Source organism: Nostoc sp. DSM 114161 (assembly GCF_052692665.1).
On sequence record NZ_CP195141.1, the window covers coordinates 5,225,515 to 5,283,185 of the forward strand.

Here is a 57,671-nt window from a genome sequence, read left to right on the forward strand (position 1 = left end):
TATTCCTGTAGTACATGTCATTGTGCCGGGTATGCATCTCCCTTCGTCTTTGTAAAATTTAATATGCACTCGAATTCTTTGGAACCTAGTCAAATTCTCGTCTTTCTTGGGCCTACCCTATCCGTTACCCAAGCCAGTGAAATTTTACCAGCTCGTTACCTTGCTCCTGTGCGTTGTGGCGATATTCTTGCCTGTCTGCGGTTACAGCCGCGTGTAATTGCCATTATTGACGGTTTTTTTGACCAAAGCGCTTCAGTTTGGCATAAGGAGATTCTCTGGGCATTAGAAACAGGAGTGCGAGTATTTGGGGCAAGTAGCATGGGCGCACTCCGAGCCGCCGAACTGGAAGCCTTTGGTATGGAGGGATTTGGAGAGATTTTTGCAGCTTACCGAGAGGGACGGTACATTGGGGATGATGAAGTGGCGATTTTACATAGCAAGCCTGAATCCCAGTTCCAACCCTTGACTGATGCCTTAGTAAACATCCGCGCCACAGTTAACCAGGCAGTAGACAAAAACATTATCGATTTGGCGATCGCTAATTTAATTATCAATTGTGCCAAACGCCAGTTCTTCACTCAACGACATTTGAGCCAAGCGGTGGCTGATGCCGAGGCGCGGGGGGGCGATGGCAAGGTTTTAGCCCAATTTTGGGAATTTGTACAAAATGGTGGGTATGTGGATCGAAAACAGCTAGATGCCGTTGGACTGCTGAAACATCTAGCGGCTATGGTTGGAGAAAGCGATCGCCCTGCTGCCAATAACCAAGTAAACTTTCAACTCAACAAGTCCATTTTCATCGAGGAACTTCAGGCGAGAGTTGCTATCCGCCCATTACGGACAGCATATTCCTGGTTACCTCTGGCTGAAAAAGTATCCCAGGAAGCCAGATTTTTAGGTAGGGTTTATATTCAATTGCGTAATCTCGCGGGGCTACTGCGTTGGTGCGATGCTGTAGCCCAACAAAGGAACCTCCAACCCTCAAAAGCTGATTTAGCTGACGTTTCTAATTCTCAATTATTGGGTTTTTCTCTTAATGAACTAGAGTTACCAGCCCTAGCTGAACGTTTGGGTAGGATTCAGGCATTGCTCAAACTTCATAGCGGACGCGATGCCTTTGCCAAACAGGTAGAGCAACTGTATCAATTCATCCTGACGATTGTTGGTAAAGATATTTCTTCAGCGAAGGAAGAGAGTAATAGCGAAGAAATAACAGTTAGTGCATTAGCGAGTTGCGAACGTAGGTTATACCGTCAGGTTGCCATCCTTTGGGCTTTAGCCGAACAGACAAACAGCCAATCTGAAGCGAGTTTGAGAATTAGCATTACTCAAAAAATTACGCAACACTTTTTCCAAGAAAGGGGAATTACCAACGAGGCGGAATTTCCAGCTTGGCTATCAAGCAACTCCTTCACTGAAGCTGAATTTTCTCAGATGATGGAAGCGATCGCGCGGCTAGAAGGATTTGTGAATGTACCCCGATGGTGGGGGCGAGGCATGAGCAACTATTTTTCAGTCGCTGAGTGCTTTCTTCCCGATGCCTTAAGGCTGTCTGGATTTTATCCAATTTTAAGCAAAATAATTCAGTCGGCCGAACAAACACAAACCGATCCTTGGGAAGCTCAACTGAGAAACTGGCTTCAGGCAAATGCCTTTCCACGGGAATGTAACATTACCCAAGTAGCTTTTTGGCTAGATTTTAGCGAACCAGAAGAATTTGTGAAAAAACTGCAAACCCGCTTGTAAATAAAGCTTATGTTTAGCCCTAACTTTGATTTTGAAAAATTAATTCAACCTATCGATACCGTAACCTTCTTTAAAGAATACTGGGAGCGGCAATCTCTTGTTGTTTCCAGAGGAGAAACAGATTACTATTCAGGTCTGTTTTCCATGAAGGATCTTGACCCTTTGATTCGCTTTACTGGCATTCGCTATTCTGACTTTAAAGTATCTAAATGGGCAGAGAATTTGTCGAATCAAGCCGAAAAATCAGGGGGAAAAGGCTCTATCGATCCCAATGCATCTCCTAGTATTTATCAATTTTATGATGCCTATCATCAAGGCAATACCTTGTGTCTTTTTCATCTACAACAGCATTGGGAAGCGATCGCCATACTTTGCAGAAATCTGGAACAATATCTCAATCATCCCGCGAATGTCAATCTTTACCTAACCCCTAAAACTGCTCAGGGATTTCCTCCCCACTTTGATACACACGATGTTTTTGTGCTCCAGCTTTCTGGAACTAAACTCTGGCGCACCTATGATTCCTACTGGGATTTGCCTTTGCCTGAAGATGCTCGGCGACTACCACAAGAAGTACTGCGGGAACAACTGAACGCGCCCACTCATGAAGTTGAACTCAAGCCAGGTGACTTGTTATATATCCCGCGTGGTTTTGTGCATGAAGTTAAGACTTTGGATAGTTCGTCGCTTCATCTCACCGTAGGTATTCCTGTTTATCGCTGGGTCGATCTGATTCAGGAAGCTTTGACATCGATTGTGCAGCAAAATGTCGAATTTCGCAAAGCAGTTCCTGTTAGCTTTTTGCGTGAGGATAATGCCAGGACACAGACCAAAAATAAATTGACAGATTTACTCAAAACCTTTGCTAATAGCGCCGATATTGACGATGCGGTTGAACGGCTGACCATTAAGTTTATTGGCTCGCTATCTCCACTAGCAGATAGCCATTTCAATAAATTAGACGAGTTGCAACAAATTGACTTGGATACCCTCGTTGTTAAACGCCAAGGAATGATTTGTACAACTGTCAGGAAAGGGGACTTGGTGATGATTCAATTTCCTCAAAACAGAGTTGAAGGGCCGGACTATGTAGAGCCAGCTTTCCGCTTCATTGCCGAATCAAAAGCTGCATTTCCCATCAAATCGTTGCCCGACTTTGCCAGCGACAATAGTAAAATCGTGTTGGTACGCCGTTTGCTCAAAGAAGGATTGTTAACGATTGTTTGATTGGTAAGCTAATCGGCGTTTAAATTGCAAATCAGCCACCTATTTAAATAGACTTCTTGCAGAAGTCGGGAAAAGGGCAAAGGGAAAGGGGGAAAGGTTTGGTATTTTCCCTTTTCCCAATAAAGATGAGTCCCTTTCCCCACAAAAGTGCTTTTTGCATTTTTGCAAGAGGCCTAATGTCTAAAACCCTTCTGCAATAGCCTTAACACCAAACGTATTGCCTTTTATCTACCACTACCACGTTCACCACTGTAAATCACTAACATTGTTATCTCAACCAAAAATAAACGAGAGAATTGTTTAACAGCAGATATACGATTGAATGTTGAATATTGACTGTTAATTATTAATAGTCAACAGCCTATAGGCAAAATTTCACTTTCTCATTTATTACTGCTATATCTACTAGCTTTACTGCTAGAAAATCATTTAAAAACCTAATTTTTACGGATTACGATTTAAGCAAATGCAAACTGTTGTTGGGTTAAATTAGAGGTTTGACAGAACTCGAACGGCTTGCTGAAACCGGATTAGTTCTCTACTGTCATTCCGAGAACTAATCTAAATTATCTAGCAGCTAAAGCTAGTACAGAAAAGTTAAACAACAATCAAATTCTGTATAAGTCGTTTAACTTGTTCTGATACCTAGTATTCCCAACTTATGTACATAATCTATACACTAAAAATAAACTAATTTATTTTTTTCAGGCTAATTTTTATAATTTTAGTTATCAATAATTTTTGCTATTTACATCTGTAAATAGTACTAGATAAAAAATAAATAAGTAAAATTTATCGTATTTTTACATAAAATATAGCAGTTTAAGCAGCGTAAAACTTCAAAATCAAGAGACTTTCAAACCTGTTCGCCGCTATAACGTAAAAATACGATAAATTTTAGAATAACTTGCCTAACATGAATACACTTAGGTAGATGCACTAGTTATCTCTAATAAAAGAGGCGATCGCCTTTTTCACCTGCGGCCCGTTTCCATCTCTCGTATAGTAGCTATAACCTTGGTCGATGAAAGCAGATGTCGTATTTATTAATTGTTCGATAATCTCTTTATGGGTGTTATCCATTTCTTCATTAACATTTTCTTGGGTAAACTGATTTTTGCGCTCCTCTCGCTGCAATAAAATCCGGCTATCTTTATAAGTCTCATTTGGCTTAGCTTTAAATCTCTCGTTTAAATCAAATTGAAGGCGTAAGTAACGTTTAGAATCATATCCACCCATAATTTGACGGCAAATTGTACTACCAATTTCCGATGTCGGCTCCATAAAAATATCAGTCAAATGTTGTGCCCAATCTAAGCCTCTCCATGCTTTTACTTGTTCGTATTGATATGGTTCGCCAGTTTGGCCTGTACCAATAGAAAGCATAGAGATATCTTCCAGTTGCAAATTCTCAAGTTTATATTGTTGTTTAATTGTTTGAGAAACTGAATTAGATTGGCTTACTCTTAATACTAAACTCAGTGCTGCTAGAGAGGGGTTATTAGCACCAACTCCTCCATCAATATGCGGGAATACCCAATGGCCAAATTTGTCTTTATTCAAGCATTCTAATTTATACGGCGGAAAAAAAGTAGGAGCAGAGGCAGAAGCGGTGCATATCTCCCATAAATAGCAATCATCATACCATCTGTCTCCTAGATCGGGATGACAATTCGTAAAAAATGTTGTGTTGCGATAAAGTGTATCGTAAGCAAGAATTAAAATAATAGGTTTTTGAATATCTTTGATTCTCTTGTTTCTATATGCATCTTTCAGAACACGAATAATGCCATCATGAGAATATTTAGGTGGTGAAAATACATCTAAAATTGTTTGAATCATAGATGGCAACTTTTTGTAGCGGTCTTTTCTATTCTGCGGAAATATATCTTTTCCTTTCTCTCGATAAAGTTTCATTAGTTCATAACTGTCTTTTCCTACAGCAATTCCAGCTGTTAATATTGAACCCGTAGAAGTGCCTGCAATCATATCAAAGTATTCGTGTAAAAATTCACCTTTACCCTGAATTCTAATTTCTTGCTCTACTTGTTCGAGTATGCGTGCGCTAATTACTCCACGAATACCACCACCGTCTAAACTAAGAATTTTGAACGACATAGATAACAATTCTCCTTGATTTTTTAATTCTGAATTCAGAATTCGTAATTAAACCACTTTTAGAAGCTTGTGATTTTAACCCAGAACTAGCTAAAGTCAAAAGGGTAAAGAGACGGATACTCATCCTTATCCTCGTCCCCGATCGCGATTTTTCGGAACTGCACTTTTCCTGACTTCTATAAAAGCCAAGTTAATTTATCAAGCAAGTTCTAGTACCAAAGACTTTAAGAGACAAACAATTCAAAATTTAAACAGCTTACTTGATAAACTTTTTAAATTTTGAATTTTGCACAGCAGCACTAAACTTGGCTTTGGTAGATCGAAATCTTGCCAATCCAAGTATTGCTTTGATGTATAATTACTTATGTATTGCGTAAGCTTAAATAAATATTTGCTACAAAAAAGTTAAAGCTTGACCCCGCACTTGGGTATTTACCTGTCCTTTTTCATAAACAATCTCGCCACCGACAATGGTGGTTACAGCCCAGCCGGTGAGGTTCCAGCCTTCAAAAGGACTCCAACCGCACTTGGTTAACAATTCCTCGCGCCGGACTGGACGATATGTGTTTAAATCTACAAGCACCAAATCAGCATCATAACCTGGTGCGATCGCTCCTTTATTAGGAATACCATAAGCCACAGCCACAGCTTTGGACATCCAATTCACAACTTGGGGAACAGTACACTTTCCCTCCATCGCCGCAGTTAACATCAAAGCTAGGGAAGTTTCTACCCCAGGCATTCCCGACGGAGTGTTGGGATATTCTTGTGCTTTTTCCTCCAAGGTGTGGGGTGCATGATCTGTGGCAATAAAATCAATGACGCCATCCCGTAAAGCTTGCCAGAGGACTTCATTATCGTGTGGCGATCGCAAAGGTGGATTCATCTGTGCTAAAGTGCCAATCTGTGCATAAGCGTTGGTGTTTAATAACAAATGCTGTGGCGTCACCTCTGCCGTTACCCAACTCGGTTTATCCTCACGCAGCAACTCTGCTTCATCGGCTGTTGACAGATGCAGAATATGTAAACGACGTTGATATTTTTTAGAAAGTTTTAATGCTAGTTGAGTTGCCAACAAAGCTGCTTGATTATCTTGAATTTGGGAATGAACGGCTACATCGTGAATATTGGCAAATTCTTGGCGTCGTTCGTTGATTCTGGCTTGGTCTTCGGCATGAACAGCAATCAAGCGAGATCCTTTAGCAAATATCGCTTCTAGTGCTGTTTCGCCATCAACCAGCAATTGACCATGCATCGACCCCATAAAAATTTTAATGCCTGGTGTTGGCTTAGCTAGAAGTAAATCTGGTAGATTCTCTGCTGTTGCCCCAACAAAAAAGCCATAATTAACCAAGCACTTTTGGGAGGCACGTTCTAGCTTGTCGTCTAAAGCTTGCTGTGTTGTTGTCAGGGGGCGAGTATTGGGCATTTCTAAAAAAGAAGTCACTCCTCCTTTAGCGCAGGCACAACTGGCGGTGAACAAATCTTCTTTGTGTTCTAATCCTGGTTCGCGGAAATGTACCTGCGGATCGATGACTCCTGGCAACAAAGTTAACCCTTGTGCGTCAATTTCTGTGGCTAGTCCTGTTTGGGAGATTTCTGGTGCCACCTCGACTATTTGGCGATCGCGTGTCAACACGTCCCCAATCATTACTTCACTATTGGGTAGGATAATACGAGCGTGGCGAATCAGTAAACTTTTTGGAGATAACATGGGGGTTAGCAATTCCAATTTAAAATTCAAAATCAGGAAATCTAATCTTGGCAGGTATTCAGGCTACTTCTGGAACAACTTCGTCACCAAGAGCAGCTTACGTTTTACAGATAACTATCCTTTTAGGTTAAACTTAGTCGCGCTCTGAGTAACGAATTTTTGCGGAGCGTTAAAAAAAAGTTTATTTTTAATTTATGAAGAACCTCGTGAAAATCCAAATTTAACTGGGAAATTAAAATTTTTCCGTTAACATTAACAGATAAAATCGCTTTAGTCTAGTTGAGTACCTACCTCCTCCCTCTTAGTTAAGTAATTTCATGCAAAATAAAGTGTCTGATAACAATTCTAGTCAACAACCCGATAATTCCTGGATCGCAGAGCTAGGTAGAACAATTGTTTTGAGCATTGTTCTAGCTCTGGGAATTCGTACCTTTGTTGCTGAAGCACGCTGGATTCCTTCTGGATCGATGGAACCAACTCTGCATGGTACACCAAACCAGTGGGAGGCAGACAAAATCATTGTCGATAAGCTGAAGTATAAATTTGCTAACCCCCAGCGCGGAGATATTATCGTATTTTCACCTACAGAAGAACTCCAAAAAGAACAATACCAGGATGCTTTCATTAAACGTGTAATTGGCTTACCTGGAGAAAAAGTACAACTTAGAGATGGCAAAGTCTATATCAATAACAAACCCTTGCCAGAACAAAATTATCTGAGTTCAGGGCAGACTACAGTTATTGATGTTTGTAAAGACGCTCCCCAACCGCGATTTTTGGCAAAACCCCAAACAATACCAGCAGACTCATATTTAGTACTAGGTGACAATCGCAACAGTAGCTACGATAGCCGCTGTTGGGGCGTTGTCCCTCGCCAAAATATTATTGGTCGCGCTGTATTTCGCTTCTGGCCTCTCAATCACATTGGCGGAATTGATAAAACACCACTTTATCCACAAACAACTCCATAAATACGTCATTGGTCATTGGTCATTGGTCATTAGTCATTAGTCATTAGTCATTAGTCATTAATCTAAATAAATGACAAAAGACAACTGACAAAGGACAACTGACAAAGGACAACTGACAAATGACAACTGACAACTGACAACTGACAACTGACAAAAGACAAACAAAAAGAAAACTTGGTATGCCCAGTATCAACCGTAAGATGATTGTAGAAGGTAGTGTAATACTAGTCTTCTGGATTATTGCTGTGTATATCCTGATTTTTACTGAAAGACGCTGGATTCCTTCTGGTGCTATGGAACCGACTCTGCATGGTACACCAAACCAGTGGGAAGCAGATAAAATCGTTGTTGATAAGTTGAAGTATAAATTTTCTAAACCACAACGGGGAGATATTGTGGTTTTTTCGCCTACTGAAGAGTTAAAAAAAGAACAATACCAGGATGCTTTTATCAAACGCGTAATCGGTTTACCTGGAGAAAAAGTACAGCTTCAGAATGGCAAAGTTTATATCAACAATCAACCTCTCCCAGAAGACAATTACGTTAGTTCGGGTCAGAATACATCAATTGATGTTTGTTTATCAGGGGCGCAACCACCCTTCTTGGCGAAACCTCAGACAATAGCAGCAGACTCATATTTAGTACTAGGTGACAATCGTAACAGTAGCTACGATAGCCGCTGTTGGGGTGTTGTCCCCCGCGAGAATATTATTGGTCGTGCTGTGTTTCGCTTCTGGCCTCTCAACCATATTGGGGGAATCGATAAATCACCACTTTATCCATAATTGAAGAAGAATTCAGCAATGTTTTCGTCCAAAATCCAAAATTGCTATGATGCCTTACCTAGCTAAAATTTTACTGTATCCAGTTAAGTCGCTGGATGGTGTTGAAGTTGAGAGTGCTAGAGTTCTTGACAGTGGGGCCCTAGAACATGACCGGGAATTTGCCATTTTTGACGAACAGGGTAGATTTGTTAATGGCAAGCGTCATGCAAAAATTCACTTACTGCGGGCGTTTTACACAAGCCTTGTTGTAACCTCGCAATCCACACTTTTAAATAAAACTATATCCCTAGAAATTCCTGGTAATAACTCACAAAAAGTTTTTCATTTGCATGAAGAACAGCAAGCATTAGAAGCAACTTTGAGTGATTTTTTTGGGTTTGGTGTGACACTCAAACAAAATTCTCTCATGGGCTTTCCTGACGATACCGACTCACCCGGCCCAACGGTAATTAGTACAGCAACGTTAGCACAAGTCGCTTCTTGGTTTCCGGGTTTAAGTGTAGATGAAATGCGACGCAGAATCCGCGCCAACATCGAAATCGATGGTGTACCAGCATTTTGGGAAGATCGTTTATTTCGCGAACAAGGTGATTTAGTTTCCTTTCGAGTCGGAGATGTGGATTTTCTTGGAGTTAAACCTTGTCAGCGTTGTATAGTCCCAACGCGGGATTCTTATTTAGGCGAAGCTTATCCGAACTTTCAAAAAACCTTTACGAACCATCGTCAAGCAACCTTACCAGAATGGGTTACTTCATCGCGTTTCAATCACTTCTACAGATTGAGCATCAATACAGAATTACCTGCATCGTCAGCCGGAAAAATTTTACAAATCGGAACAAAAGTTGAAATACTCGCATAAGAAAATTAACATTTTGTAAAAATCAAAAATATATAGTAAATTTTTTTTGATTTTTTTTATTTTTAGTGTGTATTTACATGAGAATTTAAAAACTTTTGTAGTTAAAATCTAGATTTTTGTACAAATCTAAAGGTTTTAATCTTGAAAAACTAAGACATCAGCAATTCAAAATTCAATTTAGGGCTCGGTGCTAATGGCAACCTGAATTTTAGAATGGCATACTGTAGCTGTTCGGTTCAATTTCTGTTCTCGAAAAACTGTTGATAGATTGCTAGATGAAATTGAGTAAATTAAGGTCTAATCATCAAGTCTGAAAATTTACAGGTTGGAGGAACTTAGTTAGTTAAACAAGTATATCAAATAAAATTTAGTGTTTTTTTATACTTTCAAACAGAAATATGTCATAAGCTGAAACTATGGCACACCGTAGTTATCTTGTTATTTGGTGTAGCTTATATGGCAAAAATGCCCCTAGTAACCCCTGGGGAAGAATTAAAAAACAATGTTATCTAAACTTCAGCCCGTTAAATCTGTCAATTGCTTAGTTGGCAAAGTCTATGCCAAGATGCCCCTGAGGTATATTTTGATTGTCCCCTTTATAGTGCAAATTTGCGGGGCAGTAGGACTAGTGGGTTATCTTTCCTATGAAAACGGACAAAAAGCGGTAAAAGAACTTGCTGCTCAATTGGAAAACGAAATTTGCGATCGCATTGAACAGCATCTCGATAGGTATTTAACAACTCCAAAACAAATTAATCAAATTAACTTAGATGCAATTAACCTAAACTTGCTCAATCTTTCCGACTTTGAAACCACCGGACATTACTTTTGGAAACAAATGCAGGTTTTCAATATTGGCTACAACAACTTTGCCAATTCCAAAGGTGAATTTATTGGTATCGAACGTTTAGATAATGGCAAGCTATTAATTAATGAAGTTACCCAAAAACAAGGTATAGGTAAACTTTATGTTTACACTACAGATAACCAAGGAAATCGCCAGGATTTGCAGGAAGTAAAAAATTACGATCCTCGCCAAGAAGCGTGGTATGCAGATGCAGTCAAGTCCCGCAAACCAGTTTGGAGTCAAATTTATCAATGGGAAGATAAGCCAGAAATTTTATCCATATCTTCTAGCTATCCTATTTATAATCAAGATCGCCAGCTTATAGGGGTGATTGGTGTTGATTTGATATTGTCACAAATTGGCACTTTTTTATCACAATTAAAGACCAGAGAATCGGCTAGAACATTTATATTAGAGCGTTCGGGATTAATAGTGGCTTCTTCTAATGAGTCACCATATACTGCGATCGATGGTCAACCAAAGCGAGTTTCGGGATTAGATAGCCAAGATTCTGTAATTCGAGCCACAACACAATATTTAATCAAAAAATTTGGTAGTCTTCAGTTTGTTGCGGGTAAAAAACAGCTAAACTTTACTATCGATGGAACAGATTATTTTGTCCAAGTAAAAAATTGGCAAGACGATTTGGGTTTAGATTGGCTAATTGTAGCAGTAATTCCCGAAAAGGAATTTATGGAGCAAATTAATGCCAATACCCGTACTACATTCGTGCTGTGCATAATTGCTTTTTTAGTAGCTACAGAAATTGGAATTTTTACTGCTCGCTGGATAATTAAGCCGATTCTGGAATTAAACACATCAGCTAAAAAAATTGCAGAAGGTGAATGGGAGCCAACACCAAAAATTAACCGCTCTGATGAATTAGGAGAACTAGCCAAATCATTTGAAACTATGGCCAAGCAACTCGAAGCGTCATTTAATGTTTTGGAAACCAAGAATGGCGAGATGCAAGTTTTAAATGAAGCGCTGTCTGAAAGTCAAAGTCGGCTGACTCAATTTTTAGAAGCGATGCCAGTAGGTGTCTTTATTGTAGATGGTCAAGGTAACCCTTATTACACAAATGAAATCGGTAAAGAAATTCTTGGTCAAGGGACAGTAGCAGAAGTTCCCCCGGAACAATTGTCAGGGGTATATCAAGCTTATCTTGCCGATACAAATCAACTTTATCCTAGCGATCGCTTGCCGATTGTCAGAGCATTGCAAGGCGAAAGCACCAGGATTGATGATATGGAAATTCGCCGTCATGGCAAGATTATTCCCATTGAAGTTTTGGGCAAACCAATTTATGATGAATCGGGAAATTTGGCTTTTGCGATCGCTACATTTTTTGAGATCGGTCAACGCAAACAAGCAGAAAAATTACTAGCAGAATACAATCTCATCTTAGAAGCTCAAGTCAAAAAACGTACTGATGAATTTCAGCAAGTTATTGAGCAATTACAAATCACCCAAGAAGAACTGATTGAATCACAAAAAATCGCTGCACAGGAAAAACAAGCAGCCGTTCGCGAAGCCGCACGCAGCGCCGCCGCCAACCTCGCCAAAAGCGAATTCCTTGCTAACATGAGCCACGAACTACGTACCCCTCTCAACGCTATTCTTGGTTTTACCCAAGTCATGAGCCAAGATTATTCATTATCTAACGAACATCAGCAAAATTTAGCAATTATAAATCGTGCCGGCGAACATCTATTGAATTTGATTAACGATATTCTAGAAATGTCCAAAATTGAAGCTGGTAGAATCAGATTAAATTTGAACAGCTTTGATTTAATTCATCTGCTAAAGAACTTAGAAGAAATGTTGCACTTACGTGCCGCATCAAAAAACTTAGAACTAGTATTTGAATACGCACCAGGCCTGCCTCAATACGTAGAAACAGACGAAAATAAACTATATCAGATATTACTGAATCTCTTGGGTAACGCCATCAAATTTACTGATACTGGTAGGGTAACGTTAAAGGTGAAACTGGGAACTGGAGCATGGGGAGATGAGGGAGATGGGAAAATGGGGAGATGGGGAGATGGGGAGATGAGGGAAACTACGCCCACCAACCCATCTCCCCACCACCCCACCACCCCACCACCCCATCCTCTTCCCAATGCCCTATGCCCTATGTCCAATTGCCAATCCCTAATCTTCGAGGTAAAAGACACTGGTTGCGGTATTGCACCAGAAGAGATTGATTTATTGTTTGAGGCTTTTGAGCAAACCGAAATCGGTAGAAAATCTCAACAAGGTACGGGATTAGGCTTGGCAATTAGCCGTAAATACGTAGAATTGATGGGTGGGGATATTACTGTCAGCAGTACTCCAGGTATTGGTAGTATATTTACTTTTGACGTTCAGATTGCTCTGGCTTGTCCCAGAGAAATGCCGACAAATCAAAACAGATACCCAGTTCTCGGTTTAGCTGCTGCTCAAGAAGGATACCGGATTTTAGTGGTTGACGACTCCAAAGAAAGCCGTCTGTTGCTAGTTAAAATTCTCACATCTATGGGCTTTGAAGTCAGGGAAGCTACAAATGGTAAGGAAGCAGTTGTCAGTTGGGAATCTTGGCAACCGCACTTGATTTTCATGGATATGCGAATGCCTGTCATGGACGGTTATGAAGCCACAAGAATCATTAAATCTCAAGAATTGAGGCATAGGGAATGGGGCATACGGCATAGGGAAGAAGATGTGGCTAGTGACGCGAACTACCACATTCCAAGGCTAGTTGCTAGTCAGTTGAATGGGAGTCAGTTTTATGCAGCTGGAAATTCCTTGGCTACCGGCTGCGACTTCCCGGAAACACCCCAAGGCTGTTCCCCTAAACGCACCGTTATTATCGCCTTGACTGCTAGTGCTTTTGAAGAAGAACGCCAGAAAACTTTATCCATTGGGTGTGATGATTTTATTCGCAAGCCATTCATCCAGGAAGTATTATTAGAAAAACTGAGCGAACATTTGGGCGTAAAATATACCAGCCAAATAGCAATAACAAATACATCGGTTACCGAGCAACCCACACAAATGTTTACTAGTGTTGCTGAACTCCTGAGCCATTTGTCACAAATGCCCCCTGAGTGGCTCCAACAGATACACTATGCCGCAGCTAGCTGTAGCGATGACCTGATTTTACAGTTACTCAAGGAAATTCCATCTGATAAGAGTCAAGTTTTCCAAGTTTTCAGGGATTTAGCAAATAACTATCAGTTTGAGAAAATCATGGAATTGGCTAGAACAAACCCAGAATGAATTACGAGCATTTAGACCCTTACAAAAAAGACATTTTGATCGTTGACGATATGCCAGATAACCTGCGGGTTTTATCTTCAATATTGACAAGGGAAGGGTATAACGTTCGTAAAGCCTTGAACTGGCAAATGGCACTCACAGCAACTCAAACAGTATTACCCGATCTAATTCTGCTTGATATTATGATGCCAGAGGTAGATGGCTATGAAATTTGTCAAACCTTTAAAGCTTGGGAGCTAACAGCCGATATTCCGGTAATTTTTATTAGTGCTTTGGATGATGTTTTTGACAAAGTGAAAGCCTTTCGCGTAGGTGGCGTAGACTACATCACCAAACCTTTTGAGTTTCAAGAAGTTTTAGTGCGGGTACAAAATCAACTGGCTTTAAGAGCAGCGCGATTAGAAATATTGAAACTAAATATTGAACTCGAACATCGAGTAAAACAGCGTACTTGGGAGTTAGAAAATGCTCTGCAAAAACTCCACGAAGAAATTATTTCGCGCCAGAAATTACAAAGTCAAATTTTAGATATAGCGCTGCATGATTCTCTGACTGGATTACCAAACCGAGTTTTGTTTATCAGACAACTCAAAAATGCTCTCAATCGTGCTAAGCAAGAACCTAATTTTAAGTTTGCAGTACTTTTTTTAGACTGCGATCGCTTCAAAGTAATTAATGACTCTCTCGGACATTTAGTAGGAGATGAATTGCTCATAGCCATCGGCCGCCGTTTGCAAACATGCTTGCTACCTATTGATACCCTAGCAAGATTAGGCGGTGACGAATTTGGCATTTTGCTGGAAAATATTGCAGATATCAATATCGCAATCCAAGTTGCCGAGCGCATTCTCCAACAGCTATCACTGGCTTTTAAACTGTCGAGATATGAAGTGTTTATGAATGCCAGCATTGGTATTAGTTGGGGCAATAAAGATTACGATCGCCCAGAATATTTACTGCGAGATGCTGATACAGCAATGTATCGTGCCAAGGCTCAGGGAAGGGCAAAATATCACGTTTTTGACCCAGCAATGCATCAAGAAGCCATTCAGCTTTTAGAATTGGAAAACGACTTGCGGAGGGCTGTTGAAAGGCAAGAATTCCTGGTTTATTATCAACCAATTGTTTCCCTAACTACAGGCAGAATTTCTGGATTTGAAGCCTTAGTACGCTGGCAACATCCAACTCGCGGTTTGGTTTCTCCCATAGAATTTATTCCTGTAGCCGAAGAAACAGGTTTGATTAGTGCCATCAATACTTGGGTATTACAATCAGCTTGCCATCAACTAAGTATCTGGCAACATCATCCAATAACACCAGAACCTTTAAGTATTAGTGTAAATTTGAGCGCTAGATTATTTTCACAGCCTAATTTGCTAGATCAAATCGATCGAATAATTCATGAAAATAAAATAAATCCAGAACACTTACAATTAGAAATTACAGAAAGTGTAATTATGGAAAATACTAATGCAATTAAAATAATTCTCGAACAATTAAGGCAACGTCAAATTAAATTAGTTATGGATGATTTTGGTACGGGATATTCCTCTTTAAGTTATCTGCATAGCTTTCCTTTAAATGCACTGAAAATTGATAAATCTTTTGTCAAAAGGATGCAGGAAAATGAAGAAAATATGGGGTTAGTACCAGCAATGATTGGTATCGCTAACTCAATGGGAATGAGCGCGATCGCTGAAGGCGTTGAAACGCAAGAACAGTTAGCCCAACTGAGAAATTTAAACTGTGATTTTGCTCAAGGATATCTGTTCTCTAAACCCATAGAAGAAGAATTGGTTATGAAGCTACTTACCACAGCACCCCAATGGTAGCAACCAAATAGCACCTGACAAATACTTAATGATTGTTCCTCGCTTAGCTCGCGTGCAGGTACTATCCACTATACTGCATCTAGGTTTTAGCATCGCAAAGTTCCTCACTCGCCAATACTTTTCACTGGGGAGCTAAACTCTCAAGCACTGTGGGAGCTAAACTATAAATATAACTCTTTTGTTTGGCGAAATTTAACCAAATTTGCAGCGGTAAGTAGAAGGACTAAATTAAACCTAACTCGATCTCGCCGGGTTTCGACTGCGCTCAACCCTCTTGGAATAAGCTTACCGAGCATTGAGCGTACCCTTCGGGATGCAAGCTACGCGTAGCGTCTCCCCTTGGGAGAAGTCGAAATGCGTCTTCTAAATAATTGTGTCCACCTACTTATTTAAAATCGGCATTTACTATCCTCAATGTGTAAAAATTCCGCAGTCAGAATTCAACAGATAAATTCGCTTCCCAGCTTCTGGTGGTGGAAACTTAACAGCGAGCTACTAGACCAATCGTAAATAAAAATCATTAAATTATATGGATAAAATTAATGAATAAATATAGAAATTATACTAAATTAATTTTAATTTCTAATTTATTTCTGGGCATTTAATTCTTACATAAAACTTGATAAACTAACTTTTTGAGAATGGATTTAAATCAAATTACCCATCATAAAAAAAATATTTTGGTGGTAGATGATACCCCAGATAATTTGCGGCTTTTATCAGCAATGTTGACTGCACAAGGTTTTGAAGTCCGCAAAGCCTTAAATGGCAAAATGGCGTTGACTGCATGTCAAATGGTTTTGCCAGATGTGATTTTGCTTGATATCAATATGCCAGGTATGGATGGCTATCAAGTTTGCCAACAGCTAAAAGCTGATGATAGAACTTGCGAAATCCCAGTCATCTTTATTAGCGCCCTTGATGATGTTCTAGACAAGGCAAAAGCCTTTGACGTTGGTGGTGTAGATTATATTGCCAAACCTTTTCATGGAGCAGAGGTTGTGTTGCGAATTGAAAATCAGATTAATTTACGTTTGCTCCAAGTTAAACTGCAAGAAAAAAATTTTTTACTCCAACAAGCTCTCGACAACTTGAAAGCGGCCCAAGTTCAACAAATTCAAAACGAAAAAATGGTAGCCTTGGGGCAGTTAGTAGCTGGAATCGCCCACGAAATTAATAACCCGATCAGTTTTATTTATGGAAATCTCCAATATGCTGGTCAATATGTACAAGATTTAGTCAATATAATTGAAGTTTATCAGCAAGAATATCTCCAACCCACACCAAAAATTAAGCAAATATCTCAAGATATAGACCTGAATTTTGTAATTAAAGATTTGCAAAATCTTCTAAGCGCAATGTATAGAGGTTCTAATCGGATTCGAGAAATAGTATTAGCGCTACAAAACTTTTCTCGACATGATGAATCACAAAAAAAACGAGTAAATATCCATGAAGGCATCGACAATACTTTAGTGATGTTACAGCATCGGCTCAAGGAAACAGCTAATCATCCAGCAATTGTTGTAGTTAAAAATTATGGCAAATTGCCCCTAGTTCACTGTTATGCAAGCGAACTAAATCAAGTATTTATGCATATATTAAATAATGCTATTGATGCTTTAGAAAAAGGAGTCGGGAATAGGAAAGAGGCAGGGGGCAGGGGGCAGGGGGCAGGGGGAGAAATTAATCAATGCCTAGTGCCCCAAATTCAGATTTACACGCAGATGACAAACTCTAACACGGTCAAAATTGCGATCGCCGATAATGGCCTTGGTATCCAAGATTCATTGCGATCGCGTTTATTTGACCCATTTTTTACCACAAAACCTGTGGGCAAAGGTAGCGGCTTAGGATTGTCTATTAGCTATCAAATTATTGTGCAAAAACATCAAGGACAGATTACCTGCACTTCAACTTTCGGACAAGGAGCAGAATTCGCGATCGAAATTCCCATAGAACAACCTGAGTGTTAATGGAAGAATCCAGAATTCAGAAGTCACAAGCAAAGTCAAAGACGTTTCTTTTGGTTTGGCCAGAATCTACAGCACATTTAAAGAAACCTCAAGGAACCCCAAGTACGCTATCAATATCTTTGAGTTAGGTAGAAAGCCTATTTTAATTCTGAATCCTGAATTTTGAATTCTGAATTCTACTTACTAATCAATCTGAGGGTCTTAGAGGCAGCTTCACAATGAAATTTGTCCAGCCTTGAGAACTGTTAACTTCAATCGTACCTTGGAGATATTGGACTAACTTTTTAACCAATGATAAGCCTAATCCTGTGTCGCCATATTGTCGGCGATCGCTTTGCACAATCTGATAAACTGGCTCGAAAATTTGAGATCGATCTTGTGTCTTCTTTTGAGCAATCCGGTAAAATGGCTCAAAGATTCGAGATTGTTCATCTATCGGGATTTCAACTCCAGAATTACTAATTGTAATTTGAAAGTAGGGAACTTCAAGATTATTTAATACACCCAATTCTACATCTTTGTTTATAAGAGCTTTTGTGATATGAACGATCTCGGCAGTTACTCGAATCCGTTCATTGGCAGGACTGTATTTACAAGCATTGTTCAGTAATTCTGATATAATTTCCGTCAGACTCGCCAAGTCTGAAACTAAAGGCGGTAGATTGGGGGAAACTCTAACTTCCAACATCTGTTGCTGTTGTTGAACGCGTGCTTCAAAACCCTCAACAACATGAGGTAGCCAATTTTGGAGTTGAATAGAAGTTAATTCCAATGGATAGGTATCTGCATCGATCATTCGCATGTACAACAAATCGTCTACTAAATCTAACTCTTGTTCGCACTGATCGCGCATGATGTTTAGATAACGACCTACAATTTCAGATGTAAAATTTGCCTCTGAATTCAAAACGCCCTGCTGGTCTAAAATATTTTCTAGCACGTTGATTGCCATTTTAATATTTGATAATGGCGTTCGCATTTCATGAGAGGTAGTTACTAAAAAATCCTCTTTCAATTTGTTCAATCTTTCGAGTTCCACCACTTGAATTTCTAGTTGTTTAGCACGTTCAGCAGCGAGATTGCGTTCTTCAATTAACCGTCGTCGCGTATCATCTCGAAAAACTAGTACGGCTCCTGTAATTACACCGTTATTATCTCTGAGAGGAGTAGCGCTATCAGCTACTGGAATAGTTGTGCCGTCTTTGCAAATGAGTAAAACTTGAGTGCGAAGATAGATAATAGTTTGTTCTTGGAGAGCTGTGATAATTGGATTTTTTACTGGAAGTTGAGTTTGTTCGTCAATAAGTTGAAGAACTTCAGTTAACACTTTATCCTTAGCTTCATCCCATCGCCAACCTGTCAGAGCTTCAGCTACCTGATTGACGTATTTAATATGTAATTCAGTATCTACTACAATTACTCCGTCACCCATTCCTCGAAGCACAGAACTCAAAAACTGCTCGCGATTGTAGCGATTGAGAGCTGTTTGAATGGCAACGTAAAGTTCTTGTTCCTTGATGGGTTTGAGAATATATCCAAAGGGGGATGTCAGTGTTGCCCGCTCCACAGTACTTTTATCTGAGTGACCAGTGACGTAGATCGTAGGAATTTGCAGATCGCGCCAAATTTGCCCTGCTGCCTCGATGCCGTCCATGCCACTGCGTAACCTGATATCCATTAAAATCAGATTTGGACGTAATTTAGTTGCTCTTGCAATTGCCCCTTCTGCGGAATCGGCAATATCTAAAACAATGTATCCCAGAGATTCTAAGCTTTCTTGTAAGTTGATGGCAAGAATATATTCATCTTCAACAATAAGAACTCGAACTGTCTGGTTTGCTTTACTGTTTGATGCACTCCCAATCATGTCTATGCCCTGCTGTTTGTAAAAGAAATTTTGAATTGTGTTCCTTGGTGACAGTCAATTTCGAGCTTTCCCCTTAGCTGCTTGACTAAACCCTGAACAAGAGTTATGCCCAGCGTTTTAACTTTCTTGGTATCAAAATTTTCAGGTAAACCAATGCCATTATCTCGAATAATGAGTATCAAAGTACACTCAGTTTCTTGATAAAACTTAACTTCAATTTCTCCTTCACGATTACCAACAAAGGCGTATTTTAAAGCATTGGAAACCAGTTCATTGATAATCAAGCCACAAGGAATAGCAGTTTCGATATCGAGGCTAGCATCATCAACTTGAATCTTCAGTTTAATTTGACTGGAACTAACATTATAGGAATCAAATAAGTGAGTTGTTAAATCAGGAATATATTGAGCGAAATCAATATCAGCAAGGTCTTCAGAGCGATACAATTTTTCATGGACTAGGGCAATAGAGGCAATGCGGTTTTGGCTATCGCGGAGAATTGCAGCTACTTGAGGATCTTGTGTACGTCTGCACTGCATTTGTAGCAGACTGCTGACAATTCCTAAATTGTTCTTTACACGGTGGTGAATTTCTTTGAGTAATACTTCCTTTTCTTTGAGAGAAGCTTTGATTTTTTCCTCTGCTTGCTTATGCTCGGTAATATCTTGTTGGACAGCGACAAGAACGCTTCCATACTCAGGATGCTCAAAGACAGAAGTAGTGGCACTACACCAGAAAGGAGTGCCATCTTTCTTAACATTATGAGCTTCATAAGTAGCTTCACCATGTTGGAAAACAGCAGTTCTAATTGCCTGGTTAACATCTTCAGGTGTATGGTTTTCATCACCGTAGTTGACAATTGATACATGCTGACCTAGTAGTTCGCCAGAGTCATAGCCAAACATTTGCTCGAATTTCGGATTGGCGTAGACAATAATGGCATCAGTAGCTCTAACTAAGCAAATTCCCTCAGCGATGTTTCGGGTAATTACTGCTTGCAGTTCTAGCATCTGTTGGGCGCGTTTACGATCGCTGATTTCCACAATCACAAAGCCAATGCTGATGGGTTGCTCAGCCTGAGAAAGAATCGGAAAGCAGGAAACTAACCACGTCCGGTTCATACCAGGGTGTTTTGGAGTTTCGCCGTCGAGCTCCAAATCTAGAATCGGTTCGCCTATTGTTAAAACATGTCTAAAGATCGGTTCTAGCTTTGGTGCCAAATCCGGGATAATCTCCCACACAGTCTTGCCAATATGCTCTGCTGCCTTAATTCCATTCATTTGTGCTAGTGCTTGATTTACTAATGTAAAATGCAACTGGCGATCGAGAATGGTTAAACCAACAGGTGCGCTACTAATAAAAGCATCTAATAACTGTTTCTGATGAGCCAGTTCTCGTTCGAGAAGTTTACGTTCTGTGATGTCGATCGCCACTCTACCCACTAGCTTTTGTGCAGACAATCCTAAAATCGGAAACTTGTAGACCAAAAATTCACCAGTCGCACCATTTGGTAGGGGAGCAGTTTCAATGACTTCAAGTACCTGATTTGTTCGTGTGACTGTGCTGATGCGATCGAAATGCTGCTGAGCAATTTCAGCTGGGTAAAGGTCAAATATGGATTGCCCGATGGCCTGTTCGGGTTGTAATTTAAATGTACGTAAGTATGCTTGATTTAAGTAAAGTACGCGCCCTTCCGCATCGGTAATCCAAGCTAGTACCGGACTATTGTTCATAAATGCTTGGAATCGGGCTTCACTTTCTCTTAGGGCTGCTTCGGCAAGTTTGCGTAAGCGCAGCTCGTCGTAGACATCGCTAACATCCCCAAGGGAACCGACCAATCGCACTGGATTTCCTTGCTCATCCCAAACGGCTTTTGCACGCGATCGCACCCAGCGATAGCTGTTATCCTTGCACCGCAGACGATACTCGACATTATAATCTCCAACTTGTCTACTCAAATAAGCTTCTTGGGCAGCCATGACTCTGGTATAGTCATCAGGGTGAATGCGAATACTCCACTCATCATCGTTACTACTAATTTCGTTGGGTTCGTATCCCAAAATTGTGCGCCACCGATCCGACCGGAAGGTTTGATTGGTAGAGATGTCCCAATCCCAAATTGCCTCATTAGTACCTGCGATCGCTAATTGCCAACGTTCTTCACTTTGGCGTAAAGTTTCTTCAGCTGTTTGGCGTTCGCGCAATGCAGCTTGCTTTTCCGTGACATCTTGAGCAGTACCATAAAGGCGGATTACCCGTCCATCGGCGTTGAATTCTGCATGTCCAATACCCTCGAAGTAACGATTGGAACCATCTGGTTGGGGTACGCGGAGAATTTCTTTATAGGACTCACCAGTAGCGATCGCTCGCTCAACACTTTGGTGCAATTTCTGGCGATCTTCGGGGTGATACAGTTGCAGATTTTCTTCATAAGTCGGTTCCAGAAGTGTAGGTTCCCGATTGAAGAGGTCGAAAAGTCCCTTCGACCAGGTAATTTTACCAGTGGCAAGTTCATACTCCCAATTGCCAAGGCGAGCAACTCGCTGGGATTCTTCTAGCAAAGCTTGACTCTTGCGTAGTGTTTCTTCGGTACGCTTGAGCTCGGTGACATCTACCACCAATCCATCCCAAGCCACACGTCCATCCTGTAACTGGCGTGGTGTGGAACGAAAATGCAACCATTTAAGTTGACCGCTGGGAGTTTGCATTCGCAGCTGAATATCAAACACAGACAAATCACGCATCGACTCTTCAACCGCTGCCTGTAGACGGGGAATATCCTCTCGAATAAACTGGCGATAAAGCAAAGATGAATCATTGAGCGCATCTTCGACCTTGACTTGTGTCAGTCTTTCAATTCCGCCACTCAGGTAGGAAAAGCGATCGCTACCATCGAGTTCCCGAATCACCCGATAAACTGCGCCATTAGGCAGATTATCTCCAATCAAATGCAACATGAGTTCGCGCTCGTGCAAAGCAAGTTCTGTTTGTTTGCGTTGAGTGATATCTCGCCCTTCAGGAATCAACAAAATTACTTGACCAATTTCGTTTTGCAGCGGACGTAAAGAAAAATCGATGGTTGCTACTCGGTTATTTGCCCCAATCACATCAACTTCATAACGGATAAACTCGCCTTGAGCTGCGCGGGCAATGACTTGTTTTAATTGTTCTTGGGTTTGTGGTGAAATCGTCCACCAGCGTGTTTCCCAAAAAGGGCGGTTGACAACATCTTCTAGCTTCAGTCCAGCAAAACTCAGCGCAGTTTGGTTTGCTTCTAACAAGATGCCTTCTGGCGTCAATAAACCTGTGAATTGGAAAGTGTTATTGAAGATAGCACGGAATCGCCGATCGCTTTCCTGTAATGCAGCGGTGCGTTCTTGGACTTTAGCTTCCAACTGAGCGTTGAGGGTTTGAAGACTTTGGTAAAGTTCGGCTTGTTGAATGGCGATGGCTAGTTGCACCGTCAATTGTTTGAGCAATTCCACTTCAAATGTCTGCCATTCTCGCGGGGCAGAACATTGATGCACAATAAATAGCCCCCAAAGTTCCAAATCTGGAGTTCCTTGGCTCTCTAGCACAATCGGGACAACTAGATTCGCCTTGACCTCAAATTGTTCTAATAATTGAATATGGCACTCACTTAAGCCCGCTTCGTAGATGTTCGTGGTTGTCCAGATTTTTCCTTGACGGTATTCTTCCTTCTGCTTTTCCTGAAAACAACTGCCTTTAATCTCAAGTCCCAAACTTGGCGTCCATTCAGGTAATACCGACTCCGCGACAACTCTATCCTTCGTTTGAGGTGTTATTTTATATACTAATACACGATCTGTCTTGAGTAACTGGCGAACTTCTTGAACGCTAGTAGCAAGGATATCTTGAAGCTTGAAAGATTGGCGGATACGCAGAGCGATCGCTCCCACGAGGCGTTGTTGTTCCTGCTGCTGTTCTAGCTGGTGTACTAGCTGCATTTGCTTGATTGCTCCATGAATTGCTCGGCACAAACTGTCATAAGTCAGTTTTACCTTCACTAGATAATCTTGCGCTCCAGTCTTCATGGCTTGCACTGCGATGGTTTCGTCATCCTGTACTCTAAGCATAATTACTGGAATTTGGCAACCTTGGGTTTGCCTTGGATTGTTAAGCGTACACTCGGATGGTGGAATCAATATCGTCGTTTGAGAAAAGATTGCGATCTCTTACCACAAATAAGCGAGTCTATCATTTACACCGTCATGATTCGTTTGTTAAAACGACTGTCAAAGTTTCGTTCTTTTACTTCATAATCATTTAGAAACAGCGGCGTTGCATAATTGCGGGATGATTTATCGGGCTACGCCCCGCTACGCTAACACGCAGAGGCAAGAGAGGCGCAGAGAGAATAAGGAGTTTAAGATTTCAATAGTTTGGGTTTCATCCCATAATTCAGCAACGCCGAAACAGCCTCTAAGAAAGCAATTTTGGGTTTTGAAAGTGAGTTTTAATTCACCATATTTTGCATCTGTTTGAATTTAGGATATTCCAACTGTGGACAAGAAAAAATTTAGGTATTTATCAGTTACTCAATCACTTTTCCATAGATATGTTCTTGTTTAATCGCTTCCTCCATTCAATAATTCGGTTTGTGATAGTCAGTGTGGTGACGATGGCAATGGTGTTTGGTTGGAGTGCGATCGCGGTTGAAACCCCTTGTTTGCAGTTTTATAGCTGGATGTTTGCAATTGACTACACTTACGTATCCCATTTAGGGGATGATATTAAATGACATCTTGATTGTCATAATTCAGGAGCTTTACGGTGATGAAATCTTCAAATTCCTTTTTCCCAGTAGCCGTGGCGATCGCCCTGTTCCAAAAAGGGTCGATATAAAGCTCTATCTTCAGCAGAGTCTTCGACAAAGAATACAGTTGTTGAATGAAACATAGGGAGTCGGGAGGTGGGGAGTGGGGGAGATGTGATTCGACTTCTCTACGAGACGCTACGCGTAGCTTGCTTCCCCGAAGGGGTACGCTCACCAATCGGGGGATGAGGGAGATGAGTCAGGTAAGGGAAAAGGTTAAAGGGTAAAGAGTAAAGGGATAAATTTAACCTTTACCCCATGCCCCATTCCCAATGCCCCATGCCCCGAATCAGGAAATCCGGACTTTTTATTGATTACACACTACTATTTTTAGTCGTATAAACGCATAATAGAAATGTGACCGATCTGTTCGCCCCTTTACAATCTCTAAAACTTGGTCGCTGGTTCAAGCTCATCTGCGGAGCCAGTTTCCAGCATCTGTCGGCAGTCAGAAGTTTAACGTTAGCCTACACTTTGGCGGGCGCTGACTGCATAGATGTCGCTGCCGATCCGGCGGTGATTGCAGCAGCGCAAGCGGCGCTACAAGTAGCCAAGAATTTGGCTAGGGATGCCAAGGGACGAGGCTTTGGGTACAAAGGCAATTCACCTTTTTTAATGGTCAGCCTGAACGATGGAGAAGACCCCCATTTTCGTAAAGCAGAATTTAATTATACTCAGTGTCCTACAGACTGCCCTAGACCCTGCCAAAGGATTTGTCCGGCACAAGCAATTGCTTTTAACAGTATAAAAGAAGACTTTTCAGGAGTAATATCCGAAAAGTGCTATGGCTGCGGTCGTTGTATACCAGTTTGTCCTTATGGTATAATTTATACAAAATCGTATATGTCAACGCCGGGAGCGATCGCGCCATTGGTAATGTCAACGGGAGTAGATGCCGTAGAAATCCATACAAAAGTAGGGCGGTTGGCAGAATTTGAGCGATTGTGGCAAGCAATTTCACCGTGGGTCGATGGACTAAAGGTAGTAGCCATCAGTTGTCCCGATGGCGAGGGGATGATTGATTACTTAAAAGCGCTGTATGAACTAATTACCCCACTCAAAAGTGCTTTAATTTGGCAAACCGACGGTCGCCCAATGAGCGGTGACATCGGCGATGGCACCACCTTAGCAGCGGTGAAATTAGGGCAAAAAGTTTTGGCAGCCAAGTTACCGGGATATGTGCAGTTAGCAGGCGGCACAAATAGTTACACCGTTGCCAAGTTAAAGGCAATGGGACTACTCCAAGGATGGGGAGATGAGGGGATGGGAGGATGGGGAGATAACGCTACCCCATCTCCCCACCACCCCACCACCCCATCACATATCGCTGGGGTTGCCTACGGTAGCTACGCCCGCGTACTGCTGTCACCGATTCTCGAACAGTTGGAGAATAAGGAGGTGAATAACACCAATTTTAAAACGACGGTTCATTTAGAAGAAGATGAGAAACTGCTTTGGCAAGCTGTAGAGCTAGCCCATTCTCTCGTTTCCCAGATCAAGTCACAGCAGGAGTATTAATTACTCGTCCCGGACAAGTTCCTTTCATCGAGTTCTCCTGCACGCAAATGTCCTCGCTATCTCTCGCATAGAAAGCATGACGATTACAGACGATCTCCAAAAGTTATTAGATATTTTGCCCCAAGACCTGCGACAAGTACTAGAGAGTCATCCCAAACGAGATAGTTTAGTTGAAGTGGTCTTGGATTTGGGTCGTCGCCCAGAAGCTCGCTTTCCTAATCAAGCCGAGTATCTGAGCGAAAAACCCGTTACTCAAGAACAGATAGATGATTGCATTCAACGAGTTGGAACCTTTGGCGGAGATAATCGGGCAGGAATTGAGCAAACTTTGCATCGGATCAGCGCCATCCGCAACCGCACGGGCAAGATTATTGGCTTGACCTGTCGCGTTGGTCGGGCGGTGTTCGGAACCATCGGTATGATCCGCGATTTGGTAGAAACTGGTAAATCGATTCTGATGCTGGGGCGTCCAGGAGTGGGCAAAACTACTGCCTTGCGGGAAATTGCCCGTGTTTTGGCGGATGACTTGCTCAAACGAGTTGTGATTATTGACACATCCAATGAAATCGCTGGGGATGGTGATATTGCCCACCCCGCCATTGGTCGCGCTCGACGGATGCAAGTGGCTCATCCAAACCAACAGCATCAGGTAATGATTGAAGCAGTGGAAAACCACATGCCAGAAGTCATTGTCATTGATGAAATTGGCACGGAACTGGAAGCTTTAGCGGCTCGTACCATTGCCGAACGGGGCGTACAGTTAGTAGGTACAGCCCACGGGAATCAGATTGAAAACCTGATCAAAAACCCCACCCTGGCTGATTTAGTTGGGGGTATCCAAGCTGTGACTCTGGGAGACGACGAAGCTAGACGCCGAGGTTCTCAAAAGACTGTTTTGGAACGCAAAGCCCCTCCGACGTTCGAGATTGCTGTGGAAATGTTGGAACGGCAGCGCTGGGTAATACACGAAAGCGTTGCTGACACGGTAGATAATTTATTGCGGGGTCGTCAGCCTAGCCCACAAACGAGAACCGTTGATGACCAAGGTAAAGTATCGATTACACGGCAATTAGCTGTGGTCAACGGCCGCGGCGGACACCTGGCAACAGGAGAAGAATCTTTCTCTTCTGGGCGACAGTCCAACGGCTGGCGTTCATCCGGACAAATGGTAGCACTGCCACCGTTGCCTGTAGAACGGGTAACTGGGCGCAGTGAGTTCGATCGCTTGCTTGATGAATCCTTCAATTATTCTGAAAGCATTGATTTGAGTGCTACCAGGCAGCCGGGACCCAATGGTGAAGATTTACCACTGCACGTTTACCCGTATGGAGTTAGCCGCCACCAACTCGAACAGGTAATCAGCGTGCTAACTTTGCCAGTGGTATTGACAAAAGACATAGATAGTGCAGATGCAATTTTAGCATTGCGATCGCATGTCAAAAACCATGCCAAATTACGCCAAATGGCCAAAGCCCGTCATGTGCCTATCCACATGATTAAATCCAGCACCATTCCCCAAATTACCCGTGGTTTGCGGCGGTTGCTGAACATCGACGACCCGGAACTAGCCGACGACCGAGAACTGCAACTGTTTTTGCACAGTGGTAGCGATGACGAAATGGACGCCTTGGAAGAAGCTAGACTCGCCGTAGAGCAAATTGTGATTCCCAAAGGACAGCCAGTAGAGTTATTGCCGCGTTCTCCCCAAGTCCGCAAAATGCAACATGAGTTGGTAGAACACTATCGACTCAAATCCCACAGCTTTGGCGAAGAACCAAATCGCCGCTTAAGGATTTATCCAGCGTAACCTTACCCTAAACCCCTCTCCAAATCGGAGAGGGGATTTTAATGGGAGACAGTCGATGTTTTATAGAGAGTTTTCTCTGAGAAAAGTAAAACAAGACTTTAACCTCACCCTTGTGGAAGGCGGACGGTTTTTGCCGCCTATAGAACCAATTTCACCTACCCCTTTGCTGGCTGAATTTTTAGCAGAAAGCATTCAGTTAGCAATTGCAATGGGTTCTGAAAAAGCGCGATCGGAATTGATTATTAGCCCGATATTATTTGAAGTCCGAAAAATTCTTAACAGACAAATCAGTTTTTTTCGGGAGAAGAATTTAACGTTGAACCAGAAATTGGACTAGCAGGATTTTGTGATTTTCTGATTAGCCTTCCCCCAGAACAGTTATTTGTTGAAGCCCCAGCAGTGGTGATTGTAGAAGCGAAAAAGGAAAACCTCAAAGGTGGTTTGGGGCAGTGTATTGCAGAAATGATAGCTGCTCAAAAGTTTAATAGCAAAAATGAAAAACCCATTGCCACTATCTTTGGTAGCGTTACCAGTGGCAATTTGTGGACATTCCTCAAGTTGGAGGATAACACTGTAACTATTGATTTAACTGAATACTTGATTCCCCCAGTAGAGCAAATCTTAGGTATTTTGGCTTGGATGGTGCGATCGCAATCCCTCTAAAATCCAAGTATCTGACTCATTAGCCATGCGCTCATTGCTCAGTTATGACTGCCAGCATTCAGCACGGTTTCAGCAATTGATTACCCCCACCGCGCACCTAATAAAATTCCTAAAATGATGTTCAGGTCGTGTCTTTCCTGTTGTCCTACTAGGTGCGAGTTGGTACTAAGTACGCCTACATTTTGATTATTAGCTATTAACTGCGGCGGTTGAAGACAATGAGGGTTGTAGGGACTGTAAATACCATGCGTTCCACCGTATAGAGAATGTGGGTTTTGGGTGCTGGTGAATGAGTAAATGCTACCGTAACTGCTTTCGGGATTGCAGATAGATTCAGGATGTGATACATCGGAACTCAGTATCCCTAGATAAGTTCCATCGGCTGCAACTATTACCATTTTTCCATCTAGCGCGATATAACATTTTATGGCTTGAATAATATCCTGGCTATTCATAACTAATCTAGTTCATTTATCCCACTATAGAACCGATGTTCTGGATTCCACCATTGGGGTGTTACTAGGTAAGCGTGAATTTTTTTCAAAGAATCTTAATCTTAAAATTTTAATCCCTAAAAGAGTTTTTAATACCTGTGCGACGAACTTACTACTTGCTAGCATCTTGAGGATGACGCTGACGGTGATTCGCATACCCCGAATTGTCGGTTGCCCCAAGCAAACATTAGGATTAAGTGTTATGCGATCGAGTTTTTCCATATTTATTATCTGCGATTCGTTTGCGGTTCAATTATAGTGTTCCCTTGTACTCGTATTTTTCGAGATAAATACGAATTATTTTTCTGGTAAAGGTGTAACTATAATACCGACAATAACCCGTAGTAACTCTTCTAATTCTTCAGGAACTCGATAAAGTTTAATATCTTGGGAAATCAGTTTTTCTTGACGGTGAAATATTCCAAAACGCCAATCTTCACCCGTTGTTACAGCACCATAGAGAATTGGTGTTTGCGATCGCGTCCATTGGTCAAGTGCTATTAATTCTACTGCTAGTTGCGTAAATCCTCGGCCTAAATCGGATTGTTTAGCTTCAATTACTAGCATTCCTACGTCACTATTTATATAGTAATCAAAACTTCCTTTTAGCTGCTCGTTAACATTTATAGGATATTCAATATTTAATTGACTGTGAGTTTCTGCACAAATTTCTAATAGCGTCGGCGCAATTAATACTTCCCGTCTTGCTGTTTCACTTATGGGGTTGACATAAGTAAGATTTCTTTGCAAATAGCGATTTAAAAAATCTAAACAGTTGAGATTACCTTCATATTTTGGTAAATCTAATCGTTTGCGTTCGTATCGACAATCAAATTCTGCAAGAATGTCGGCTGGCGCATAAGGCAATTCAAAGTACTTGCTAAATGTATAGGTTGTACCAGGTTGCAAAATGCGCGGGCGACTCATAAAATTATCCTTTATGAAACTTGTACGTCTTGCAGTTTTGCCACCAATTCTGCACGCGCTGAAACCTTCAATTTACGAAACATTCTCTTCAAGGCTTGCTTGACAGAATTTTGAGTAATCCAGAGTCTTTCCCCAATTTCTGCATTCGTTAATCCTTGCGCTACCAAGTCGGCAATTTCTAATTCGCGGGGTGTGAGAGGACTTGCTAAAAGCGAATTGGATATTTTGGGTTTCGCGCGTAGGGTTGCCATTTTTGCTGACAAATGAATGCATAAAGCGCTTAAGTCAGCTAAATCGTTGCCGTTAAAAGGGGGATTTCCCTTGTCACGTGCTAGGTTGAGGGTTCCGATAAGACGACCATCGCAAACAATTGGCCCGGTCATGACGTGTTCGTGGTCGTGGCGGGAACAAAAATGCTTCCAGTCTCCTGGAGATAAGAATAATTGCTCGTGAGCGGGAGCGTGACGCTCAACTACGTAGCGTCCCACTGGATTGCTCTCTAAGCATACTGCCGGAATAGCTGGAATATCAATCTCAGCGGTTGGTTCCTCGTCTAGAAGATAGATACCCCAATTTTGCACGCCAAAATGGTCGCTAATTTTATCCGTGAGAGCCAGCCTTAATTCTTGCTCGTTTTGGACGTTAGCGATCGCATGAAATACGGCGTGAAGAGAATTAACCATAAGTGTACCCAGTTGGGGACTATCCAAGCCTCAACAATTACTTCTATGCTAATACCAAGAATACTAAAACGCTAATTACAGTAGCGACTAGGAGAAGCACATGACAGTTACACAACTCTCTGCTCAGGAACTTTTCCGGGCTGCTTATGAGAACCGCTATACTTGGGACAAAAATTTCCCTGGTTATACCGCAAATATTACTTTTAAGCATGATGATAAGGTCTTTACAGGCAAAGTAATTATCAGCGCCAATCTCAAAGCCGAAGTTTTGGACGTAGAGGACGAGTCAGCAAAGCAAGCAATTCACGGCCAAGCATGGGAAATCGCTATTCACCGCGTCCGTCGCAGCTTTGAAGACACCCACAGCGCCAATACCTTTAGCTATGGTAAGACTGACGAAACCGGTGCAGTTGAACTTTTAGTTGGTGGTAAGGCTGAAGGTGACAAATACAAAGTCCGTAATAATGAAGTGTGTCACGTTCACCGTCTGATTCACGGTACTTTTGTGACAATTGACACCTTCAGTAGCCACGACACTGGCGAAGGTTACTTGTCTCACACTTATGATTCTGTCTACCACGACCCCAAAACCGGGGAACAAAAAGGCGGTAGAAGCGAATTTACTGATGAGTACGAAAAAGTTGGCGATTATTTCATCTTAAATCGCCGCGAGATTCGCACCGAAACAAATGGGGAAGTATCGGTTCAAGAATTTGTTTTCTCTGACATCAAATTGTTGGAACCTGTTGCTGCTTAAGTGATATTTGACATTTTAAATTAATAGCGATCGCTCCTGTAAAATCAAGAGCGATCGCTTTGATTTTTGATGGTTTTATTCATGGAGATTGAAAGCCCATCACCTCAGATACAATCAATATATAAAAAGTCAACTCTTACTATTTATTCTAATCACACACCACGTCGAAGAAAAATATTTTCATTACAAGAAACAACTCAGTGGAATTTACTGAACTATATTTTTATATACGGAGATACCATAATTGCTTATGTGGAGTTGGAACTTTCAATAACCGAGCCATAAGGAGAAGATTAGAATGGTTAACGAGACTGAACGTTACATTCCTTCAGAAGATGAGTATCTTCAAGCATTTTGCGCTATTTATAATCAATTGACTCCTGGACATCAAGCCATATTAGATAAACTGTATCAGCATTGTTATTTTATGAAAAACAATCGCCGATTACGTACTTGGGAATTATCTGAAGCCGCAGGATACTATGGGGATTCTGCGGGACAGATTGGTATTTTAGGTGCAAAATTTTGCAACTTTTTTGGACTAGAGAACGAAGAGTTTGGATATCCAGCACTAGCAATAGTTAGTTGGTTTGAAGATGAAACAAATAGACATTGGTATATCGAACTAATTCCTGAAGCAGCTAGAGCATTCAAACGATATCGCCTTGAAAGTTTTACAACTTAGGCATTGGCAGAAAAATGATAATATACAATAGTTTTTGAGATATATATACAGTGCTATTAGCTACCAGTTGAACAATAGTATCGCTCTCCTAGTTTCCAGACTTGAAGCGCAACTATTAAAAATAAAATGCCTGCCATTGGAGAGACGTAACAAAACCACGAAGGTACTGAAAATATATCTTGTTTTTCTAAAACTGCAAGCAGAGGAAAATAACTTACACAAGCAAGGGGTATGAAGTAAGTGAAAAATCTTTGGAACCACTTAGTATAAATTGAAAAAGGATATTGAGCAGTTTCTACTCCTCCATAGGTAAGGATATTCATAATTTCCAAAGATTCAATAGTCCAGAATGTAATAGTTGCTTGGACAATAACGATACCTAAAAATAGTGCGATCGCACCAATCAGCGAAGTGCCTAAAAGCCACAAAATTTTAATACTAAAGGAGATGTGGAGAGTTGAAAGCGACCACCACATAACAGCAATTCCTTGAAAAAGCCTTCCAAGTCTTTTCAAAGTCAATTCTGTGCCTAAAAGTTGAAGTACCGTAGAACGTGGACGAAGAAGTAAGCGGTCAAAATCACCGTTCTTAATTATTCTGCCAAATGAATCAAACCCTCGTCCTAAAGCATCAGCACATGCAAAAGAAATATTAACCATTCCATAAAATAGGGCTACTTCACTCAAAGTCCACGTACCAATATTATTAAAACGACTAAAAAGCGCCCAGATTCCAAAAAATTCTACTACAGTCCCCAAAAGCTGCCCTAAAACTTGAAGTAAGAAGGAAACTTTGTACTGCATCTGTGATTTTAAAGATATGGAGATATATCGAAGATAAAGAAAAAAATTATTCATTACAAATTCCGAATTACGAATTACCAATTACAAATTACAAATTACGAATTAAAAATTCTATGCTCATCCTCCTTGAATTACAAGTTTTTTCACACCACGTTTCACAAGGAAACGCCCAATAATAACTATTGCAAATATCCAAAAACTTTGATGCAACAATACATGAAATAGCTCGTTTGGTGGAAGATTACCGGTAAAAAGTCGAAAAGGTCGATCCATAAGTCCTGAGAAAGGAAGTGCATTTAATAAAGGCTTGAACCACTCAGGAAAAAGTGGCAAAGGAACAATCATGCCAGAAAAGATAATAATTACAGTAGGGAGGATACTATTAACTCCTTCGCCAGAAAGCGTCCACATCATTGATACAGTAAGAAGCATTGTCAATGCAGAAGAAAGTAAAATTGCAGCAATAAACGAAATAAAAAAGGCAATAAAAGCAGCAAATGAAGGGGGAAAAGAAAGCGATCGCTCTGAAAATCCTATGAGTGGAAAAATCAACATTGTCAGAGTAAGAAGAGGAATAGCACGCAGGATAACCGGTGCTGTGCGAAGCGCTAAAGCACGAGTAAACCAAAAATTATAAAGGTCTGTGGGTCGTAGAAGATCGTAGCCGACTGCACCAGATTGGATCGAATATTGGATTTCGCGATCGCCTGACCAAGGAGCAACCGCCATCAAAAATGCTTGTCCCAGCCATACATATCCCACAGCTTCCTGAAGAGTCATAGGTTGAGCAGTGGTTGTATGAGTGAAAAATGCCTCTAGAACCATTACTTTTACAAATCCCCAAAAAAACTGAGTTGCAACCCCAGCTAACGCAGCTGTACGATATTGCAACAGCAGCGCAAACCTAGCAACAAACAGTGACCAATATGCTTTCATCTTAGTAGTAAATTGACAAAAGATAAGGAGGATAATTCAGAATTCAGAAATGGCAAAAGTTTTCGGAGAGTGACAGCAGAGGGGTATTATTTATAGATGCCTTAAAAGAACACTAGCTTATATGTATCACCAATTTTACCAATAGGAGCAGAAGTTGAAATATTTTTGTATTCGTCTTGATAGGTTAGATTAACGATACACTCAAACTCTACTTTGTCAGCAAGCTGCTTTAGAAATCTTTCTCTCTCTGACTCTGACAGTTCAACTTCACTTATTGTTACTTGCAAGTCTTTATCCTTAAAGCCAATAAATGGAAGTACGAGCATTTTATTGAATAGATTGCCTGCACCTGCATTATTAAATCCTTCAAATGTCTTGTCAGAGAAATACATTAGTTTTAATATGTCTTCTTCAGTTCCGTTTTTGATAGTATAAGTCAACTCTTGGATGAAAACGTCGAGATTCATTTTGCTTTTACCTCAGAATTAGCTTGAGTCATAACATACTAATCTGTCTCCATCACAAATGACCAATGACCAATGACAAATGACTAATTAATATAAAATTCCTCCTGACTTTGCATACAGTTGAGCAACTATTTCCTCAATCGGTGGATTTTCGACAAACAGATCGGCGACTTCATTTTTTGAGGTAACTTGACTAATCAAAGATGCAGCAGAAAGCTTTGTCGGATCGAATGCCAAAGTTACAGTACGACCTTCTTTAGAGATGATGCTAACTCCTTCTTCCTCAAAAAAGAAATCATCATTTATTAAATCTATTCTTAAGTAGCGACGCGAGGAAACTTGAGAACGCAATGCTGTCAAAGTTCCATCGCAGAGAATTTCCCCGCCACCAATAATAATGACGCGATCGCACAATGCCTCGATATCATCCATATCATGGGTAGTCAGGATAGTAGTTACTTGATGAGTTTTATTCAACGTTTTGATAAATTTTCTTACCGCAAGTTTTGAAACCGCATCAAGTCCGATAGTTGGTTCATCCAAAAACAGAATTTCTGGTCTGTGCAACATTGCGGCTGCAAAATCACATCGCATCCTTTGACCGAGGCTTAACTGTCTCACGGGGGTATGGACAAAACTCTCAAGGTCAAGCAAATCAATCATTTCTTGGCGTGTCTTGCGATATTGTGATTCAGGAATGCGATAAATATCCCGCAGCAAATCGAAAGACTCGATCGCTGGTAAATCCCACCAAAGTTGCGATCGCTGGCCAAACACTACTCCAATACGACCAACATGGCGGATTCTATCTTTCCAAGGAGTTCGTCCGGCGATTATACATGTTCCGCTGGATGGTACTAAAATACCACTTAAAATTTTAATAGTAGTCGATTTTCCCGCTCCATTTGGGCCGATGTATCCTACGAGTTCTCCCTGTTCGAGTGAGAATGAAACTCCTTTTAAAGCATGAACAACTTTTGTTTTTCGCTGCACAAGACCTTTGATTGAACCGAAAAATCCAGAGGAACGTTCAGACACAAAAAAACTCTTTTTCAAGTCTTCGACAAAAATTTGAGGCATATAGCAATTCCTATTTGACTTGTGCAATTAATCGTAGAAGCAGGCAACTTGTACTGAGCGAAGTCGAAGTATAAGCAACAGATATTTTTAAGGAATAATTTAAGATTCGATATATTACTAGTCTTTTATTCTTAGTAAGATGCTCTATATGACAATTTAACTGTTCCCACTTATTGGGAAACTAAATTATATCGAAATATGACTAAGCTAATTGAGTACGAAGAAGCCAGCGACGAAGTGCGTGCAGTATACGACGATATCCGCACCACACGCCAAAATGACTATATCAATAATTTCTGGAAAGCCATAGCTAACCATCCTCCCACGTTGCAACGAACATGGCAAGCAGTGAAAGAAGTGATGACCACCCCTGGTGAAATCGATCCACTGATGCGCGAACTGATTTATATTGCTGTGAGTGCGACAAATGGCTGCGAGTATTGCATTGCCTCACATACAGCAGCGGCACGTGCCAAGGGAATGAGTGATAACATGTTCGGAGAATTAATGGCGATCGCTGCCACTGCCAATATGACTAATCGCCTTGCCAACGGCTATCAGATTCCCGTGGATGAGCGATTCAAAACATAGAAATTCCTACTTGAAAAGTAAAAAAATAATCCCATAAATATTAAGAGGTTAACAAGCATTTATTCCTCTTAATGTTGGTTTTTATCTTTTGCGTTGTTCGGTGATTTTTTGATTACAAAATATTTGTATAAATATTCACTATGCCAAAGGTTAAAATTAACGATATTGATTTGTTTTATGATATTAAAGGAACAGGAGAACCTTTATTATTAATAGCTGGCTTTCTTTGCGATCATGCTTATTGGTCGCTGATTATGCCATCTCTGATTTCAGAATATCAAGTTATTCGCATAGATAACCGAGGTATGGGGCGAAGTTCTGCTTCGGAAAGCCAATATAGTATTAAACAGATGGCTGGTGATGTTGCAGCATTTTTGGATTTTATCGGCATTGACAAGGTACATTTAGCAGGTCATTCAATGGGCGGTCAAATTGCCCAAGAACTAGCTTTAGCATACCCTAAAAAAATACAAAGTTTGATGCTCCTTTCATCTTTGGCAAAAGGCGATCAATTATTCAATAGCATCATAGAAACTTGGGGTACTCTTCTTAATCATGTAGACTTGAAACTATATGAAAAAATCCTATTGCCTTGGATATTTACAGATGCATTCTATTCAATTACTGGAATGATTGAAGGTTTAATTGAGTTTGCCATCAAATATCCTTTTCCCCCTACGACTCATTCACTTTATCATCACAGCCGAGCCATGCTTGACTTTGACACAACAGACCGCCTTGAACAAATTCATTGTCCTACATTAGTTTTGGTTGGGAAACAAGACATTCTCACTCCGCTCAAATTTTCCCAACAACTTGCTCAAGGTATTCCTAATGCTGAACTTGTAGTAATCGATCGCGGGGGTCATGGCTTCTTGATTGAGTCTTCAGATGCTGTAGTTTCAGCAATGCTTAATTTTTTACGAAAATTAAAGCCTGCTTATACTAATTTGGGGTTTTAGTCATTAATCATTAGTCATTAGTCATTCGTAATAATATCGAAAATCATTTAATCCGAAATTCGCAAATCTTTTGGTTGAACCGCGAGGTCAATCTAAAATCTAAAATCTAAAACTACCTAATTTATCCTATGCAACCTCTTACTGTTGGCGATCCAATTCCCTGGTTCATTCTTCCCTCAACCTCAAACCCAAGTTTTCATTTTAATTCTGTTGGTGGATACCGTAGCGTTTTGTTTTTTTTCGGAAGCTCTAAAAACAATTATAGTCGCCAGATTATTGATGAATTCTCTAAAAGACAGCAACAATTGGCTGCCTACCAAGTACCTTTCTTTGGTGTCAGCATAGATCCAAATGACACTTTTTTGGCAGAGTTAATCGAAAATAAAACTTATTTCAAATTTATTTGGGATTTTGAAGGGAAAGTCAGCTTTCAATACGGTGTTTGTCAGCCAAGGAGTCAAGGAAGCAATGAATTACAATACAGACCAACAATTTTTGTTTTAGACGAAAATTTACGAATTATCAAAGTTGTGCCAATTTCAAGTACTGCTAATCCTTGCGAGGAAGTGTTTGAATTTATCAAAAGCTTACCTGCGATCGCTCACAATATTCCCGCAGCCAGACAAGCACCTGTTTTATTTATACCGAATGTTTTAGATCGAAGTTTTTGCCAACATTTAATTGATTTGTACGAAGCAGATGGGGGTCAAGAATCTGGCTTTATGCGACAAATCGACGGCAAAACAGTTGGAGTTTATGATTATGACTTTAAAAAACGTCGAGACTATTTAATTTCCGAACCTGAATTATTAAAGCAAATCAATAATCTGATTATGCGACGGGTTAAACCAGAAATTGAAAAGGCTTTTCAATTTAGCATCACTCGCTTTGAACGCTACCTGGTATCCTGTTACGAGGCAACTGATAAAGGCTTTTTTAATCGTCATCGCGATAATACTACAAAAGGCACTATTCACCGACGGTTTGCTATGTCATTAAATCTAAATACTGGTGCTTATAAAGGCGGTGATTTGCTGTTTCCAGAATATGGACTCCAGCTTTATACCCCAAATGTTGGAGAAGCAGTGATTTTTTCTTGTTCGTTACTGCATGAGGCTACCCCTGTCATCAGCGGACGGCGCTTTGTTTTGCTCTCGTTCTTTTACAACGAAGAAGATGCTAAGATCCGCCAAGAAAATAGTAAGTATCTTGTACTTAATAATAGCGAGGCCGATAATCAGTAAAAAAGCAGATTTTTATATTAGGTAGGGAACAGGCAATAGGCTTAAAAGTTTGTTTTTGCGAGTATTTGGACTGTGCTTTATACCGTTTTCGCAGAGAAGAATTTTAGAGGTTGTTTTAAAAGTAATTATTTGTGATTAAAATCACATTTTCACCCCCCTTAATCACCCCTTGTCAAGGGGAGAAATAAGAAAATCCTGTTTCATCCGCTTTACAAGGGCAGGGTTAGGGTGGGGTAAAAAATATTTGATACACCACTACAGACTTTTCAAACATCCTCTGAAATAACCTTACTAATCGGCTGCTGGGGCTTTTAAACTCTTGCATTTACTCTCACGCATACATCATTTTTGTATAAAAAATTACTATCTCCAAGTCAATAGAGTCAACACCCTAGTAACGCACCTTTAGGATCTACCACGTAAGCCTTTTCTACGCCCAATGCGTTTACGTTCCTTATGACCGTCCCAACGTTTCTTATGTCATGGGGATCTTCTAGGACTGCAATCAGGTTCTTGCATAGGTACGGTTTGATTTGGTCTGCACGCTCCCGCACCTTGCTTGTGCATTTCGGTTTGTCTGGTTCTTCTGTCATACTCTCCCTGATGTCTAATATCATGTGCGGTTAATTACTTATTAAACCTGAAGAACCCCACCCCTTAATCCCCTCCCCGCAAGCGGCGAGGGGAGACAAAGCACCGCTTTGGCGGGGTGGGGTTTAATGATTACCGAAATCATAACTAATTACCCGAACATGATATAACGACCAAGATAAGCGGCGGCAAGTAACCTTTGCATCCTCACCAAGATCTCTCAACTGTCCGATTCATCGACTTGTTCTGCTGCTGGCATCCCGATAAGTTTCAATTTCTCTCCACGCGGCCCTTTCACCTGAATCTCTAGTTGCCATTCATCCGGGTTGGTGTACAGCAACTCTAAATTAGCCGCAACCTTCGATAAGTCCCAATTCCACCAAGCTAGTTCCAGCAATCGTTGTATCGTTTCAGGCTTAAACCGATACCGAACGACCTTAGCTGGATTACCAACCACAACAGCATAGGCAGGAACATCTTTAGCCACAACAGCCCGTGCGCCTACGACTGCTCCGTTCCCTATTTTCACTCCTGACATAATCGTTGCTCCATATCCAACCCAAACATCATGACCAATCATTGTTGCTCCCTTACTTGCCGCATCAGTGTAACGTTCTTCTGGCTCAGTTTCTGTGGCTAACCACTTGAAAGGAAATGTCGTTGCTCTTGTCGTAATGTGATTGCCTCCACCAAAAATGACGATATCCTTAGCGAGAGAAAAAAATTTTCCAATCTCAATTCGATCGTTAGGGGTGAACAATGCCAAACTAATATGCCGATCAAAGTAGGTGTAATCTCCAACGGTAATTCGCGGGTCTTGAATGTGAGCATTGAGCCAAATGGGAGGAGAGGTGTATTCGAGCATGGTCACGGAGGACAACTGCACTTCGACGGTTTAATCAATTTGTTTCATTCTCGATCGTCAGGTCGATCGCTGCAAGATAACGCCCTCACCGATAACCATTTACTAAAACTCTGAGAGCTTATGTGCAAGACACTACAACTGCTATACAAAGAGTTGCCAAAACTCCTGGCGGAATTAGTTACGCTACGGCTTCAGAAGTTTGTAACCAATCGATTAAGCCTCTTGCCATCGCAAGGGAGCTTAATCAAGATTTTGTATCTCCTTGTATAGGAAAGCAAGTAAATAAAATTGATTTTTCTAAGGACGTTTACCCCTTAGTTAGACGGCTATTTGTCGTAATTAAGCGAGATGGCACTTTGGACGAACAGGCAGGAGTAGCTTATGTTAATTTATTGTTGAGCGATCGAGGTCAACAATTAGTAAATCAAGTTGGTTTAGTACCGATTCGCGATTTATGACCGTAAATTTAAAATATTAGCTGTAAATGCGATCGCTATTAGACAGACTTTGCTCGTTGGTTGAGTTTCTAGAAGATTGCCATTGAGTATAAATAAACGTTACTACCCCTAAAGTCAGTCCAATTGCTAAGATGACTCCCAAAATTCGCAAGAAATTAGGAGTATTTCCCGTAGCTGACTGGTCATTTAGCCTTGGTTGGTAAATAGTGTCATCAGTTGGCACTTGTGGCCTGCTTTGAGAAGATACAGGTCGCAGTTGATACAAAGTCTTATCTACTGACGGTTCTGGTCTGCCAGTATTAGATGCAGGCCGCGGTTGATACAATGTTTTATCTGTTGATGGTGTACTGGGATTAGAAAGAGGCCGTGGTTGATATAGCGTCTTATCTGGTGGTACTTGTACTCCGCCTTGATTGGGTGTAGGTCGCGGTTGAAATAAGGTTTTATCTGGTGGTACTTGTACTCCACCTTGATTGGATGCGGGTCGCGGTTGAAATAAGGTCGCATCCGGTTTGCTGGGATTGGGATTATTCACAGGACTTTGTTGAGGGTTGTTATTCTGCGGTTGGTTTTGCTCAACTGGGTTAAATGGTCTCGGAACAGTCTCGCGATCTGAACCTTGATTTTGCCTACTAGGAAGCGGAGGAATAGTTTGCCCAGGTTGGCTTTGCTCAATCGGGTTAAATCTGGGAAGAGTTTCGCGATCTGAACCTTGATTATAGGCGTCTGGAGGGCGAATGATTGTGTCTTCGTCGGATTGTCTAGCAAGAGTTTCGTAATTTGAGCCTTGATTATAGGCAGCTGGAGGACGAATAATTGTGTCTTCGTCGGATTGTCTAGCAAGAGTTTCGTAATTTGAGCCTTGATTATAGGCAGCTGGAGGGCGAAGAATGGTGTCGTCGTTGGATACAGTTTCGCGATCTGAGCCTTGGTTGTAAAGAGGTCGTGGCGGCTGGACAGCAGCCTGTCCTGGCATATTACTAGGGATGGCAAATTTGGCAGCAGCAAGCATGGCGCGATCGAGTTCTTCTACACTGGCAAATCGGTTAACAGGGTTCTTGTAGAGGCATTTCATCACCACCGCTTCCAATTGTTCGGGCAAATTTTCACAGCCTGGTTGCTCGCGCAGCGGTTTTGGTGGCTCATAAGCATGAGCTAATACCCAGGAAGCTTCGCTGACCTGATTGCCCTTAATACTAATCCCAAATGGATCTGCTGCACTCAGCATTTCATAAAGGATAATCCCTAAGCTGTAAATATCACCCCTAGCATCCAAATTTTTATCGCTTTGGATTTGTTCTGGAGGTGCGTAACGAAATGTACCAATGAATGTACTGGTGATATTTGTAATATTAGTGTTTTCCGAAGATTCATTACGGATTTTGGCAACACCGAAATCCAAAATCTTTACCCACTCTCCCAAATCTGTAGGTACCAAAAATATATTATCTGGTTTCAGGTCGCGATGAATTACTTGAATATGCTCGGCAGTTTTTCCTCCTTCCCGTTGCAGAGTCACTCCTTTATGGGCAAGCTGTAGACCTTTGCAAACTTGCACCATAATTTTTACACTGCGCTCCACAGACAACCGCTTTTCCCGCAGCAATAATTGTCTGAGGGTTTGTCCGCGTAAAAATTCCATCACGTAAAACGGAAAGCCTTCTGGAGTGACTCCACAATCACTAATTTTCACGATGTGGTCGCTTTGCAGGGCAGCACAGACAGCTACTTCACGCTCAAAACGCTTTCTCATTTCTTGTGAAGCCACCAGGGTATCTTTGAGCAACTTCAACGCTACTTGCTGACCTACACGGGTGTCCGTTGCCAGGAAGACTTCTCCCATGCCACCTCCGCCTAACCGTCGGTCTAAACGATACCGCTGGTTATCACCTACGAAGCGACCATTCCAAGAATTTGAAGAAGGTGGGGATTTCATCAGGGGGAACCCATCCTAAGTTATTTTAAGGTGTTAAGTTTAGTTAGAGATAGGACTATAGCAATCCACTTTGACTTTTGAATTCCTACAGCTTAGGTAGGGAGTAGAGAGTAAAGAATCAGGAATCAGGTTGTGCCAGTAGTACGGAGTTTTTTCAAAAATCAAATAAGAATCCTAAATCCTATAGTATTGCGTAATAATTCAGAGGTTGAGAACAAAGTATCTAGACTAGGCTCCTCATTTCTTACAGTATTACAAATTTTTTATTTATTTGATGTTTATTATGTAAAGTCTTAGTAATTTATATTACTTATATTTATCTAGTTACACTCAGCTTAGCATATTAGGAACTTAAAATAATGAGAAGAATTTGATAAAATGCTTAAAATTAAGACTTGCGATCGCTATAATTAGTTCCTGATAAATACTGAGCTACGGACTAAAAATAGGGGATTAGGATCGGGAATTAGCGATTAAGGATTGGAAGTATATTCCTAGTACCCAGTTCCCAGCGCTTATATTTAAAGTTTTGCAAAATATCTTCTGTGAGTGTGTCCTGGCGTACATGATTAAAATGTGCTATTGCCATGAGGAACGAGGATGAGTAACGTACTCTCTATAGCCGCAGTGACAGCAGTACTAAAAGTTTTGCTGGAAAACGGTTTAGTCAGCGATCCGATCGCTGCTAGTGTTGGTGATGTGATTGTAACTGCCCTACCGCCCGATCGAATTTCAGTTGAAGCTGACGAGCGTGCTCAACTCAACCTCTTTCTCTACCAAGTGACGCAGAATCGCAATGTTGATTGGGTATCTCAAGAATTTCGGAGCAGGCACTCACGTTTAAATGGAAATTTGCCCTCTAGCACTCCACCGCTTGCTCTCGATCTGCATTATTTATTAACAGCCTACGGAGCCAAGGATTTTCAGACAGAGCTTTTACTAGGCTACGCAATGCATTTATTACATAAAACGCCATGTATTACGACGGAGATTATTGAAAATACTCTGATAAATGCATCTACAACTAATACTTCCACTGCTTTTTCCCAAGCTGTGGCTGGTGTGTCTGTATCTGATTTAGCACAAGCAATTGGGCAAATCAAACTGACCCCAGAGTTTTTTAATATGGAAGAAACTTCTAAGTTATGGTCTGCTTTACAAACTCACTATCGACCTTCAGCTACCTATTTAGCATCAATGGTATTGATTGAGAGTAGCAAATCTGAGAATCTTGAAGGCTTCTACATGATGCCTTTGTCTCAACCGAATATTGAGCAAGTCATACCTCTGGAAAAAACTGAACATCAGCAAATGATTGTTGCTGGCACAATATTAATGATTCGTGGAAAGCGGTTACGCGGTGATATCACCAGAATCCGATTGGGTAACACGGAGACATTACTAGTACCTCAAGATGTTAAAGAAACGCAAATCAGCTTGTTAGTGCCAGCAGATTTGTACCCAAGCGTGCAAAGTATCCAAGTGGTACATTTGCCAATGGGCAACATAGGACAAACGGATGAGATAGTTGAATCAAATGTTGCAGCTTTTGTCCTCCATCCAACAATTACGGCATTCGTTGGTGGAGTGGAAAAAATTGGTGACAATTTACGTTCGGCTGAAATTACTGTTAAATTCCATCCCAAAGTTGGCAAAGCACAGCGTATAGTTTTGCTGCTCAGTGATGTGTCAGCCGAAAGTTTGGTAGCTTACTCTTTCTTAGTTGCATCGCGCACAAAAGATACTGATGCAATTACTATTCCTGTTAAAAATGTGAAGCCAGGAACTTATATTGTGCGGGTGCGAGTAGATGGCGCCCAAAGTCCACTGCACAAGAATCAGTCTGGAGAATATGATTCGCCACAGGTAACAATTTCATGAACGCTACAACTATCGATTGGGATCGGGCAAACTACCGCTATCTATCAGCAGCCCTAGCCGTAGTCCGGGGGATTTTAGAAAATTACACTGCCAGTTCGCAAAATCAATCTGAGGCGAAAAACCACGAAAATTTACAGCAAGCACTCCAAGAAGCTGCTGCTGCTATGCCTGCACCATCGGCATTTAATAGAGTCTGCAAAATGTTTAGACTTTCATCCTTTGAGAGCAATTTGCTGTTGTTGTGTGCGGGTATGGAATTGAATGGAGATTTTGGCAAATTATGTGCTAAAATACACGGCGATTCGCAGCGAGCTTACCCAACCTTAAGTTTAGCTTTAGCAACTTTACCTCACGTCCACTGGGATGCGATCGCCCCAAATGCTCCCTTACGTCACTGGCGATTAATTCAAATTGGTGATGCCCATGCCCTCACCCTCAGTCCCCTGAGAATTGACGAGCGAATTTTGCATTATCTCACAGGCATCCAATACCTTGACGAACGCTTAGCTGGCATCATTGAACCATTACAAGAAGTCAGCGATTTAGTACCATCGCACCAAGAGCTAGCAGAGCGAGTTGTAGCCGTATGGTCGCAAGCTCATAAGATAAACAGCTTGCCAATAGTGCAATTATGTGGTATGGAAACTAACAGTAAACGGGCGATCGCCGCTAGAATTTGTCAACTCCAGGGTTTGAGTTTGTGGGTAATGCCCGCACAAGTCATTCCCCAAGCACCGAGCGAGTTGGATAATCTGATTCGGTTGTGGACTCGTGAGACAATTTTGAGTAGCTGTGCCTTACTTCTGGATTGCAACGAACTCGATAGCAATGATACAGCGCGGTTGAATGCGATCGCTCATTTCATCGAACGCATCAACGGCTTTTTAATCGTCACCAGTCGGGAACGAATGCGCCTATCACAACGCTTGGTTGTTAGTTTTGACGTACATCAACCAACAATCAAAGAACAAGGTGTAGTTTGGCAAGATGCACTCGCGGGGATTGCACCGCAAATGAACGGGCAAGTCAAAACCTTAGTAGATCAGTTTAATTTGAGTGCTGCAACTATCCGCGCCGCTTGTGCAGAAGCCGCAGGGCAGCTAGTACAAAAACCAGAAAACGATATTGGTGAGATTTTATGGGATGCTTGTCGCGTGCAAGCACGTCCGCGTTTGGATGAACTCGCCCAACGAATTGAGCCGTCTGGTGATTGGGACGACTTGATATTACCAGAACCACAGAAACAAATTCTCCGTGAAATTGCGGCACACGTGCGGCAGCGGAGTACTGTATATAACAATTGGGGTTTTGCTGGCAAAGGTGGGCGGGGATTGGGAATCAGCGCCTTGTTTGCTGGTAGTAGCGGCACAGGTAAAACCTTCGGAGCAGAAGTGCTAGCACATAGATTGCGCTTGGATCTGTATCGCATTGACTTGTCATCCGTAGTTAGTAAGTATATCGGCGAGACAGAAAAGAATCTGCGACGGGTGTTTGATACCGCCGAACAAGGTGGAGTAATTTTGTTGTTTGACGAAGCAGACGCCTTATTTGGCAAACGCTCTGAAGTTAAAGATGCACGCGATCGCTATGCCAACATCGAAGTCAGCTACTTATTGCAACGTATGGAAAGCTACCCAGGTCTAGCAGTTCTTACTACTAACCTTAAGAGTGCAATTGATACAGCTTTTCTGCGGCGCATTCGTTTCGTCGTGCAGTTCCCCTTCCCCGACACCGTACAACGAGCCGAGATTTGGCGACGCGTCTTTCCACCCAACACACCAACCGCAGACTTGGATGCTATGCAACTGGCACGGCTAAATGTAGCTGGCGGTAATATCCGTAATATTGCGTTAAATGCAGCCTTTCTCGCTGCCGATGCTGGCGAACCCGTGCAGATGAAACACGTATTGCGAGCTGCTCAGACAGAGTATACCAAATTAGAGAAGCCTTTGACTGATGCGGAAATAGGCGGGTGGGTGTGATTTTATAGCGTAGCTTGAAAATAGGAACTAGGGACTGGGAAAGGAATATTATTAATCTTGTTGTTTTTCTTAAAAAAGTAAAAATTCATGTAATTCATCTATTGAAATAGGAGATTTATAAATATTATTTTCAGACTCATAAACAACTTCAAATGATTCAATTGCTGCTTTCAGCTTATTAATTGTATCTTCTTGAGTATCCCCCTGCGCGACAATACCATTTTCTAAACATAAAGCAACCCAATAGCTAGAACTTTGTCTGAGTACAACAGTATAAAAGTTCATTTTTGTTACTTGTTGATGTTATGTAATTAAGTAAACGTGAGTTCGACGGTTAGAAAAAGTCAAAGAGCTTGCTAGATATGAAGCGCGAGAAACCGATGGCTTTTTAGCGAACGCCAAGATTGATTGAGAGTCGGTAAAAAACTCACAAAAAAACGCCGAGACTAAAAATATCAAAGAAAAACCAGGTCTCGGCTGTCTTGGAAAGTTCTGAGCGGAGGAAGCCTCCGCTCAGACTTTCCGCTATCTCTACTATAGTATCTCGCCTCGACATCACACAAATTGTCTGTGACGTAGATGATTTTTGCAGCCAGTGGGAGAGTTTGTGGCAACAAGTACCACAGTTACCATCCACGAAGGGAGAGCGCCGTAGCCAATCAAGGATGCATTTATCAGAGGTGATGACAATAGCTATCGCATTTGATGGTAGTGGTTATAAAACTTTCAAAGAATTCTACACTTTGCACGTGCTACAAAGTTGGCGTGGAGCGTTTCCAAATTTAGTTAGTTACACAAGATTTGTGGAACTCATGCCTTGGTGCTTAATGTCCCAAGAGTTGTTTTTTAGATACACGGACAGGAGAAATTACAGGGATTAGTTTTATAGATTCTACCCCGATAGATGTGTGTCATAACAGTCAATGACCATCTCAAAAATATGTGTCAAATAGAACACTCTCGCCATCGTAGTGTATTTAACTTTTTAGTCAATCTGATGGCTGGTTTGGCTGCTTACACCTATTTACCCAAAAACCCTCGATTGATATTTACCCAAAAGATTTGCCTGCACTACCTCCTGCCATTTTCTACTTCTGTCGAACTCACGTTGCATTATGCTTTGGATTTGGCATGGCAGCAAAAGTGTTACAAAGTCATGCTTTTAACTAGCTCAAAAAGTGAGGAGACATTGCGGTTCTACGAACGTGCAGGATTCAAGCGCGGAGTGAAAACTGGATTCATTGCTAGACCTTCAGAAGAGTTGTGAGTACAACTGTTGACAACTCTCCGCCGTTCCTCGGCGGAGATTCTTCCTTCATCCAAGACAACCGTAGCCTTGGCAAGGGGAGGGTGCGGTTAGGCGGGTGGGGTATCTGTCGCAAACATTTTTTGAATCGGTATAACTATCAACAGTCAACAAACCTCATGATTGACTGTGCAATTAAAAACCGTAATAGCTTACGTATTAAAAAATTATTTATTTATATTTTGTTCTTGTAGAAAATTAATTATTTAGTCTACTATCTTTTTTGGGGAATGTAGCAAGTTATATATTGGACGGGTGCGATGAGAATCTTGCTAATCGAAGACGAGGAAGTTTTAGCAAGTGTCTTGTTGAAGTCTCTGACTAAACAACACTATGTTGTAGATGTGGTACAGGACGGACAAATGGGGTGGGAATACACCCAAAATGCCAGCTACGATCTGCTGCTGATAGATGTAGGATTGCCAAAAGTGGACGGGATTACATTGTGTCAGCGATTGCGTTCTGGTGGGTGTTTTACTCCAATTTTGTTAATGACGGCCAAAGATGGTACTAAAGAGCGGATTCAGGGACTTGATGCAGGTGCCGACGATTATTTGATCAAACCTTTGGATTTGGGAGAACTGCAAGCAAGGATACGGGCGCTGCTACGTCGGGGCGATCGCCCTGTTACTCCGATACTAGAAATAGGCGCACTACGACTAGATCCCAGTAGTTGCGAAGTCACCTATAACAACAAACTCATAGAATTAACTGCCAAAGAATACAGTTTAATGGAGTTATTTCTGAGGAATCCCTCGCGTGTTTTTAGTCGTGGGGATATCATTGAGCATTTGTGGACTTTTGACGATCCACCCCAGGAGGAAACTGTAAAATCACACATCAAATACTTACGGCAAAAGTTAAAAGCAGCCGGAGCAGTAGACTGGATTGAAAACGTTTATGGCTTGGGATATCGGCTTAATCCCGGAAAAGGAGAGCAGGGGAGGCAAGGGGAGCAGGGGAAGCAGGGGGGGAAAGAAAAAACGCAAGTAGTTGCAAGTCCTCGTGTTGAGGATCAGTTTCAGCAAGCGATGGGTGGCTTGTGGAAACAATACGAAGGGTTGATGGTGCAGCGGTTGGCGGTGCTGGAAGAATTAGCAGCTGCGCTTGCTAAGGAAACTCTGACTCAGGAGTTACGCAAATCCGCAGAACGAGAGGCGCACAAATTAGCTGGTGTCTTGGGGATGTTTGAACAAGACAATGGCACTCAAATAGCGCGGGAAATCGAACAGATTTTAGGAAAAGATGGGGATTTGTCTGTAGGTGAAAAGCGACAATTGCTGTCTTTGATTGAAGATTTGGGTAAATTAATTAATCAAATGGGGCAAAAGGTAGATAATCAAACTACGGCGATCGTCCCAGAAATTTGCAGCCAATTAATATTAATCGACCCCAATCTCCAACTCGGTTCTCAGTTGCAACAACTCGTTGAATGTATGGGAATGTGTTGGCAGCAAATAACAAATTTAGAGGATGCAAAAAACTTTTTGCAAACCACATCCCCTGATTTAGTAGTACTAAATGTAGATGAAGTAGGGCAGCGCCAAGAAAGTTTAGCATTGCTGTCGGAATTAGCAACGCGTACCCCAGCCGTACCCGTGCTAGTGTTGGCTGGTAATGATGAGTTAGTAGAACGCGTAACTTTTGCTCAGTGCGGGGCGCGGGGGTTTTTAGCTAAACCTGTAACAGCTGCTCAGGTGTGGGATGTTTCGTCTCAACTATTACAGCGTACTCGCTCTTTGCGGATCAATGTATTGGCAGTAGATGACGATCCCCTGATTTTAGCAGCACTGCGCCCAATGTTAGAACCTTGGGGTATGCGGATGACGGCATTGGACAATCCTTTACATTTCTGGGAGGTACTGCAATCTACGACACCGGATTTGTTGATTTTAGATGTAGATATGCCCCAAATCAGTGGCATCGAACTTTGCCAAGCAGTTCGTACCGATCCCCAATGGCAAGAATTACCGATTGTGTTTCTCACTGCTCATCGAGAAATCAAAATTGTACAGCAGGTGTTTGCTGTGGGGGGAGATGATTATGTGATTAAACCTGTGGTTGGGGCGGAATTATTGGCACGGATTACCCATCGCTTAGAACGCAGCCGTTTACTTCAGTCTCTTTCTACGAAAGATCCTTTAACAGGAATAGCAAATCAGTTCCACTCTCGCCGCAATTTAGAACACCTAATTACTCAAGCCGAGAAAAATCAGCAATCTGTTTGTTTGGCGATTTTGAGTGTGAATGATTTGCGTCAAATTAATATTAAATATAGTCATGAGGCTGGTAATCAAGTATTACAAAGATGGAGTCGCTTATTTCAATCCGCATTTTGCAGTGGTGAAGTTCTAGGTTATTGGGGTAACGGAGATTTTGTAGTGGGAATTTCTGGATTAACAAAACCAGAAATTAACCATCGTCTGAGTGAGATTTTAACTACATTACGCCACCAAATATTCACAGCTTTTGATGGCGATCGCTTTCAGGTAACATGTAACTTTGCTGTAGTCGAATACCCCAGTGATGGACTAACAATTCAATCTTTATATCAAACCGCCGTTGGGCGTTATTGTTTTCATTAGGCATAGGAGTGAAAAACAGTGTAGAAACGTAGCACTGCTACGTCTCTACAAGGGTTCTGGGTAACGCATATTTAATTTCACCAGATATTTATTAATTCAACTTTTGATTTATTCAGTGGCAATTAAAACGATTTTAATTTCTGTAACGCGATGCATGGGTTGTGTAGTTTTTTCGGTGGTTACAAATTCCTCTGCATCCACAGAGAGGGCAGCAGCAAGGTGAAGGGCATCCATCGCGGCTAGACCATAAGTAGAGGCAATGTGATTTCCAATTTGGACAATCTGCTCTAGTTTAGTTGCCCAGAGCGTAACACCGCTAAAAAAAGATTCATAGAACTCTACTCGCGCCAACATTCGAGTAACTGTTCTTCTTTGCTCATAATTAAGCTTTGTTGTAAGTAATAGGGATCGTGGGTGAAAAATGTCTTTTGCCATCCCTACTTCAATTGTACCGCCGTGCAGTTCTGGTAGTTGACGAGCGATCGCCAGCCCAGTTTCAAACGGTTTGGCAGCAAGTTTTTAATTTTCGCGTCCTAGCCTCGCTGGACAAGGCTGCTAATCAATGGTTGTTGGCACAGTGGATGAGTCACGGCATCAACAGTATAAAAACAGTGGCTTAGTACAAGTCACGATTAATAGAGGTTGAAAAGTTTCACTTCGTGAAGCAAGCTACAAACCAACCTATTATTCTTTTTAATTGAACTTTCATATACTTTCTGCCAGTAAATATTCACAGGTTTTGATGGCGATCGCTTTCAGGTAACATGTAATTTTGCTGTAGTCGAATACCCCAGTGATGGACTAACAATTCAATCTTTATATCAAATCGCAGCTGGGCGTAATTCGTAATTTTTCGCTTTTAGTAAAATTCATTTATTAAATATAATTCATTTGCTTTTCTAAGCATCAAGGGAGCGATAGACCCAGATTTAGACCATTAGCGCCATAGCAATAATGGCCTAAATCTACGATCTATTAAAAATCAAAACCCTGAATCTTAATGGATGAAACCTTTCCATCAAGTCCATTGTCGTGGGAATGATCTACCTTGACATATTCATTTTCAAAAGAATTTTCAAAGGTACCTACGACCAAATCCTTGGGAGTTTTTTGTTTGACTTTAATTGTGGTGTAATCATCGTCTGCCGCAGCATCTGGGCTGTCATAAACTGTAATTATTGTGAATGGTGCAACCTCACTGAGTTTTAATGAACGAGCTTCATCATTTGGCGAAACTCTACCTGCAAAATCAGGTCTATCAGAATAACTACCTAGTGTATCTTGTTGTCCTCCATTGCCTTCATATAGGGTAATTGTACCCGCATACGCTGGCGTAGAAATGGCTAAACTCACAGTGACAATGAGTAACGCAAGGCAAAAAACAGCTAGTTTGATACTACGCTTTAGCATGAGACATATTCTCCTTTGTAAATTAAGACAATCAATGAGCTTTTGGCTTAGCTCAGATGTTCATTACTATTTCAAATTTTCGCTAAAAATACAATAGCAATCAACTAAGCATATAAAAAATTGATATCATGCTATAAGTAGCATAATATAATTTTAAGTCACATTGAGAGCGCATTTTATCAAAGAGCGTTGTTATCGCTGTTTTGTATCTCTCAAGAAAGAAAAATGATTTTACTTATAGCTTAGCTTTAAGCGACCGAAACCCAACAACGACACAGCTTTTGTGTGTTGCTGTAATTGAGTATCCCAGCGTACTAACAATCCAATCTTGATATCACGCCGTTGGACGTAATTCGTAAATAAAGCTTTTTTCAGGTAAGTACGGTACACATTTAGAGATACAAGAATGTTGTGTCTTGACGACAATCTGTGTGACTTCCGTAAAATTGGAAAGGAATGTGTAGTTTTACTGTAGTCGAATATTTCAGGCATGGAGTAGCGATACAATCACTATACAGATTTATGAGTATCATCAACACCACATGATTATTAATTTGTAAAGCATTTAACTGAGGGTTATTACGAATTATTTGAAGAGGAGTCAGTCGTTGATGAGTAGACAACAGCTAGAGCAGTTAGAGCAATTGCAAACCACGTTGAATAAGATGGAACTCACACTGGATGCGATCGCTGATGCTGTAGTCTGGGTGGGAGAAGACCAACGAATTCAATGGTGCAATTCTAGTTTTGAATTTCTGGTTAACCAAGCTCGCGGTACTGTCTGCGGCTTGAGGTTAATTGACTTGCTACCTTTAGAGCAAGCTGGACAGTTAGTTGCTTTACCAGCCTATCCCGATATCAGAATACTCAATGGGGAGTATGAAACAACAAATTATCAGTTGCAACATCACAGGATAACATTAGAAATTTCCGGTAACTCTATCGGATTAACCGATCATAAATGTGCAATATTGGTGATTCGCAATATTACTAAGACAAAACAAGCTCAAGAATCTTTGCAAGAAACTGAGGAACGGTTACAGACATTAATTAACGCTACACCAGATATCATCTGTTTAAAAGATGGTGAGGGAAAATGGTTGCTATCCAACCAAGCTAACTTGGAATTTTTAGAGTTAGAAGGTGTTGATTACCCTGGCAAAACTGACTCAGAACTAGCAGAATTTAGCAATTTTTATCGGGATGCCTTGCTAAATTGCAGCAAAACAGACGAACAATCTTGGCAGTTGGGATCTGTGCATCGGGTAGAAGAAGTTATTCCTCGACCTGATGGGACAACGAGCAGTTTAGATATGATTAAAGCTCCTTTGTTTCACCAGGATGGGAGACGCAAAGCTTTACTGGTTTTGGGGCGCGATATTACAGACCGCAAAAAAACCCAGCTAGCTCTAGAAAATTCTTTGTCTTTGTTAAATGCTATCTTTGAATCAATTCAAGATGGAATCTTAGTAGTAAATACTTCCAGTAATATCACTAGTTACAATCAAAAGTTCTTAGAAATGTGGTCGATTCCACCAGAACTTTTGAACGAACCAAGTCATCCTCGGCGGCTAGCGCATCTGGCAGACCAAGTAAAAGACCCCGATGGATTTTTACAACGCGTCCGAGAATTATACCAAAACCCGGAAGTAGTTAGTTACGACTGTTTAGAACTGCGCGACGGCAGAATATTTGAGCGCTACTCGTGTCCTCAGCGCGTCGGCGAACAGATTATTGGTAGAGTCTGGAGTTTTCGCGACGTTACTCAACGCCATAGGGCAGAAGAAGCCCTGCGACAAAGTGAGTTGGAGTACCGCAGTATTTTTGAAGCTATCAATGATGGACTATTTATCACCGAAATCGAAACAGAAAGAGTCATCGAAATAAATCCTGCTGCTTGTCAGATGCACGGCTATACCGACGAAGAATTTATGGCTTTGCATCCATCTGCTTATATTCACCCAGATTCACATGCTGTTTTTTATGAGTTTTTAGAAAAAACACGAGCTGGCGAGCAATTTTATGGACAAGCAGTTGATATCTGCAAAGATGGCACTTTAATCGATGTCGAAGTTAAAGGAACGACTTGTATTTATAATGGCAAGCCGCATATCTTAGCAATAGTCCGAGATATTACAGCTCGCAAACGCACCCAAGAAGCCTTACGCCAAAGCGAAGCACAATATCGCGATCTGGTGCAAACAGCCAATTGCATCATTCTGCGTTGGGATAGTAACGGTGACATTTTATATTTAAATGACTACGGTCAAAGGCTATTTGGTTTCGATTTAGATGAAATTACAGGACGTAATGTTGTCGGCACAATTGTTCCAGAAACCGAAACTTCTGGACGCGACTTGCAAGCTTTAATGGTGGATATTTGCGAGTACCCAGAAAAGTATATTTTTAACGAAAATGAGAACTTGTGCAAAAATGGCGATCGCGTTTGGATAGTCTGGGCAAACAAACCCATAATAGACGAACAAGGAAACTTAGTCGAAATTCTTTCAGTGGGCACCGATGCCACAGAACGCAAACGCGTCCAAGCAGCTTTGCAAGAAAATGAGTTAAAATTCCGCAGCATCGTTGAAAATGCCAATGATTTGATATTTGTTCTCTCGCCAGAAGGAATTTTTACCTATCACTCGCCCAATGTAACTGCAATTATGGGTTACACCTTGGAGGAAATCGAAGGTCATTCTGTGGCGGAGTTTACCAAACCCGAAGATTTACCAACTAGCGCCACCGCTTTACAAAGGGCGATAACTGGCGAAAAGCTGACTAATATTGAAGTGCGATTGCGACACAAAAATGGTGACTGGCGATGGTTTAACTTTAACACTTCCACGATCGAGACTTCTAGCGGTGAAATTGCGATCGCAGGTGTGGGACGCGACATTACAGAACGCAAGCAAGCAGAAGAAGCCTTGCGTCGTAGTGAAATGAAATACCGCAACATCTTTGAGAATTCCCAAGTGGGAATTTTCCGCACCCGTCCAGAAGATGGATTAATTCTAGATGCTAACGATCGCGGTGCAAATATCTTGGGTTTTGCCTGTGCTGATGATTTAATTGGTAAGCATTCCATCGTTGATTTATATCCAAATCCCAGCGATCGAGCAATAATTTTAAAACAGGTACAAGAGTACGGCGAAGTATGCAATTTTGAATTACCAATGCATCGCCTTGATGGTTCTTTAGTTTGGCTATTATTGTCGCTGCGACTGAATTCAGAAGAATCTTGCCTCGATTGCGTGTTTACAGATATTAGCGATCGCAAATACCAAGAACAAGCTTTACGCTTAATTGTTGAGGGTACAGCAGCTAAAACCGGTGATGAATTCTTTAATTCCTGCGTTCGTTATCTTGCCGAAGTATTGCAAGTTCAATATGCTTTAGTTACTGAATTTAATGATGAGCCAAAAACCAAAGTCCGCACATTAGCATTTTGGTGTTCCGGAGATATTGGCGAAAACCTGGAATATGATTTGCACGGTACTCCTTGTCAACACACCTTACAAGGCAACATGTGTCATTATCCCCAAGGAGTGCAAGCCGCTTTCCCCGAAGATATAGATTTAGTGAGGATGAATGCCGAAAGTTTTCTTGGCGTTCCTCTCACCAGTTCATCCGGCGAAATCATTGGACATCTTGCTGTGATAGATGTCAAACCAATGCAACCCGATCCTGGACGAGAATTAATTGTCAAAATTTTTGCTGCCCGTGCCGGTGCCGAATTGGAACGCAAACAAGCAGAAGCAGCTTTACAACGAAGCGAGTTAAAGTTTCGCACTATCGTTGAAACAGTCAATGATGTGCTGTTTGTTATCAATGAAGATGGTGTTTTCAACTATATTTCTCCAAACATCTTGAAGACTACTGGATTTTACCCTAGCGAAATCGAGGGTAATTCTTTGGCATTATTTACTCATCCCGATGATGTGCCAAAATGTCTAGAAGTCGCCCAAACAGTCCTGGCAACAGGCGAGGGAATTTCGGATACTGAGTTTCGCGGCAGACATCGCAATGGGGGCTGGGTTTGGCAAACTGCTAATATAGCCCGCACGCAAGATACTCAAGGTAACTTTCAGATTGTCGGAGTAGCTCGTGATATTACCGATCGCAAACTAGCAGAAGCAGCCCTGCAACGTCGTACCCAAGCAGAAAGTTTAATCAGTAGCATTTCTCGGCAATTCATCGACCAAGATTTAGAAACAGCAATTAACTTTACACTAGAAGCGATCGCTCAATTTATTAATGCCGAACACAGTTGTATTTTTGAATGCTCCAACGATCGAAAAGAATTTAACCTCATCCATGAATGGTGCAGCGAACATGTTCCACCATTAATTGATATTGCCAGAGGTTCGCCGGTGGATGTTTTCCCCTATTTTTACGAGCCAATCCTGCGTGGTAGACATCGCCAAATCTCTCGCGTGGAAGAACTACCCCCCCATCTGCCTGAGCGAAAACTATTTGAAACCATGTCGTTTCAATCTTTACTTGCTGTGCCGATGGTTCATGCTGGCAGAGTCGTTGGATTTGTTGGTGTGGCGATGATTCACTCCTCGAAAAGCTGGAACCAAGAAGATATTAATTTATTGAAATTGGTTGGTGAAATAATAGCGATCGGTCGAGCCAGGCATCAAGCAGAAGAAGCCCTGAGAATTGCCAAAGAAGCCGCCGAAACTGCCAACCGAGCCAAAAGCGCTTTCTTAGCCAACATGAGTCACGAACTCCGCACACCTTTAAATGCGATTCTCGGCTTTTCTCAATTAATGGAACGAGACACCAGCCTCAAGTCAAATCAACGTGAATCTTTAGCTACCATTAACCGTAGTGGAGAACACTTACTCAACTTGATTAACGATGTCTTGGAAATGTCCAAAATTGAAGCCGGGCAAATCATTTTCAACCCCGAAGACTTCGACCTTTATTTCTTGTTGCAAACATTACAAGAAATGTTCCAGGTGCGGACACAAGCCAAGCAATTATTCCTCAAATTTGAAATGTCCCCCAATCTCCCGCGTTACATCCAAACAGATGAAGGTAAACTCCGCCAAATCCTGATTAACCTTTTGGGTAACGCCGTCAAGTTTACTCAAACTGGTGGGGTAACCTTGCGGGTGAGGATGGGGAGATGGGGAGATGGGGAGATGGGGGGATGGGGAAGTGTGGGAGGTGTGGGAGGAGAGGGAGGTGTGGGAAGCATAAATTCTCTTTCTTCCCACACTCCCCACACTCCCCACACTCCCAATGCCCCAATCCCCAGTCCCCAATCCCTAATTTTTGAAATCGAAGACACTGGGCGGGGAATAGCACAAGAAGAAATGAATAATTTGTTTCAGCCTTTTGTGCAGACATCAAGCGGTATCCAAACCAAGGAGGGCACTGGGTTAGGGTTAACTATTAGCCGCCAGTTTGTGCGATTGTTGGGTGGTGACATTCACATTACCAGCACGCCTGGGGAAGGATCTATTTTTAGCTTTGACATCGAAGTGAATTTAGTTGCAGCATTAAAAGCTACACCAAAGTTAGGTAAAGCCCGCGTGATGCAACTGGCAGCCAATCAACCAGATTATCGGATCTTGGTGGTGGATGACCGCAAAGAAAACTGCGATCTAATTGTGCAACTGCTTGGTAGTGTTGGTTTTAATACGAAAATTGCGAATAACGGACAAGATGCGATCGCTATTTGGGAAAATTGGCAACCCCACTTAATTTGGATGGATATGCGGATGCCTGTAATGAACGGCTATGACGCAACTAAAGAAATTAGAGCCAAAGAAAGAAATATAGATGGCGATCGCCGCACCATAATTATCGCTCTAACTGCCAGTGCTTTTGAAGAACAACAAGCAAGTATCTTAGCCGCAGGTTGTGACGACTTAGTTCGTAAGCCATTCCGAGAACAAGTGATTTTTGAAAAAATCGCTGAATATTTGCATGTGGATTATATTTATGCAGAACAAACCAGCGAAAATACCACAGAGAAAAAGCCGGATAATATTCAATCTCCCATTTTGGATATTCACTCTGCAATTGCGATGATGCCTGTTGAATGGATAGCACAATTAAATCAAGCAGCCATTGAAGTTGATGCCGAGCGAATTTTCCAACTCATCGAACAAATTGAGCCAAATTATTCTTACTTTGCAGAAGAATTAGCAAATTTAGTTCGTAACTTTTGCTTTGATGAAATTATCGATCTAACAGAGAATTATTGATAATATCGTAAGGGCGCACAGTTAGCTGTGCGCCCCTACCAAGGTATTTGTATCAAGTTTAAAGTGAAACAGAATTAATGTTTTAAGCGAGGTATCTTTGGTCTGACAAAGCTAGGTGAGGAACTAGTGATTCGAGCATTAGCCGCAGAAGAATCAGTAGCTGAGGAATCAGCAGCTGAGGAATTAGTAGTTGGAGAACTTAGATTTAAGAAATCGATAAGTTTGAGAGTACGATTACGGATTTTCCAGCGCCCATTTTTGTTGACGACTTCATCTTCATAAGTCCCATTAGCGACATCTATACTAGTTTCTGAACGTTTATGAGTCGCGTGAAGATAAGAACTCATCGTTGCTTTGTTATTTTGAACTGAGATGTTTATCGTACCCATCAAGTGTTGGGTAGCTACATATCCGTTTCCTTGGAATACTGAATTAACAAAATCTGCCCATGCATCCGTTCCAATGCGTGTTTCGCTTGCACCATCAGGAAAAACGGCAGTCAGGACTGCATCTTGGGTAAAACAATCCCGATAAATATTCTTTCCTTCTAAGACATTTCCTCTACCGATGGCGTCAGTTCCCAGCGCGTAACAGCTTGCTAATTTTTGAATCTCTAATTCTGCATTAGGTTGAGTTGCACTTGCTATTTCAAACCTACCACCAACAAACAGCACAAGAGTGGCTGCTAGCACTATCAAAGTTATGCGATTTAACAAAAACGAGATAGCTTTGGAAATGATTCGCCCATTTTCTCTTCTTTTTTCCACAAG

The 57,671-nt window shown here is 41.5% G+C and carries 42 protein-coding genes and 2 pseudogenes (1 of these 44 running past the window's edge); 26 read left to right on the forward strand and 18 right to left on the reverse strand.

Annotated features, from left to right (window positions below; translation table 11 throughout):
• The 3 genes in view from NSTC745_RS22240 to NSTC745_RS22250 are tightly spaced (at most 9 nt apart) and all read left to right on the forward strand, a layout consistent with a single transcriptional unit that may run on beyond the window.
• Positions 1 to 55: the end of a YcaO-like family protein gene (locus tag NSTC745_RS22240; protein WP_445632886.1), read on the forward strand. It extends 1,130 nt beyond the left edge of the window; 55 of the gene's 1,185 nt are visible here — the last part of the coding sequence; its start codon lies beyond the left edge, outside the window; it ends in the stop codon at positions 53 to 55.
• 8 nt (positions 56 to 63) lie between these two features.
• A complete protein-coding gene (locus NSTC745_RS22245; RefSeq protein WP_445632887.1) occupies positions 64 to 1,746 on the forward strand; it encodes a TfuA-like protein in 1,683 nt (560 codons plus the stop codon).
• A gap of 9 nt (positions 1,747 to 1,755) precedes the next feature.
• Positions 1,756 to 2,973 carry a cupin domain-containing protein gene (locus tag NSTC745_RS22250; protein ID WP_445632888.1) on the forward strand — a complete coding sequence of 406 codons (1,218 nt, stop codon included), beginning with the start codon at positions 1,756 to 1,758 and terminating at the stop codon, positions 2,971 to 2,973.
• Between the two features lie 939 nt (positions 2,974 to 3,912).
• Here NSTC745_RS22250 and NSTC745_RS22255 read toward each other — a convergent pair.
• Together NSTC745_RS22255 and NSTC745_RS22260 are read right to left on the reverse strand one after the other, a co-directional pair.
• Positions 3,913 to 5,091, reverse strand: a complete 1,179-nt coding sequence (locus NSTC745_RS22255; protein WP_445632889.1) for a patatin-like phospholipase family protein — start codon at positions 5,089 to 5,091, stop codon at positions 3,913 to 3,915.
• Positions 5,092 to 5,485: 394 nt separating this feature from the next.
• On the reverse strand, positions 5,486 to 6,805 hold the full coding sequence (locus tag NSTC745_RS22260; RefSeq protein WP_445632890.1) for a dihydroorotase: 1,320 nt from the start codon (positions 6,803 to 6,805) through the stop codon (positions 5,486 to 5,488).
• Positions 6,806 to 7,122: 317 nt separating this feature from the next.
• Between NSTC745_RS22260 and lepB (NSTC745_RS22265) the strand changes: the two genes are divergently transcribed.
• From lepB (NSTC745_RS22265) to NSTC745_RS22290, 6 genes are all read left to right on the forward strand, one after another.
• Positions 7,123 to 7,776, forward strand: coding sequence for a signal peptidase I (gene lepB, locus NSTC745_RS22265; protein WP_445632891.1), 654 nt, complete (start codon positions 7,123 to 7,125; stop codon positions 7,774 to 7,776).
• A gap of 179 nt (positions 7,777 to 7,955) precedes the next feature.
• Positions 7,956 to 8,561 (forward strand): signal peptidase I, encoded by a 606-nt coding sequence (lepB, locus tag NSTC745_RS22270; RefSeq protein ID WP_445632892.1) that lies wholly within the window; start codon positions 7,956 to 7,958, stop codon positions 8,559 to 8,561.
• Between the two features lie 49 nt (positions 8,562 to 8,610).
• Entirely contained in the window at positions 8,611 to 9,420 is an 810-nt protein-coding gene (locus NSTC745_RS22275) for an MOSC domain-containing protein (protein ID WP_445638662.1), read from the forward strand.
• Positions 9,421 to 9,922: 502 nt separating this feature from the next.
• Positions 9,923 to 13,531, forward strand: a complete 3,609-nt coding sequence (locus NSTC745_RS22280; RefSeq protein WP_445632893.1) for an ATP-binding protein — start codon at positions 9,923 to 9,925, stop codon at positions 13,529 to 13,531.
• Positions 13,528 to 15,363, forward strand: a complete 1,836-nt coding sequence (locus tag NSTC745_RS22285) for a two-component system response regulator (protein WP_445632894.1) — start codon at positions 13,528 to 13,530, stop codon at positions 15,361 to 15,363. Before NSTC745_RS22280 ends, NSTC745_RS22285 begins: the two co-directional genes overlap by 4 nt.
• A 641-nt stretch (positions 15,364 to 16,004) precedes the next feature.
• Positions 16,005 to 17,339 (forward strand): hybrid sensor histidine kinase/response regulator, encoded by a 1,335-nt coding sequence (locus NSTC745_RS22290; protein ID WP_445632895.1) that lies wholly within the window; start codon positions 16,005 to 16,007, stop codon positions 17,337 to 17,339.
• Between the two features lie 187 nt (positions 17,340 to 17,526).
• On the opposite strand, the gene NSTC745_RS22295 is transcribed toward NSTC745_RS22290, so the two are convergent.
• The gene (locus NSTC745_RS22295; protein WP_445632896.1) at positions 17,527 to 19,206 is read right to left on the reverse strand and encodes an ATP-binding protein; all 1,680 of its coding nucleotides are present in this window, start codon (positions 19,204 to 19,206) and stop codon (positions 17,527 to 17,529) included.
• 2 nt (positions 19,207 to 19,208) lie between these two features.
• Positions 19,209 to 23,303 (reverse strand): PAS domain S-box protein, encoded by a 4,095-nt coding sequence (locus NSTC745_RS22300; RefSeq protein ID WP_445632897.1) that lies wholly within the window; start codon positions 23,301 to 23,303, stop codon positions 19,209 to 19,211.
• A gap of 482 nt (positions 23,304 to 23,785) precedes the next feature.
• Between NSTC745_RS22300 and NSTC745_RS22305 the strand changes: the two genes are divergently transcribed.
• The 4 genes and pseudogenes from NSTC745_RS22305 to NSTC745_RS22320 all read left to right on the forward strand — a co-directional run bounded on the left by NSTC745_RS22305 (position 23,786) and on the right by NSTC745_RS22320 (position 28,031).
• Positions 23,786 to 23,968 carry a hypothetical protein gene (locus NSTC745_RS22305; RefSeq protein WP_445632898.1) on the forward strand — a complete coding sequence of 61 codons (183 nt, stop codon included), beginning with the start codon at positions 23,786 to 23,788 and terminating at the stop codon, positions 23,966 to 23,968.
• A gap of 432 nt (positions 23,969 to 24,400) precedes the next feature.
• Positions 24,401 to 25,561, forward strand: coding sequence for a circadian clock protein LdpA (gene ldpA / locus NSTC745_RS22310; RefSeq protein WP_445632899.1), 1,161 nt, complete (start codon positions 24,401 to 24,403; stop codon positions 25,559 to 25,561).
• A gap of 76 nt (positions 25,562 to 25,637) precedes the next feature.
• The gene (locus NSTC745_RS22315) at positions 25,638 to 27,368 is read left to right on the forward strand and encodes a R3H domain-containing nucleic acid-binding protein (protein ID WP_445632900.1); all 1,731 of its coding nucleotides are present in this window, start codon (positions 25,638 to 25,640) and stop codon (positions 27,366 to 27,368) included.
• Positions 27,369 to 27,423: 55 nt separating this feature from the next.
• Positions 27,424 to 28,031, forward strand: a pseudogene (locus NSTC745_RS22320) (hypothetical protein).
• A gap of 80 nt (positions 28,032 to 28,111) precedes the next feature.
• Here the strand turns inward: NSTC745_RS22320 and NSTC745_RS22325 are convergent.
• From NSTC745_RS22325 to NSTC745_RS22340, 4 genes are all read right to left on the reverse strand, one after another.
• Positions 28,112 to 28,429 (reverse strand): hypothetical protein, encoded by a 318-nt coding sequence (locus NSTC745_RS22325; RefSeq protein WP_445632901.1) that lies wholly within the window; start codon positions 28,427 to 28,429, stop codon positions 28,112 to 28,114.
• 81 nt (positions 28,430 to 28,510) lie between these two features.
• On the reverse strand, positions 28,511 to 28,747 hold the full coding sequence (locus NSTC745_RS22330) for a DUF433 domain-containing protein (protein ID WP_445632902.1): 237 nt from the start codon (positions 28,745 to 28,747) through the stop codon (positions 28,511 to 28,513).
• A gap of 75 nt (positions 28,748 to 28,822) precedes the next feature.
• On the reverse strand, positions 28,823 to 29,452 hold the full coding sequence (locus NSTC745_RS22335; protein WP_445632903.1) for a hypothetical protein: 630 nt from the start codon (positions 29,450 to 29,452) through the stop codon (positions 28,823 to 28,825).
• Positions 29,453 to 29,463: 11 nt separating this feature from the next.
• Positions 29,464 to 30,135 carry a LuxR C-terminal-related transcriptional regulator gene (locus tag NSTC745_RS22340; protein WP_445632904.1) on the reverse strand — a complete coding sequence of 224 codons (672 nt, stop codon included), beginning with the start codon at positions 30,133 to 30,135 and terminating at the stop codon, positions 29,464 to 29,466.
• 100 nt (positions 30,136 to 30,235) lie between these two features.
• Here NSTC745_RS22340 and NSTC745_RS22345 point away from each other — a divergent pair, with 100 nt between their 5' ends.
• Complete coding sequence (locus NSTC745_RS22345; RefSeq protein WP_445632905.1) at positions 30,236 to 30,892, forward strand: DUF3386 domain-containing protein; 657 nt, start codon at positions 30,236 to 30,238, stop codon at positions 30,890 to 30,892.
• Between the two features lie 298 nt (positions 30,893 to 31,190).
• On the forward strand, positions 31,191 to 31,577 hold the full coding sequence (locus NSTC745_RS22350; protein ID WP_445632906.1) for a hypothetical protein: 387 nt from the start codon (positions 31,191 to 31,193) through the stop codon (positions 31,575 to 31,577).
• Between the two features lie 56 nt (positions 31,578 to 31,633).
• On the opposite strand, the gene NSTC745_RS22355 is transcribed toward NSTC745_RS22350, so the two are convergent.
• The 4 genes from NSTC745_RS22355 to NSTC745_RS22370 all read right to left on the reverse strand — a co-directional run bounded on the left by NSTC745_RS22355 (position 31,634) and on the right by NSTC745_RS22370 (position 34,863).
• Positions 31,634 to 32,434: an ABC transporter permease gene (locus NSTC745_RS22355; protein WP_445632907.1), complete on the reverse strand. Its 801-nt coding sequence runs from the start codon at positions 32,432 to 32,434 to the stop codon at positions 31,634 to 31,636.
• Between the two features lie 63 nt (positions 32,435 to 32,497).
• Positions 32,498 to 33,316, reverse strand: coding sequence for an ABC transporter permease (locus tag NSTC745_RS22360; RefSeq protein WP_445632908.1), 819 nt, complete (start codon positions 33,314 to 33,316; stop codon positions 32,498 to 32,500).
• Positions 33,317 to 33,417: 101 nt separating this feature from the next.
• Entirely contained in the window at positions 33,418 to 33,783 is a 366-nt protein-coding gene (locus NSTC745_RS22365) for a hypothetical protein (RefSeq protein ID WP_445632909.1), read from the reverse strand.
• Positions 33,784 to 33,870: 87 nt separating this feature from the next.
• A complete protein-coding gene (locus NSTC745_RS22370) occupies positions 33,871 to 34,863 on the reverse strand; it encodes an ABC transporter ATP-binding protein (RefSeq protein ID WP_445632910.1) in 993 nt (330 codons plus the stop codon).
• Between the two features lie 198 nt (positions 34,864 to 35,061).
• Between NSTC745_RS22370 and NSTC745_RS22375 the strand changes: the two genes are divergently transcribed.
• The 3 genes from NSTC745_RS22375 to NSTC745_RS22385 all read left to right on the forward strand — a co-directional run bounded on the left by NSTC745_RS22375 (position 35,062) and on the right by NSTC745_RS22385 (position 37,660).
• Complete coding sequence (locus NSTC745_RS22375) at positions 35,062 to 35,454, forward strand: carboxymuconolactone decarboxylase family protein (RefSeq protein WP_445632911.1); 393 nt, start codon at positions 35,062 to 35,064, stop codon at positions 35,452 to 35,454.
• 140 nt (positions 35,455 to 35,594) lie between these two features.
• On the forward strand, positions 35,595 to 36,416 hold the full coding sequence (locus NSTC745_RS22380; protein WP_445632912.1) for an alpha/beta fold hydrolase: 822 nt from the start codon (positions 35,595 to 35,597) through the stop codon (positions 36,414 to 36,416).
• 128 nt (positions 36,417 to 36,544) lie between these two features.
• Entirely contained in the window at positions 36,545 to 37,660 is a 1,116-nt protein-coding gene (locus NSTC745_RS22385; RefSeq protein WP_445632913.1) for a redoxin domain-containing protein, read from the forward strand.
• An 811-nt stretch (positions 37,661 to 38,471) separates the two neighbouring features.
• Here NSTC745_RS22385 and NSTC745_RS22390 read toward each other — a convergent pair.
• The gene (locus tag NSTC745_RS22390; protein WP_445632914.1) at positions 38,472 to 39,017 is read right to left on the reverse strand and encodes a CatB-related O-acetyltransferase; all 546 of its coding nucleotides are present in this window, start codon (positions 39,015 to 39,017) and stop codon (positions 38,472 to 38,474) included.
• Between the two features lie 6 nt (positions 39,018 to 39,023).
• Between NSTC745_RS22390 and NSTC745_RS22395 the strand changes: the two genes are divergently transcribed.
• Entirely contained in the window at positions 39,024 to 39,230 is a 207-nt protein-coding gene (locus NSTC745_RS22395) for a hypothetical protein (RefSeq protein ID WP_445632915.1), read from the forward strand.
• An 8-nt stretch (positions 39,231 to 39,238) separates the two neighbouring features.
• Positions 39,239 to 39,574 (forward strand): hypothetical protein, encoded by a 336-nt coding sequence (locus tag NSTC745_RS22400; protein ID WP_445632916.1) that lies wholly within the window; start codon positions 39,239 to 39,241, stop codon positions 39,572 to 39,574.
• 16 nt (positions 39,575 to 39,590) lie between these two features.
• Here NSTC745_RS22400 and NSTC745_RS22405 read toward each other — a convergent pair whose 3' ends face one another.
• Entirely contained in the window at positions 39,591 to 41,510 is a 1,920-nt protein-coding gene (locus NSTC745_RS22405) for a serine/threonine protein kinase (protein ID WP_445632917.1), read from the reverse strand.
• Positions 41,511 to 42,110: 600 nt separating this feature from the next.
• On the opposite strand from NSTC745_RS22405, the gene NSTC745_RS22410 reads away from it, so the two are divergent.
• Together NSTC745_RS22410 and NSTC745_RS22415 are read left to right on the forward strand one after the other, a co-directional pair.
• Positions 42,111 to 43,391, forward strand: a complete 1,281-nt coding sequence (locus NSTC745_RS22410) for a DUF4255 domain-containing protein (protein ID WP_445632918.1) — start codon at positions 42,111 to 42,113, stop codon at positions 43,389 to 43,391.
• Entirely contained in the window at positions 43,388 to 45,373 is a 1,986-nt protein-coding gene (locus NSTC745_RS22415) for an ATP-binding protein (RefSeq protein WP_445632919.1), read from the forward strand. Before NSTC745_RS22410 ends, NSTC745_RS22415 begins: the two co-directional genes overlap by 4 nt.
• 69 nt (positions 45,374 to 45,442) lie before the next feature.
• Here the strand turns inward: NSTC745_RS22415 and NSTC745_RS22420 are convergent, their stop codons facing one another.
• Complete coding sequence (locus NSTC745_RS22420) at positions 45,443 to 45,658, reverse strand: type II toxin-antitoxin system HicB family antitoxin (RefSeq protein ID WP_445632920.1); 216 nt, start codon at positions 45,656 to 45,658, stop codon at positions 45,443 to 45,445.
• Positions 45,659 to 46,289: 631 nt separating this feature from the next.
• Between NSTC745_RS22420 and NSTC745_RS22425 the strand changes: the two are divergent.
• Positions 46,290 to 46,430, forward strand: a pseudogene (locus tag NSTC745_RS22425) (IS982 family transposase); the annotation flags it as partial.
• A 509-nt stretch (positions 46,431 to 46,939) separates the two neighbouring features.
• Positions 46,940 to 49,264 (forward strand): response regulator, encoded by a 2,325-nt coding sequence (locus NSTC745_RS22430; protein ID WP_445632921.1) that lies wholly within the window; start codon positions 46,940 to 46,942, stop codon positions 49,262 to 49,264.
• Between the two features lie 108 nt (positions 49,265 to 49,372).
• Here NSTC745_RS22430 and NSTC745_RS22435 read toward each other — a convergent pair whose 3' ends face one another.
• Positions 49,373 to 49,618, reverse strand: coding sequence for a hypothetical protein (locus tag NSTC745_RS22435; protein ID WP_445632922.1), 246 nt, complete (start codon positions 49,616 to 49,618; stop codon positions 49,373 to 49,375).
• A 74-nt stretch (positions 49,619 to 49,692) separates the two neighbouring features.
• On the opposite strand from NSTC745_RS22435, the gene NSTC745_RS22440 reads away from it, so the two are divergent.
• The gene (locus NSTC745_RS22440; protein WP_445632923.1) at positions 49,693 to 49,884 is read left to right on the forward strand and encodes a hypothetical protein; all 192 of its coding nucleotides are present in this window, start codon (positions 49,693 to 49,695) and stop codon (positions 49,882 to 49,884) included.
• A gap of 355 nt (positions 49,885 to 50,239) precedes the next feature.
• Here the strand turns inward: NSTC745_RS22440 and NSTC745_RS22445 are convergent, their stop codons facing one another.
• Entirely contained in the window at positions 50,240 to 50,674 is a 435-nt protein-coding gene (locus NSTC745_RS22445) for a hypothetical protein (protein WP_445632924.1), read from the reverse strand.
• Positions 50,675 to 51,285: 611 nt separating this feature from the next.
• Between NSTC745_RS22445 and NSTC745_RS22450 the strand changes: the two genes are divergently transcribed.
• The gene (locus NSTC745_RS22450; RefSeq protein ID WP_445632925.1) at positions 51,286 to 56,901 is read left to right on the forward strand and encodes a PAS domain S-box protein; all 5,616 of its coding nucleotides are present in this window, start codon (positions 51,286 to 51,288) and stop codon (positions 56,899 to 56,901) included.
• Between the two features lie 74 nt (positions 56,902 to 56,975).
• Here the strand turns inward: NSTC745_RS22450 and NSTC745_RS22455 are convergent, their stop codons facing one another.
• Positions 56,976 to 57,668, reverse strand: coding sequence for a nuclear transport factor 2 family protein (locus NSTC745_RS22455; protein WP_445632926.1), 693 nt, complete (start codon positions 57,666 to 57,668; stop codon positions 56,976 to 56,978).
• Positions 57,669 to 57,671 lie beyond the last annotated feature (3 nt).

What these genes read in the sequence shown, in the direction of transcription:
- NSTC745_RS22245 (WP_445632887.1), top strand. Translation starts at nt 64, where the DNA reads ATGCACTCGAATTCTTTGGAACCTAGTCAAATTCTCGTCTTTCTTGGG.
- NSTC745_RS22250 (WP_445632888.1), top strand. Translation starts at nt 1,756, where the DNA reads ATGTTTAGCCCTAACTTTGATTTTGAAAAATTAATTCAACCTATCGAT.
- NSTC745_RS22255 (WP_445632889.1), bottom strand. Translation starts at nt 5,091, where the DNA reads ATGTCGTTCAAAATTCTTAGTTTAGACGGTGGTGGTATTCGTGGAGTA.
- NSTC745_RS22260 (WP_445632890.1), bottom strand. Translation starts at nt 6,805, where the DNA reads ATGTTATCTCCAAAAAGTTTACTGATTCGCCACGCTCGTATTATCCTA.
- lepB (WP_445632891.1), top strand. Translation starts at nt 7,123, where the DNA reads ATGCAAAATAAAGTGTCTGATAACAATTCTAGTCAACAACCCGATAAT.
- lepB (WP_445632892.1), top strand. Translation starts at nt 7,956, where the DNA reads ATGCCCAGTATCAACCGTAAGATGATTGTAGAAGGTAGTGTAATACTA.
- NSTC745_RS22275 (WP_445638662.1), top strand. Translation starts at nt 8,611, where the DNA reads ATGCCTTACCTAGCTAAAATTTTACTGTATCCAGTTAAGTCGCTGGAT.
- NSTC745_RS22280 (WP_445632893.1), top strand. Translation starts at nt 9,923, where the DNA reads ATGTTATCTAAACTTCAGCCCGTTAAATCTGTCAATTGCTTAGTTGGC.
- NSTC745_RS22285 (WP_445632894.1), top strand. Translation starts at nt 13,528, where the DNA reads ATGAATTACGAGCATTTAGACCCTTACAAAAAAGACATTTTGATCGTT.
- NSTC745_RS22290 (WP_445632895.1), top strand. Translation starts at nt 16,005, where the DNA reads ATGGATTTAAATCAAATTACCCATCATAAAAAAAATATTTTGGTGGTA.
- NSTC745_RS22295 (WP_445632896.1), bottom strand. Translation starts at nt 19,206, where the DNA reads ATGATTGGGAGTGCATCAAACAGTAAAGCAAACCAGACAGTTCGAGTT.
- NSTC745_RS22300 (WP_445632897.1), bottom strand. Translation starts at nt 23,303, where the DNA reads ATGCTTAGAGTACAGGATGACGAAACCATCGCAGTGCAAGCCATGAAG.
- NSTC745_RS22305 (WP_445632898.1), top strand. Translation starts at nt 23,786, where the DNA reads ATGTTCTTGTTTAATCGCTTCCTCCATTCAATAATTCGGTTTGTGATA.
- NSTC745_RS22315 (WP_445632900.1), top strand. Translation starts at nt 25,638, where the DNA reads ATGACGATTACAGACGATCTCCAAAAGTTATTAGATATTTTGCCCCAA.
- NSTC745_RS22325 (WP_445632901.1), bottom strand. Translation starts at nt 28,429, where the DNA reads ATGGTAATAGTTGCAGCCGATGGAACTTATCTAGGGATACTGAGTTCC.
- NSTC745_RS22330 (WP_445632902.1), bottom strand. Translation starts at nt 28,747, where the DNA reads ATGGAAAAACTCGATCGCATAACACTTAATCCTAATGTTTGCTTGGGG.
- NSTC745_RS22335 (WP_445632903.1), bottom strand. Translation starts at nt 29,452, where the DNA reads ATGAGTCGCCCGCGCATTTTGCAACCTGGTACAACCTATACATTTAGC.
- NSTC745_RS22340 (WP_445632904.1), bottom strand. Translation starts at nt 30,135, where the DNA reads ATGGTTAATTCTCTTCACGCCGTATTTCATGCGATCGCTAACGTCCAA.
- NSTC745_RS22345 (WP_445632905.1), top strand. Translation starts at nt 30,236, where the DNA reads ATGACAGTTACACAACTCTCTGCTCAGGAACTTTTCCGGGCTGCTTAT.
- NSTC745_RS22350 (WP_445632906.1), top strand. Translation starts at nt 31,191, where the DNA reads ATGGTTAACGAGACTGAACGTTACATTCCTTCAGAAGATGAGTATCTT.
- NSTC745_RS22355 (WP_445632907.1), bottom strand. Translation starts at nt 32,434, where the DNA reads ATGAATAATTTTTTTCTTTATCTTCGATATATCTCCATATCTTTAAAA.
- NSTC745_RS22360 (WP_445632908.1), bottom strand. Translation starts at nt 33,316, where the DNA reads ATGAAAGCATATTGGTCACTGTTTGTTGCTAGGTTTGCGCTGCTGTTG.
- NSTC745_RS22365 (WP_445632909.1), bottom strand. Translation starts at nt 33,783, where the DNA reads ATGAATCTCGACGTTTTCATCCAAGAGTTGACTTATACTATCAAAAAC.
- NSTC745_RS22370 (WP_445632910.1), bottom strand. Translation starts at nt 34,863, where the DNA reads ATGCCTCAAATTTTTGTCGAAGACTTGAAAAAGAGTTTTTTTGTGTCT.
- NSTC745_RS22375 (WP_445632911.1), top strand. Translation starts at nt 35,062, where the DNA reads ATGACTAAGCTAATTGAGTACGAAGAAGCCAGCGACGAAGTGCGTGCA.
- NSTC745_RS22380 (WP_445632912.1), top strand. Translation starts at nt 35,595, where the DNA reads ATGCCAAAGGTTAAAATTAACGATATTGATTTGTTTTATGATATTAAA.
- NSTC745_RS22385 (WP_445632913.1), top strand. Translation starts at nt 36,545, where the DNA reads ATGCAACCTCTTACTGTTGGCGATCCAATTCCCTGGTTCATTCTTCCC.
- NSTC745_RS22395 (WP_445632915.1), top strand. Translation starts at nt 39,024, where the DNA reads ATGCCGATCAAAGTAGGTGTAATCTCCAACGGTAATTCGCGGGTCTTG.
- NSTC745_RS22405 (WP_445632917.1), bottom strand. Translation starts at nt 41,510, where the DNA reads ATGAAATCCCCACCTTCTTCAAATTCTTGGAATGGTCGCTTCGTAGGT.
- NSTC745_RS22410 (WP_445632918.1), top strand. Translation starts at nt 42,111, where the DNA reads ATGAGTAACGTACTCTCTATAGCCGCAGTGACAGCAGTACTAAAAGTT.
- NSTC745_RS22415 (WP_445632919.1), top strand. Translation starts at nt 43,388, where the DNA reads ATGAACGCTACAACTATCGATTGGGATCGGGCAAACTACCGCTATCTA.
- NSTC745_RS22420 (WP_445632920.1), bottom strand. Translation starts at nt 45,658, where the DNA reads ATGAACTTTTATACTGTTGTACTCAGACAAAGTTCTAGCTATTGGGTT.
- NSTC745_RS22430 (WP_445632921.1), top strand. Translation starts at nt 46,940, where the DNA reads ATGAGAATCTTGCTAATCGAAGACGAGGAAGTTTTAGCAAGTGTCTTG.
- NSTC745_RS22435 (WP_445632922.1), bottom strand. Translation starts at nt 49,618, where the DNA reads ATGTTGGCGCGAGTAGAGTTCTATGAATCTTTTTTTAGCGGTGTTACG.
- NSTC745_RS22445 (WP_445632924.1), bottom strand. Translation starts at nt 50,674, where the DNA reads ATGCTAAAGCGTAGTATCAAACTAGCTGTTTTTTGCCTTGCGTTACTC.
- NSTC745_RS22450 (WP_445632925.1), top strand. Translation starts at nt 51,286, where the DNA reads ATGAGTAGACAACAGCTAGAGCAGTTAGAGCAATTGCAAACCACGTTG.